Origin of the sequence: Acinetobacter sp. V102_4 (assembly GCF_031799005.1) — a bacterium.
Taxonomy (GTDB): domain Bacteria; phylum Pseudomonadota; class Gammaproteobacteria; order Pseudomonadales; family Moraxellaceae; genus Acinetobacter; species Acinetobacter calcoaceticus.
The window spans coordinates 403,699-461,369 of the sequence record NZ_JAVQNR010000051.1 but is presented as its reverse complement, the minus strand read 5'-3'; the positions used below and the strand labels follow the sequence as shown (position 1 = coordinate 461,369).

Genomic DNA, 57,671 nt, shown 5'->3' with positions numbered 1-57,671 from the left:
AGACTTAGCAAGTAAACGTCTAGCAGCTGAATTAATAGGTTTTTCTACCCATTTAGGTAATTTTATCCCTAAAGGATTAGTTTCGGTTTTAGATACTTCGGTGGTTACTCTTGTTCCCATAATATAGTCAAACCAAGGTCTGGTAACGCACCAATTAGCATTCTGATTACTTGTCATATGGTGATCATAATGCCAAGGAATACGTTTTTTTGCATATTCTGGGTCTAAATGAGATTTAGCATGTACACGCCAATAATTCCATAAACCATAATAGAGTCCAGCTGTAAAAAAAGGAGCTACAGGTAAAAAAATGGTAGCAGCACCTGCTAATCCAATTAAGGCTGTTTTTTCATTATAAATTTCAGCATTTTTAAGCATAGATTCGGCATAGCCTTCGTCATGGAAGCCATTTAAACGGGCACGTTTATGATGGGCGATATGGGTGAAAAATGGGCTATTACGATACTGGCTTGGAAACTCATGCAGCCAAACTTTATGAAAGTACCATTCCAAGCCATTTGCTACAAAAACACCTACAGGGAATCCAAGCATATGTGTCACTTCTTCTTAATTGCAATTTAAAGCCATTTTAAAAGAAGAATGTTTTATCCCTTTGACCTAATAGGCAGTAGACCAATTGCCTTTAGAATCAATTTGATTGTTTTTGTTTACGTTGTCGATAAGCACTTGGAGTTTCATTGGTCCATCGTTTGAATGCACGTGTGAACGCAGAGGGCTCTGAAAAACCGGTTAAATAAACAATTTGATCAATAGTTTCTTGTGTATTAGCAAGCAAACGTCTGGCAAGTTTTTCTCGATGTTGATTTAGAATCTTTTCATAATTTGTATTAATAGCTTGTAAATCAGCGCGAAGAGTACGAGGGTTGCGGTTTAATCGTTCTGCAATCAATTTTTGATCAAATTTCCTAGATTCAAGTAATCCATTACTAAGTAAACGTTCAATTGCATGAATCAGTTGATGCTTTTCTAATGTTAATAACTGCTGTTCCGCAAGAGTTTCATGGATTTTTAATAATTCTGGCTCAGCAGCTGGCGAGGTCTTATTTAATAGTACACTAGGAAAAACTATAGCACCTTTTGTTTGGCCTAAAATGACGGGGCATTCCCACATCTCTTGATAAGTTTCAGCCGAGGCACCTTGTTGATAAGGTAGAGTAATATGACTAGGTCTGAACTCATTATTAGTAATATATTTAAAAAAATTAAGAAAAACACCAATTCCACATTCTAGATAATGCCTTACGGGGTGCTCAAAACCCGATAATATTGCTTGATCTTCATTAATGGTTAAGGAAAGGCTAAATACATCTGTAAGTAGGGCTTGATATCTTATAGTACGTTGTAATCCTTCACAAAATGTAGAGCTGCTCAAAAATAAATATTCAATGACCAAACCTCGGAAAGGGGGCATTTGCTTACCTACATGTAAGCCAATATCAGGATATTGGCTAATTTCTTCAGCGGCTGTCCAAAACCGTTGTTGGGTAGAATTATCTCTACGAATATTTTTATCGGGTGGTTGATTGGGCAAATTTACACTTGCAAAAATAGATGCTGCATCTAAGCCCATCTTTTGCATAGTCTGGTAAGTCATCCATAAAAAAATTCCAGCGTCTGAAGAATTTTTAGACATGATTTGATGACAACCCTATAAACTATAGCGCATATTCAATCATGATTTTATTACTGATTCTATATCTCAGAAACTTATATTAGTTTAATTATCAGGAAAGAAACCCGCATCTTCACGTGCTTGCTTTAAAGCTAAGATAAAGGAGGTTAATAAAAGCAAACCTATAAAAAAAAGAAAAAGATCGATGTTACTAATCGCAAAACCTATACTTGTAGCACCTAGACTTAGTAATAAGATACATAATATTTTCCAAAAAATGAGCATGTTACGTTCTGATAAAAAGTCTAAAACATATTATTTGCAATTGAAGGGGATTTCTAAATTTATTTATGTTTTTTTTATTATAAATTATGTAATTCTTTAAAGTTTAAATTTTTATGATTTTAGTCTAAATATTTGAAGTTAAACTAAATTTAAGTTTATCCGACTTGACGAGTGTCTTTTAATTTTTCTTAAAATTAAGTTTTTATTAATTAATAGAATGATAATTCTTTAGAAGCACTATAAAATAGCGGTTATAAATTAAATTTATTTTTTTAATTTATTTAAAACAATATGTTATGATGGTTTTTTAAATTTTTGTTAAAAAAAAGACTTGATCTTTAAGCCGAATTTTGAAATTATACCCATGCAAATTGTGATCTATTTCCCACAATTTGTATTTCAGGTTAAGTGGTTATCACTAATGCTCATTTGCTATTTTTGCTTATGAGCATTTTTTTATGTGATTTTTTAATAGAACTACAAAGTTTGAAAAAAATTAGTTTTTTGAGTTCTTTTGGTAGCATTGAGCTTATTTGTTTTTAGTAATTTTATAGAGAATAGTTAATCATATTGAATCGTCACCGTCGCTGTTGCTTTAACCTCACCTGCGGTCACATTAGTGGCAGTCTGATAGTAACGAGCAGTTAAAGGTATATCATATTCAACAGTTTGGTTGGAACTCACCATACCTATACTTAGTTTGCTTGCTTTTTGAATCGGCTGATTTGCTCCATTCATATTCCATAACAGTTCGACACCCACACCGTTGGCTTTGATTGAATTCGCGGCACTGTTGTTAATCACCTGATTATTGGAGGTATCAGAATTATAATCAAAACTTAAGCTGATCGTATTGCTCGTAGCGATACCAGAGTTGTTTTCGCCACCATTACATAAGATTGATAGATTAAAATTCTGTTCCCCTTGGGTTGACCCAATCGCTCTAAAGCCTGATTTCATCACGGTTGGAAGTTGAACTGGTGAATCTACACCATTTTGAATTTCACAAGATGAAGACGCAATAAGAATAGGGGTATTACTTAATACGGTCGTTGTTAAAAATGGGCGATTTTGTTGTCCTGATACATAATAGGTGCTGTAACGGCCTGCGACTAGTGCTCCGGAGCCTGTTGTCATGGCAGTTTTAATAACCTCCATAACAAAATACCCTGGGGAAAGCGTATATGCTTTATTTGGGGTTAATGTACGTCTATAGGGGTAATATCCTGAAAAATCTGAAGCATCGGCAGCTTCACGATAAAGACGAATACCAATACCAGGAATATTAGTCGCATAAACATTATTACCTATAGGACTAATTGGATAATTTAAGGGGAGAGCTGCAATAATTTGATCACTCGCGCGATTACAAGTTGCAGTTGAATTATTAGGAGATATTGTAAAAGTATTCTTTTGTAAGATCGTTCCTATTGGATCATTTGGTTTTACTACGATTTTACCTATATTCATTGGAATATCGACGGTAGTAAATCCTTTACTTAAATTACAATTTGCATTTGTATGGCTATAAGCAAATAGACTCGCTGCCAAAAATCCAATTTTTTTTAAAATATTATTCATTTACAGACTGCCTTTGTCATAATAATTGGTTGGTTGTTATGCTTTATTTGATCCGCTATATCGTATTCAATTTCGCATTTTTCAGTACTCGTATTTCCCCATTTCACATATAAACGGTCATGGGTTAGGGGTGTTCGTAAATAAATGCGACTGCCTTGTGCGACAATTCCTATTACTTCGTTATTCTGGTTGTATACCTGTGCGGCAAAAGGTAGATGTGAGCCATCTAATGTTGTTGTACTAATAAAAAGTGCATAACCTTTTTTTGTTGAGAATTGAACTTTAGTGATTGAACCTGCATAGGGGGCAATCCGTAAACTGCTCTCACCAAGTTCAACTTGTGTAGACATGTCTTGCGGGTCAAGACTAATGTCATTCATACGGTAAGGCGTAACATAGGGAATAACTGCATATCCCTTTTTGTTAATACTGAGCCCTGGTGTATTGCCGACTTGTGCTCCAGTAGCATCTGGTGCATAGACCAGCACCATGGTTTGAGCCTGATCTGGCCCAAACAGAATTCCTTGGGAATGTGCAACAACATTGCCACTGAAGTTAAGCATTTCTTGTTGGTATGAATCTGCGTGACTGAATGAAGCACCAAGTGTTGTATAGTTTGTTTTATAGGTACCATTAATATTCAGGTTGGTTTGACCATGGTCCTGATTAGAAATTGATGCGCCGTAGTTTAAGCGACTTCCTGTAAAGCCACTGAAGCTTAAAGTCTGGCTATCCTCACCAATAACACTATTAAAAGTTAGAGAATTTTTCTTAAAATCCAATGGAAAAGATAAAGAAGCAAGGTACTGCGTATCTTGACCTGTGCGGGTGCCGCCTTCATTAATTTCGCTGCTAATTGCGGATAAACTATAAGTTAAATCTTTAAATTGATTGCTATAACCTACTTGGAACTGTTTATTGGTCTTGGGTTGATTCCAATAGTTTGTCCATGAACCCACTAAATAAAAATTTCCCCATTGCTTTGGAAGAACTTGATTTAAAGTAATCTGGAATTCACTTTTTTGTTTTCCTACAGGAAAGCTATCAATATTTTGTTGTTGTAAATCTTGAATTAAAATTGCATCACGCAATTTGAGGTAGTTCTCTGTTGAATAGCGATAAGTAGCTAATGTTAAATTAGTATTTGTTGGAGAAAATAGTCTACTGTAACTTAAGCGATAACTTTGCCCTGTCATTTTAGATTGATGATCAAACTCAGCTTTTGATTGAGTGGCATCAAAAGAGACAGCTCCAATTGGTGTTGAAAAAGCTGTGCCTAGTAAGAAGGAGAGATACTGCTGGGTCGCTTGAACCGCACTGTAAGCTGTGAGGTAATTATTAATTCCCCGTTGATATTTACCCTGTATTAGCCATGGAGTTAGGCTAAGGTGTGAATCTCGAAACTGCCCTAAAGTAAAAGAGTATCGACTCATTTGAGGGCGTAGCATTTCGACTACAGAAGCATAGGGAATAGAGAATTTTTGAATTACTCCATTAGATTCAATTACCGAAACTTGTAGCTCGCCTCCAAACCCCGTTGGGTAAAGATCATTAATTTCAAAGTTTCCGGGTGGTACCGTTGTCTGATAAATTAAATTGCCTTGTTGCCTAACCTCGACTTTAGCATTGGTTTTTGCATAACCTCTCACTCTGGGAGCGTAACCGAGCATACTGTTTGGAAGCATTCGGTCATCACTTGAAATATTTACCCCGCGATACTGTAACGAATCGATAAAATCACTATTAGTAAAATAATCGCCTAAAGTCACAACGCCATGAATTTTCGGAAATGCTTTTTGTATATATGTATTCGTTGAAGTATAAGAAGAATTATCAGTTTGAAAATCAGTATGGTCTTGCCATTTCCATTGTCCATTATGGCGAAATTGCCAACTCGCTAAATTTGCTCCAAGATTCGTCCCCATAAAGGCATATGTACTTTCATGTTGTTCGTTAACTATCCGATAAGCAGTTGCGTTATATGTTAAAAAAGCTGCATTAATACCTCGATCCCAAAAATGTGGATCGATATAGCCCTGTGCATTTTTTTCTAATGTGGCTTGGGGGATAGAAATATCAATTCTTAAACGGGAGCTGTCAAATAAATAAAAAGCATTATCTATCCAAGTCCCTAGTGTGTCACAAGAAAGAGACGATGTATGAGAATGTTGGCTAAGCACCTCAGCTTTTACCCCATACTCTAGTAACATGGCTTCTGTGAAACAGGTTTCGGCATTTGCATTGGGAGTGTGCGCGCTAAAGCGCATACGTCGTTTACCCAGCCATTGACCATTAATATAGACATCTAAGCTATATTCACCAGCTAAGATGGGGTTTCCATATTTGAAACGACCAATATCAATTTTTTGCGCATTACCTACTAAAAAATTACTATCAAACTCTGCTTTTGAGAAACCTGAAACATCGGTACTATTTTCGGCATATGCAGCCAAAGGCATAAATACCGCAATACTTGAGGCCACATAACAAGTAAAAGGGCTTTTTAAACATATATAAGGTATAAACCATTTAGACATAGTTTTAGAGCCTATTCATGATAGGTATTTAGGTTTTCTTAAGTAATACAGTAAGGTTAGAACTTTATTGGGTGCTCAACTCTTCCACCATAATCATTGATATATACAAAGCTCATGTCTGCTAAATTTTTATTTTTTAGTTTTATCTTATCTTCGGAAAAAGGGGCAACCATTAAACCTTGTTGTAATAAGTCTATTTTATGGCCTTCACTTCCTTGAAAAATGGAGCTAATAGTCAGGAAAAAGGGTGTCGGGTTCTTTACTACTAGATATTGATCATTCATTTTCCATTGAACTTTCTCACTTAGTTGCTCAATATTCTCTTTTAGATTTATAGGGCGATAAAAAAATTTAATGCGCGAACGAACAGCAAGCTGTAAAAAATTATTAGAAATAGAAGTGTTTTGGTCTTGTTGAGTTTTCCCTTCCGGTTTAGGAGGTATATCTAAAACATTCAGCCAAAAAATAGATTCTTGTTGCTGATTTAATTGAGAAGTATTAGGTAGAGCTGTAATTCTTAAGGTCTGGCCTTTATTCGCTTCTATTCGTGAAATCGGGGGAGTAATAATGAAGGGCACATTTGCTTCATCGGGAGTCAATTTTGCATTTCCATCATCGATCCAAGCTTGAACAAGAGAGGGAGCTGTACCGTTATTACTCAGTTGCAAAGTGATCTCACGTGCATTTGAAGGATAAATGACACGAGTTCCATGTAAAACAATTTCAGTATGCCCTGTGGTAGTCAGTGCTACCTGTAGACAAACTAATCCCCAAAAAAACTTACGACCACGAAAAAGCATGAGTCATATTCTCAATAATGAATAAATAGATAGGAGATAGCTTCTATCTTTAAATAGAAGCTTCAATTTTAATTTTATTGATAAATAATGGTGTATTTTACTTGCGATGTTACCGTACCCGCAGTAGAAGCACCTGTAGCATAGTATTCGGCATAATAGTTAAGGTCAGCATCACCACCTGCCGAAACATTCACCCATTGTGAGTTGGTCTGAGCCGCATTCGTGCCTGTAGCGAGTACAGGGATTACAGCATTATTACTGCCTAGCAACTGGATATTCACGTTTGTTGCGCCGCCTGAAGTTGCTTGGTTTAATAAACGACCAGTATTAAAGTCAACGGTAGCGCCCGGTTCAAAATAGGTGGCTACTTTACCAGCCGAAGCACAGTTCGTTAAATTAATTTGAAATGGGGTGCGACCAGCTACATCACCTGCATTTTTTAAGGTTTGAGATGAAACTGTAGGCAGGTTAATTGTTAGATTTTTATCTCCAGTATCAATCATACAAGTATTATCTGTGACAAGACCATTAATGGTAATTGTGCCATCTGCAGCTTGTGCATTTGTTATATTTAAGAGAGAAACCGCCGCCATAAAAATAAATCTTTTCATAAAATCCCCAGAATAGCCTTTTAAAATAAATTCCATTACTTTTCAGCAAGTTTATTCTGCTTAAGTAAGGCGAAGGAAATATATCACTTTTCAACCAAAAAACAAGAAAAACATTATATTTATATATATTTTGATCGGTTGTTTTTATTAATAAATATTTTGGAAATATATTTTTTATCAGTTGGTAAAATAATATGTGATTCATTTTTAAAATAAAATGAAAAAACTCGTAATATTTAAGTAATTGTATTTTATTAAATTAATCTAACTTTAAAGAATTTAAGATGGAAGTTGTCTATATTTTTGATTTAACTTATTGTTTTTTAACAATAAAATTATTTTTAATTTATCTTGTGAATATATTTATTTTTTTAAGAATTTTTTAAGATTCAATTCCTACTGTTTTAGTTGTAATTTAATAAAAGATAATCTGGAGTTCCGTTCCATGAATAGTATGAAGTATAGCTATAAACCTAATTACTTTTTCTTTGCTCATAAGCTAGTTTTGTTTTTAAAGGATTATCTCATTAAGCACCCAACTGAGCAGGAGACAACATTTAACTTACAAACGATTTATGACATCTTTAGTCATGATCTTGCTTCAAGTACAACTAATCTTGAGGGTATCTTAAATATTGCAGATGAATACGTCTTTGAAACAGAAGAAGGTTTACTTCCATTGATCAGTAAACACTCTGTTAATCTCAAGAATCATGTACTTTCTTTGGAATTTTCACCACAAGCTTTGACAAGCTTATTGTCGGGTCGTTCTTTAGTGAACCCTAAAGCAGCTTAGATTCTCTTTTAAGGTAGAGTTAACTCATATAAAATTCATAAAATTTATTTTTAAGAGTTGTTTATGAGTAAAGACTTTAAGGCCTTAACTTATATTGTGGATGATAATATAGCAGATACAGTGACTTGGCTTTTACACCATCAAGATGTTCTTGATTCTTTTAATTTTGATGTATTGAGCCAAGAGTTGTCTGTAACACATGCAGCAGGGAAAGACATTATCCGAGTCGGGACATTTCTTAATGCCACTTATGGAATTTTAGTTACTTCTGTTTAAATAAAAAAGCCCTGAAGAATCAGGGCTTTTTTATTTTACTGCCTTGAGTTATGCGCTCATGGCATTTACTGATAAGTCAGCAACTGTTGGTTTTGGTTTTTCTGCGGTTAGGCCTAATTTGTTAAACAACGCTTGGTCTTTACCTTCACCTGCATTTGGTGTGGTGAGTAACTTATCACCAGAGAATAATGAGTTTGCACCTGCCATGAATGCTAATGCTTGATCTGAATCACTTAATGACTCACGACCAGCGGATAAACGAATATAGCTATGCGGCATAATAATGCGCGCAACAGCAATAGTGCGGATCCATTCAATTACATCAAGCTTTTCAACATCTGCTAACGGCGTTCCTTCAATTGGAACGAGCATGTTAATTGGTACAGATTCAGGATGAATTGGTAGGGTAGCTAATTCATGTAATAGACCAACACGGTCATCACGGCTTTCGCCTAAACCTACAATGCCGCCGCTACAAACTTTCATGCCAGCTTGGCGAACATAATCTAGGGTATTTAAACGATCATCAAAAGTACGCGTGCTAATGATGTGTGAGTAGTACTCACGAGATGTATCTAGGTTGTGATTGTAATAATCTAAACCAGCAACTTGTAGGCGCTCTGCTTGAGATTGGTTAAGCATGCCTAAAGTCATACAGGTTTCTAAACCTAAAGCTTTTACTTCACGTACCATTTCTAAAACATAAGGCATATCGCGTTCATGTGGGTTACGCCAAGCTGCACCCATACAAAAACGAGAAGAACCTGAATCTTTTGCAGCTTTTGCTTCGCTAATCACTTTTTCTACAGCAATACGTTTTTCTGCTTCTAGTTTTGATTCGTAATGTGCTGATTGTGAGCAGTACTTGCAATCTTCAGGGCATTTACCTGTTTTAATCGATAAAAGGGTGCTGACCTGAATCGCATTGGCAGTGAAGTGCTCGCGATGTACTTGCTGAGCCTTGAAAACTAAATCCAAAAAGGGTTGTTCATATAAAGCTTGGATTTCTTCACGATTCCAATCATTACGTAGAGTCATTGTCATATCCATGATGATGGCATTAATTCACTACACATAATCATACAGAATTCGTATTAAAGCTATAGGGCAAAAAACATCATTTTTTTAATTTCATGACTGAAGTTGATTAAGTTGTTGTTCAATTGCCCAATCAATATGCACGTTGACAATATCATCATGCAAAATCTTGCCATTTTGTAGTTGAGCTACAATTTCCTTTGAATAAGGAGCATTTCCTAAACCGATAGCAATATTACGTTTAAAAGATTGATAACCTGTCCGGCGGATTGGGCTGCCTTCCGTATTTGCCAAAAATGTAGCTTCATCCCATTGCCAGATGTCTAAAAGACTGATGCTGTCTAATCCATTTCTAGGATTGAAATCGCTAATGGACGCAGTTTTGGCAAAACTGTTCCAAGGGCAAATTAATTGACAGTCATCACAACCAAAAACTCGGTTACCAATACCGGCACGTAATTCTTCAGCAATAATTCCTTTATATTCGATAGTTAAATATGCGATACAACGTCGTGCATCGAGCATATAAGGTTCAACAATCGCTTGCGTCGGACAAATATCAATACAAGCACTACATGAACCACAGTGAGAGGTCGTTGGGCCATCAAAAGGTAAATCGAGTGATGTAAATAGTTCACCCAATACAAAAAAAGAACCTGACTTTTTGTGAATAAGCAAAGTATGTTTACCCGTCCAACCCATTCCAGCACTTTCAGCCAATGATTTTTCAAAAATAGGGGCTGAATCAGCGAAAGGACGTGATTCAAAATCACCAACTTTTTCACGAATTCGTGTGGCTAAAGTTTTCAATCTACCACGCATGACCTTATGGTAGTCTCGACCACGTGCATAACGGGCGATAATGGCAGAGTTCGGTTCAATAGGTACATAACGTGGCTTTGGTGACTCGACCAGATAGTTCATGCGAACGCAGATAATACTTTTTGTGCCAGGAACTAATAATGTTGGATCAGCCCGCTTTTCTAGATTTTCCTCTAAATAGGTCATATCTGCATGATAGCCACGTTCAAGATACTCTAAAAAACGTGGCATTTGATCTTGAGCATCTGGTTTTGCAATGACACAATCAGCAAAACCCAAGTCTAAAGCTTGAGCCTTGATCCATGCTTTTAATTCATGAAGATCAAGTTGTTGCACCGTAATGCGTGATGTATCGGAAGATGTCATAAACCAAAACAGAAGAGGATAATAATATGCAGACGGTAGTTTACCATAGCGATGATATTCAAGCATGGGAGCAACGCTGGTTTGCTGCGCAAAACTCATCATTAGGTTTAATGCAACAAGCGGCTTGGTCAATTGCTCAACAGTTAATTGAACTTTTTAAAGAGCAGTCTATTAAAAATATTGCTGTTTGGTGTGGGCAAGGCAACAATGCTGGTGATGGTTATTTTATAGCAGCTTATTTGAAGCAAGCAGGTTGGAATGTTCAAATCTTTGCATCCGAAGTAGGGGCTTCAGCAGATTTACATCAAGCTGTGCAATTTGCAAAAGATCAACTGGTGCAAATTCATCAAGGTTTTGAACTTGCAAAGCATTTTGATTGTCATATTGATGCTTTATTTGGTATTGGTTTAAATCGAGAATTAAACATTCATTGGCAACAGGCTATTCAACAATTTAATGAACAAACTGGCCTAAAAATTTCTGTTGATATACCCAGCGGTTTGCAGGCAAATACAGGATGTACTTTACCTTGTGCAATAAGGGCTGATCATACATTTACAGTTTTAGGGCTTAAAGCTGGATTATTTACAGGTCAAGGCAAAGAATACGTAGGCGAGCTTCATTTAATTGATTTAATTCCTATAGACCAAGAGCTGAAACCGTTAGCCTATTTAACATCAACAAATATTAAACTTCCTAAGCGTATGGCATTTGGTCATAAAGGGAGTTATGGGCATGTTTTAGTCGTTGGCGGGCATGAACAAATGGGAGGTGCTGTGATTATGGCTGCTGAGGCTGCTTTTCATGCAGGAGCAGGTAAAGTCACGGTAGTTTGTCATCAAAATCATCATCAGGCTATTTTGTCTCGTGCACCAAATATTATGCTCCGTGATATCAATGCTCTAAATGAAAAGTCTATTAAAGATATTTTATTTCAGGTCGATGCAGTGTGTTTTGGAATGGGATTGGGGCGTGATGATTGGGCAAAGCAGATCTACCTACAATGGTTTAATTTATTAAATCAGAGTGAACATCTGGAGATTGTTTTAGATGCAGATGCTTTATGGTTTATAGCAAAACAGCCTCAAAAATTGAATGCACATATTTATCTAACACCTCATCCTGGAGAAGCTGCAACATTGCTTGAGTGTTCCACTACTCAGATTGAGAATGACCGAATCTCTGCGATTTATGCTTTACAACAAAAATATGCAGGGCAGTGGGTGCTTAAAGGAGCAGGTAGTCTGATTTTAGAAGATACTCTTTATATTTGTACGCAAGGGAATGCTGGTATGGGAACTGGAGGGATGGGCGATGTACTAGCAGGAATGATTGCAAGTCTAAAAGCACAATTCCATAAGGCAATTGCATTACATGAAATTGTTACCCTTCATGCTCAGGCCGGTGACCAACTTGCAAAACAAGGTATGCGTGGTTTACAGGCTTTTGAGATGAATCAGGCCATTACACAAGTCGTGAACTAATAAAGCTTTAACGTCTACGACTGCTAGAGCGGCTTCGTCCACGTGCCATACCACCTAAGGCATTAAGGACAGACAGTTTGCTCATACTTCCAGATGCATGAGCATGGCAAATTGCTGCTGCTAGTGCATCTGCGGCATCTGCTTGAGGTTTGATGGTGAGGTTAAGTAATCGCATGACCATCATTTGTACTTGTTCTTTGTCTGCGGCTCCATAACCTACAACAGATTGTTTAATTTGACGGGCAGTATATTCTGCGACTTGTAAATCTAAATTAACCAAAGCGGCTATTGCTGCACCACGTGCTTGACCAAGTTTTAGGGCTGAATCGGGGTTTTGAGCCATAAACACTTGCTCAACGGCAGCTTCAGTTGGACCATGAAATTTAACAATACGTTCAATACCAGCAAAGATACGTTTTAAGCGTTCGGGCATTTCCTTAGTTTCTGTTCGAATAGTACCTGCATCGATAAAACGTAGTTTGCTACCATCTTTTTCTATGATTCCATAACCTGTTAAGCGTGAACCAGGGTCAATCCCAATAATCAAAGACATGCGAAGGCTTACATAAATAATTTAAAGCTATTGTTACATACCAAAATATGATCTGCATGAGTTATTTAAGCAAGTCACTTATGAATGGTTATTTTTCGTTTTTTTAATAGATTTAATAGATTCTATTTTGGTTACTACAAAGAAGATTTTTCAAGATTTCAAAAAAAGATAAAATTCTTTAATAATTGACAGAATTCTAGTTTAGTGGAATATTTGTCTATAATTTTGGAATTTGAATTTTGGAGTGTATGGAAGATATTAATATCCGTATTGCACAGCAAGTACGTGAACTGCGTTTAGCTCGTGGATATACCCTTGATGTTCTTGCTACACGATGTCAGGTGAGCCGTTCTGCTATTTCGTTAATTGAAAGAGGTGAGGCGAGCCCAACAGCGGTTGTTCTTGAAAAGCTAGCAAATGGTTTAGGTGTGCCTTTGACTCAACTCTTCGCTAACCAGCAAGGTAATCAATCACCTCAGCCTATTGTTCTACGCAGTCAACAATCAGAATGGAAAGACCCAGAAACAGGTTATATTCGCCGTCAAATTTCATCTCCAGATTGGAAGTCTTCATTTCAAATTGTTGAAATTGAATTTCCCCCTCACTCACGAATTACTTATGAAATTAGTGAAACTTCCAAGGTGGTACAACAGCAACTTTGGGTAGTTGAAGGGAAAATTGATATTCAATTAGGTGAATCTTCTTATGCTTTAAGCACAGGGGATTGTTTGGCAATGCAACTAAACCAGCCCGTTATATACAGTAATAATTCATCTCAAGTCGTTCGCTATATTTTAGTCGTCTCTAGTCAACTCGTCTCTGCCCTTAAGGAATCTTTATGACCTTTTCCCTCAATTCCAATTTTCGTTTGATTGATTGTAATGAAGCAGAACATTCCCTGGCTATATTAGAGATTCTGAATGAAGCAATTATCAATTCTACCGCTCTATATGACTATTTACCGCGCTCTGAAGAGTCGATGAAAAACTGGTTCTCGGTTAAAAGACAAAATGGTTTTCCCGTCATTGGTATTGTTGATGAGACTGACAAGTTATTGGGTTTTGCGAGCTGGGGAACCTTTAGGGCTTTTCCTGCCTATAAATATACCGTTGAACATAGTATTTATATTCATCATGAGCATCGTGGTAGCGGACTAAGCAAAATTTTAATGCAAGAGCTGATTCAGCGAGCTCAAGAGGCCGAGTTACATGTATTGATTGGTTGTATTGATGCAAGCAATCAGGCAAGCATAGGTTTACATGAAAAAATGGGCTTTATTCATGCAGGCACTTTTAAACAAGTTGGTTTTAAGTTTGGTGAGTGGCTTGATGCTGCTTTTTACCAGTTAAATTTGAGCACACCATTTCATCCAATCGATGGATAATTAAAAACATCACATTCCAAAAAAAAACAGAATAATAGCCCAGTCTATGCTTGGGCTATAGAGTTCAACTTATAAAATACCCAGTTGTTCTAAGCCTTTATAAGCAATTTCTTTGCGAATAGAGCTAGGAGTTCCTTTTTTCATTTCTAAATTAAGTGAGAATGCGACAATTTCTCCTTGTGGTTGAACGACCCAGCCTGTTAACCAACCAACTTGCGGTTCAACATCCCATCCCCACCCACTTTTGGCATAAATTTTACTTCCATTTTTTTCCTCTATGAACACCATTGATTGAACTTGTTCTTGTACATTTTTACTAAATGGAAGAGTTTTATGGGCTAATTGATAAGCAAATTGGGTTTCTTGCTCAGGTGTAATTTTTAGAGGGCCAACAAGCCAAAAATTATCTACTTTTGAACCAATGCTAGCATTACCAAAACCAACTCGTTTCACCTCTTTAGACATAAGATCTAGACCAATTCGTCGGGCTAATTCTTGGTAAACTGGAATTGCAGAAGCTTTCATGGCATCACCCAGTGTCATGTCCTTTTCCCAATCAGGAAATAAACGTTTTTGCCCATCCCATTTAAATACTTCAGTTGTAGTTGCCTTATGATGTTCAAGTCCAATTAAAGCATTTAACATTTTAAAGGTAGAAGCGGGAACATAGGCGGTTGATGCTCTTTTAAGATCATTGCCATAAATTTCTTCTGTTTGTCCTCGCTTAATCACCAAAACACCCGTGGTTTGTGCCTGATCAAACAGTGATTTAATTTCTTCTGAATTTTTATTGGCAGAAATAGAGTGTATTTGATGTTGTTTTACCGTATTGGAAGAACAGGCGGATAAAAATAGGATACTTGTTGCAACGATAAGGGCTTTTTTATACATAATCTGACTAAGTTTAATTTGAAGTATTGCTAATTAATTTAACTTGAATAGGACTGTCTTTAGATAGGCAAAATGTAAGTTATCTAGTAAGGTTGATATATCGGTATTGCTTTTAAAGTCCTCTAAAAGTAACGCATAAACAAAGGAATGCTCATAACTTTGCTAAGTAAATAAGACTTTATTTGACTAAAGAAGGGCTTTTTTGAACGAATTCTCACTTAAATAAAGTAAAAAAATTAAAATCTGATTGAAGTGGCACTTGATAAAGTTGATACAGCACTCATTAATAATAAAGCATGTTTGTTTTTATCGGGTTAAAATCAAATGTACTCCAGTATTGCAGACTCTTGCTGATGCGATAGTTTTTGTTAATTTTTAGAAATTAGGCAGAACAATCCGAGCTAAGAGGAATGCTTAATCCTTATTTGCAACTTAGATAAGGTTAGGTCAAATAAAACTGCAATGAATTTTCTTTTTGAGATAGATAAAGTTTTACATGAATTTACTTCTTATTGTAGTTCTGGGCGCGATTGTTGAAATTGCCGTATGGATTGGCGTAGCACAGTTCATCAGTGGATGGTATGTGTTCTTTTGGTTCATTATTGCTTTCTTTATTGGTTTGGGGCTTATTCGCAGAAGTACTGCCGGTATTATGCCTCAATTACAGCAAATGCAGATGACAGGTCAGCTAGGTAGTGATCCAACAGTAACTAAAAAACTTGCTTATGCTTTTGCAGGTTTCTTATTAATGTTGCCGGGTCTTGTATCAGATGTTTTGGCTGTTTTAATTTTGATTCCTGGTGTTCAAACCGCATTTCGTAATATAGCGATGAGAACTCTTGCAAAACGCCAGCAAGCTATGATGAATAAAATGATGGGTGGTATGGGCGGTAATGCTTCGGGACAAAACCCATTTGCTGATTTAATGCGTCAAATGCAAGATATGCAGAACCAGCAGGGTGGTGGTCAAGGCCAATACCATGATTCAAACATTATTGATGGTGAAGCGCGAGATGTTACCCCAGACCACAAAAAAATAGAGCATAAAAATAAAGATTAATAAGTGTGTTCTGAATATGAAAAAGCTTAAACCTCATGGGTTTAAGCTTTTTTTATTTTTAAATGATTATTTATTCTGGCAATCCGAAGTCGATGAATCAATATCATCCATTTCTAATTTAGTTTCTTCTTGTGGTTTTGACTGCGGTTGATATTTATTTGAAGGTAGAGCGGTTTGCTTGTTTTCAGATTGTTGATAACCTCGACTTCGGTTGGCTCTTTCGCGAAAGCCACCTTTATTAATGAGCTGTGTATCTGACATGCATTGACCTAAAATGTGAGATTATTCGCTTATTTTAGCAAATTTGACAAAATATCAAAATAAGAAAAATAGTGCCAAAAAAATAATATTTAACTTATCTTTTTGTATTTTAATAATATTTTTTAATTGACTCAATTGTTCATTCAGATTGAATTATCTTTTCATTTCACATAGGATAAATATAAAGGATGTATAAATTAAAAATGCAGCAAACCTATTAAAAAAACAACGGTTGAAATGAGGGAAGGAGGGTTACCTATGCTATATCAATACCATTGTGCGTGTTGCGACAAAGTTGTGGCATCAACTGATAAATCATGTCCATATTGTGGTTCGCAACATATTCGAAGCCCGTATGGTTTGTGGATGTTTTGTGTGATGGCTTGTCTAGCAGTTGTCATTGTATTTAAAGTTGTCCATATATATGTACAGAACCATCAAGATACTCCGACGCAGTCAACATTACTTGATGTATTAAATCAGGATGATAAAACCACAAGACAATAAATTTTGATCAGAGCTACAAATGATATGGCATCAAGGATGGTTGCTAGAAGAGTAAACCCTACATATTATGAAATTTGAACTGTAAAAAAGCCCGCTCATTGGCGGGCTTTTTTATGAAATTCTATTAGAGGCCAGCAGCATCTTTAAGGGCATCAACTTTATCAGTTTTTTCCCATGTAAATGCAGTGTCTGATCCTTCTCGACCAAAGTGGCCATAAGCCGCAGTTTGTTTATACATTGGCTGAATAAGGTCCAGCATGCGAGTAATACCAAACGGTCTTAAATCGAAATGATCACGTACAAGTTGAATAATCAACTCATCAGAAACTTTTGCTGTACCAAAGGTATTAATTGAAATTGAAGTAGGTTCTGCTACACCAATTGCGTAACTCACCTGAATTTCACATTTGTCAGCAAGACCAGCTGCTACAATATTTTTTGCAACATAACGACCTGCATATGCAGCAGAACGGTCAACTTTAGATGGATCTTTACCAGAGAAAGCACCACCACCGTGACGAGCCATACCACCGTATGTATCAACAATAATTTTACGGCCTGTTAAACCACAGTCACCTACAGGGCCGCCAATAACGAACATACCTGTTGGGTTGATATGGAACTTAGTAGCAGCATGGAACATTTCAGCAGGAATGATCGGCTTGATAATTTCCTCAATGATCGCTTCTTTAAGCTGGCTTTGAGTAATTTCAGGATCATGTTGAGTAGACAAAACGACTGCATCTAGACGTACAGGTTTGCCATTTTCATATGCAAAAGTAACTTGGCTTTTTGCATCTGGGCGTAACCATGGAAGTGCGCCTGAGCGACGAAGTTCAGCTTGACGTTCCATTAAACGGTGAGCATAAGAAATCGGAGCAGGCATTAACACATCTGTTTCACGGCTTGCATAACCGAACATCAAACCTTGGTCACCAGCACCTTGATCTTCAGGTTTTTGACGGTCTACACCTTGTGCAATCTCTGGTGATTGTTTACCAATCATATTGATTACAGCACATGTTGATCCATCAAAGCCAAGATCAGAGTGGTGGTATCCAATACCGTTAACGGTATGACGAACAACAGCTTCAACATCAATATTAGCAGTCGTTGTTACTTCACCAGCAAGTACAACAGCGCCTGTTTTTACCAGTGTTTCACAAGCAACACGTGCGTATGGGTCTTCTTTTAAGATTGCATCCAAAATAGCGTCGCTAATTTGGTCGGCCATTTTATCAGGATGACCTTCGCTTACAGATTCCGAGGTAAAAACAGCGTACTCGCGCATGAAAGTCCTATCTTGGTTATTTCAAAAGACATAATATGTTACATCGACTTGAGCTTGAGGACCAGTTCATACTGACCAAAAAGCATGAATTTGTTTCATTTATACTGTGTTTTAATTGATAAGTGTATTAGTAAAATTGATATAAAGAGTATTTATTTAAAGTATTGGTATTTTAATAATTTGTTATTAGTACGTTTTTTAGACACATGACTTAACAAAAAGATGATGCCTTACAAGTCGGATTTTGAAGAAAAGAAACATGATGGACCTAGGTAGAGATTTCAAAATATTTTATCTATATATCAAAGTCTAATAGAACTGCCTGCTCGCATATTGGAGTAGTATTTAAGAAATGAGCACTGTTTTGTATAACTTAAAGGTCCAAATGTTTTTTGTGTAACCAAGAAACGGTTAAAAATAAAGAAATATACTATGTTGGGGTTTACCCTCAGCCTTTTTTTTAAGACAATATAGCGGCATTGAATTGTTATTCATCTTCTTCTTTTCATCAATCTATTAAAATTGGATTCTGATCTTATGGCGACCCCTTTAAACGAACGTCGTATTGCAAATGCAATTCGTGTATTGGCAATGGATGCTGTGCAACAGGCAAACTCAGGGCATCCTGGTGCTCCAATGGGGATGGCAGATATTGCTGACGTCGTCTGGCGCGAGTTTTTAAATCACAACCCAACTAATCCACAATGGGCAAACCGCGACCGTTTCGTTTTATCAAACGGCCATGGCTCAATGTTGCAATACGCTTTGCTTCATTTAACAGGTTATGATCTTTCAATTGAAGATTTAAAACAGTTCCGTCAATTACATTCAAAAACTCCTGGTCACCCTGAATATGGTTATGCACCAGGTATCGAAACAACGACTGGTCCTTTAGGTCAAGGTATTGCTAATGCTGTTGGTTTTGCATTGGCAGAAAAGACTTTGGCTGCCCAGTTCAATAAAGATGATTTAAAAGTTGTAGACCATTTCACTTACTGTTTCTTAGGTGATGGCTGTTTAATGGAAGGTATTTCTCACGAAGTATGTTCTTTAGCAGGTACTTTACAACTTGGTAAATTGATTGCTTATTATGATGATAATGGCATTTCAATTGATGGTGAAGTAGAAGGCTGGTTCAGCGATGACACAGAAGAGCGTTTTAAAGCCTATGGTTGGCAAGTTCTTCGTGTAGATGGTCATGATGCTGATGCGATTCGTCAAGCAACAATCGAAGCAAAAGCTGAAACTCAAAAACCAACCATTATTATGTGTAAAACCATTATTGGTTTAGGTTCACCAAATAAGCAGGGTAAAGAAGACTGTCATGGTGCACCATTAGGTAAAGATGAGATTACTTTAACTCGTAAAGCATTAGGTTGGATCGAAGAAGCATTTGTTATTCCTGCTGACATATATGCTGCATGGGATGCCAAAGCAAAAGGTAGTAAGGCTGAAGCAGCTTGGGATGCGGTATTTGCACAGTATCAAGCAAAATATCCAACTGAAGCAGCTGAGTTACTTCGTCGTATTAGTGGTGACTTACCAGCAGAATTTGCAGCGCAAGCAGATGCATTCATTCGTGAAACAAATGCGAAAGGCGAGACAATCGCAACACGTAAAGCAAGCCAAAACACATTACAAGCATTTGGTCCTTTATTGCCTGAATTACTAGGTGGTTCTGCTGACTTAGCGGGTTCTAACTTAACGCTTTGGAAAGGTTGCCAAGGCATTCAAGAAAACCCAGCTGGTAACTACGTATATTATGGTGTACGTGAGTTCGGTATGACTGCGATTGCCAATGGCGTTGCATTGCATGGTGGTTTTGTTCCTTACGTTGCAACATTCTTAATGTTTATGGAATATGCGCGTAATGCAGTACGTATGTCTGCATTGATGAAACAACGTGTAATTCATGTTTATACACATGACTCAATTGGTTTGGGTGAAGATGGTCCAACTCACCAACCAATCGAACAAATTGCTTCTTTACGTGGTACACCTAACCTAAATACATGGCGTCCTGCTGATACTGTTGAAACTGCTACTGCATGGAAATCTGCTTTAGAGCGTAAAGATGGTCCTACAGCACTCATTTTCTCTCGTCAAAACTTACCATTCCAAACACGTTCTGAAGAACAAATTCAAAATGTTGCAAAAGGTGGTTATGTTCTTGCTCAAGAAAAAGGTGAATTAAAAGCAATTATTATTGCAACTGGTTCTGAAATTTCTTTAGCAATGGAAGCTTATGCTCAACTTGACGGTGTGCGTGTAGTTTCTATGCCATGTGCAGAAGAATTTATGAAACAAGACGCTGCATATCGTGAAGCTGTATTACCAGCTCATATCCGTGCGCGTGTTGCGGTTGAAGCTGCTCATGTTGACTACTGGTGGAAGTTTGTTGGTCTTGATGGCAAAGTGATTGGTATGACAACTTATGGTGAATCTGCACCAGCAAAAGATTTGTTCCAATTCTTTGGTATTACAACTGAAGCTGTTGTTGCAGCAGTAAAAGAATTAACTGCTTAAATATTGAAGTAGTGTAAAAAAAGCGCTCCATAGGGAGCGCTTTTTTATATCTGAAAGGTTAAATGCCAAGTTCGGTTTGAATATTAATTTGAGAAGTGAGCAACTTATGAATGGGGCAGTTCTCGGCAACTTTTAATAAACGCTTGTGTTGGTCTTCACTGAATTCACCTTTGAGCGTGATTTTACGTTCAATATTATTTTGGCCTTTCTCTGGTTCACCATTTGGGTTTAATACTAAATCAACTTGAACATGATCAAGCTTAATACCTTTAAGATTCGCATACATTTCTAGTGTAATGGTGGTACATGCACCCAAAGCAGACAGTAAGATTTGAACTGGGTTTGGAGCAGTATCTAGACCACCTTTGTCTGTGGGTTCATCAGCAAACCATTGGTGACCCGAAGGATCGGTCAGAGTTACTCGATATGGAGTGGAAGTACTTTGTGCTTGAGCAGTATTAGCCATGTTTACCTTGTTATTGATCAATAAAGTCGAAGTAAAAACGAATTAATTTGAGAGTTCGGAGACGGTATGACAACACCGATATCTTATAATATTGTTTTTAAATAATAACTGTAACGCTTTTATTGTTGCATGGATGAAACATATCGTTTTATAAAGAATAGTGAATTAAATTACTTGATGTATACACTAACGACTATATCAATAAAGGATACGAAAAATGCATCTTAAAACATTAAGCTTCGGTTTGGCAGTAGCATTGGCTAGTTCAGTTACTTTAGCTGCGCCAGTGGACTACAAAATTGATCCTACACATACAGCTACTGTTTTCTCGTGGAATCACTTTGGTTTCTCTACTCCAAGCGCTAATTTCTCGGATATCCAAGGTGTAATTAAAGTTGATAATGCTAAACCAGCAAATTCATCTGTAAATGTCACTATCCCTTTAAGCAGCGTAAATACAAATGTTCCTGCTTTGGATAAAGAGTTCCAAGAAGAAGCTTGGTTTAATGCTGCTAAATATCCAAATATTACGTTTAAAAGTACTAAAGTTGAAACTAAAGACAAAAAGCACTTTAAAATTACTGGTGACTTAACGGTTAAAGGTGTAACTAAGCCTGTTGTACTTGATGCTGTTTTAAACAAGCAAGGCGAACACCCAATGGCAAAAGTTCCAGCGATTGGTTTTAATGCTACAACTTCATTCAAGCGTTCTGACTTTGGTTTAGGTAATTACGTTCCGAACGTTGGTGATAAGATTACTGTAAATATTACGACTGAAGCAAAAGTTGATAAAAAATAAGTTTTAAGTTTTCTAAAAGCCCTCATATTTGAGGGCTTTTTTATTAAATTGGTTCTTTTTTATCGGGATCTATAAAGACTAAAGGTACTGACGGATCAATATTTCTTTTTTCAGATTTTTCTCTAAGGAATTGATAAGTAGGGACCTTCATTTTTGCCTGATCACGTAATTTCTTTTTAATATAAAGAACAAGAGCAAAACATGTTGTTGCAACAGTGAGCATCATCCCATTCATATAGCTCATGATTGAACTTACATAACCAATGGTCGTTAATCGATGCATCATACGTTCAACTTGGGTGCTACTTTCGATTCCGGTAATTGCCCAACTACATAAATGTTCACAGTTATTAATAATTAGATGGTAGTGGTTTTCATGCATACGTGAACGCATTCGGCGCACGACAGCTCTTCCTTTATAGCGTGGCGTGTCATAAGAGCGAACATGTATTTTTTTGCCATGCGAGAATGCATCTATTGAGGTAATTTCAATGGGGCGTTTTTTGATGAAATGCGCTAAGCCGGAATAATGGATAACTCGACCTCTCCCTGCATATATACCATGATGGCTATAGCCGAGATGCTTTACGATGAGGTGAGCCCCTAAAGGGTAGCGTTTATTCGGTTGTTGCATGCTTACGCTGATCCAATAAAGTGTAAATGGCTTTTATTGAAAAGCTACTAAACATTATAACCAATATCAGCAATTTGCAGTGTATTGATTACGTCGAATGAAAGAATTTGATGCATATCCAATCTATTCATATTTCTTGTATATAATTTAAGAACTTAATATGAAGGGAAAATGTCATGTCAGGTGTTATTCAATGAAATGGGTCGTCGGGTGCTTAGCTTTGTATTGGTTTTTATTTCAGTCTGCATATGCTATAGAACATCAGCAAGTTAAAACAGTAGAAGGTGATCAATACGATGTGGTCTCTATCAGCGATTTTAAAGCATTGCGCCTGTTTTTAAGAAATCCTCATAATCAGCAGTATTATAAAAGTTTTAACAATGTTCAGGAACATTTAAAGCAATGTGAGCGACTTTCTTTCGCAATGAATGCAGGGATGTTTCATCCGGGATTTTCTCCAGTAGGACTGTATGTTGAACAAGCTAAGGTGATTCAGCCACTAAATAAAAGTAAAGGATTGGGAAATTTCTTTTTGCAGCCTAATGGGGTGTTAAGTTGGAATAAAAAGCAGGCCTTCATTTTAACAACGCAGCAATACAGTCGCCGAGATTTCAACGTTGATTATGCGACACAATCTGGCCCGATGTTAGTGATTGATGGAAAGATAAATTCCCTTTTTTTACCAGATTCTCAATCAAATAAAATTCGTAATGGAGTCGGTATTCGAAATAATAAACTCTACTTTGTAATATCGAAGAATAGTGTGAGTTTCTACAAGTTTGCTCAGTTCTTTCAAAGAAATCTTAAGGTAGAGCAGGCTTTATATCTTGATGGTTCTATTTCTAGTTTATATATTCAAAAAGACAAGCGTAATGACCAACAATTTGAAATGGGACCAATTGTTGGTTGGCTAGATCAGACAGAGTGTAGATTAAAGTGAAATATAAAAAAGCCAGTACAAGACTGGCTTTTTAATTAATGGATAGATGGTTTTTGAGTGAGTTCATTCAACTCTTTTCGGCTATAACCACGGGAAATAAGAACTTTCTTTATTCCCTTAATGACATCTTCATCTGTTGCTAATGCAAGAGCACTTAGAAGTTGTTCATTTGTTTTACATGAGCAGTCATTTTCAACACAAGCAGTTTGGTTTTTATGCTCGTTATGCTGTTGATCTGCTAAGAACAGCTTTTGCCAAAAACTCATAGAGCCTTCATATACAATCTAACATAGCTCGAAATATAGCCAATTTAAAATAAAATACAAGTCTCTATAAGTGATAAATCCACCAATTGAACTCGAGAATTTTCGATAGGAATGCGTGAGTTAAACGAAATTATGACGGATAGATGACTTGATATTTTTTGAAAATTTAAATACTTAAATAAAAAAACATTAAAAAATAAGGAGGTATGTAAACCTCCTTTGATTTTAAATTTACAATGAAAGATTTTGTTTAAATCTTCTCAAGTAACACACCCGATTCCACATGATGGGTATATGGGAACTGATCGAATAATGCAAACTTGGTAATATGATGAGTTAAACCTAATATTTTTAAGTTTTCATACAGTGTATCTGGGTTACATGAAATGTAGATAATACGTTCAAAACCTTGTAAAAGTTTTAAAGTTTCATCATCAATCCCTGCGCGTGGGGGATCAACAAATACGGTATCAAAGTCATAACTTTGGATATCAATATTCGCTTCTTGTAAGCGGCGAAATTCGCGCTCACCCTGATAGGCTTGAGTAAATTCTTCAGCTGAAAGACGGGCTACTTGAATATTATCAATCTGGTTTTGCTCGATGTTCCATTGAGCAGCATAAACGGAAGATTTTGCAAGTTCTGTTGCTAGAACACGTTCAAACTTTAAAGAAAGAGGAAGAGTAAAGTTACCATTACCACAATAAAGTTCTAGTAAGTGTTTTTTCGATCCTTCAGCTGCATCACACGCCCATTGCAGCATTTTTTTGCAAACTTGTGCGTTCGGCTGAGTAAAACTACTTTCGATTTGTTTGTATTTAAATGAACGATTTAAAAGCTCAAATTCTTCTACGACAAAGTCATCGCCAATAATAATTTTTTGACCACGACTACGACCCATAATCTTAATGTCTAACTTCTCAGCAAGCGCTTTAGCTGCTTGTTCCCATTCTTGATCAAGTTTACGGTGATAGATTAATGTAACTAACATTTCCCCGCTAAGTGTTGCAAGAAAATCAGCTTCAAATAAACGGCTCGAAAGTTTAGGTTCTGCTTTGAGTTCTTCCAAAAGTTTTGGCATTAAATCATTAATGCTTTCGTCTGCAATGGGGAATTCATCAATGCGTAAAACGGTTTTTTGTTTGTCATCATCGTTACGTTCAAACATGGCATAGAACATGTCATTTTCTGTATGCCAGATACGAAACTCAGCACGCATACGGAAATGTTGTTCAGGTGACTCAAACACTTCTAATGTAGGTGGAGTAAATTCAGAAAATTGGGCAGTAATGCGGTCAATTTTAGTTTGAAGTTGTTGATGATAAGAAGAGGTCATAGACAAAGAAAATTTAGACAGAATCAAATAGTGAATGGTATCAAAAAAAACGGGGTTACAGGAGCCAATTTTAGCTAGATATCAATAAGGATGACTGTCGTTAAAATTATGGATGTTTCAAAATGCGAGTAATAAAATCTGATTTTATTGTTCTATATTGATCGTGATCTAAATGACTACACTGTAATTTTAATTGATTATATTCATCGACCAGTGCTGGAGAAGCGGTAAGCTTATTTCTAAATGTTAAGAAAAATGTGAACTTTGAACCTGTAGCTACAATTTGAAAAGCAACATCATCGTTATTGAGTGACTCAAGCATACAAAGTTCATGTGTTCTTAGCGTATTTTGCTTTTCTATAAAGTTAAGAGTTTTTAACCCTTCGATTGCAACTTCAAACTGCCCAGGCTTAACTTCAATATAAATATCTAAATCACCCTTTGAAATTGCATTCGGTATTGAAGATGAACCAATATGCTCAATTCTGGCAAATGGTAGTAGTGTTGAAATATCTTTTTGATATGAATTAAAAAGCTGAGCGCATTTTTTTTGATATTGTTCTGGTTCTAAAAAGATCATTATTAGAATCTCGAATTGATAAAGTTTATATATTTAAGAAAAGATTACTTTATTAAATAAAAAAGCCCAAATGCTAGATTTGGGCTTTTTTAGAAACTTACGTATTAATCAGACATTGTCATTAAGCTTGCATTACCACCAGCAGCAGCTGTATTCACACTAATTGCACGTTCAATTACTAAACGTTCAAGTGGAATAGTCTCATTTGGCTCAACATGTGTAATACCCACAATTGCACCAGAACGAGTAGCAACTTCTTGCTGTAATGAGAAGATTTCTTCGCGGTTACCATGATGTAAAACTGCATCAAAATCATCTGAACTGATGTTTTTAATAACACGAATTGCATCTAATACATCTTTTGGCAATGTTTGTTTATATTTTGCCAATAATGGACTATTTGGCATTACCGCAGCTTGGCTACCAACTGCAAAAATTGCGAGCAATTGATGCAACTGATTTTGTTCTGTGTCAGCGATTGAAAGAACACGATGACGTGGCAAAATAATATATTGGTTACTTTCCCCAGTAGGGCCTTGTAACTCATAGAATTTACCAACACCAAATGGTTCAATTTCGCGATTTTCTTGCGGTAAATGCTGTTTCGCCCAATTTTGTAAGCTCTGATAAACTTCACGGTTAAAGCCTTCAAAAGCAGTTTGTTCATTTTTCATGGCAAATGGTGTTGCCAATACTTTATTTGAACAATGTTGCATTAAGCGGTACATATAAAGCGGACCACCAGCTTTTGGACCTGTACCAGATAAACCTTCACCACCAAATGGTTGAACACCAACAACCGCACCAACAATATTTCGGTTGATATAAAGGTTACCAACTTCAGCATGTTGAATCACTGTTTGGATCGTTTGATCAATACGGGTGTGTAAACCCATTGTTAAACCATAACCCTTGGCATTAATTCGCGAGATGAGTTGCTCAAGTTCGCCATACTTATAGGTAATGATGTGTAAAACTGGACCAAAGACTTCACGTTGTAAATCATCAAGGTTAGGTAACTCAATTGCTGTTGGTACAACAAAAGTTCCTTTATCTAATTCATTCTGGCTCGTTGCGCCAAACATTAGCTGATGTACTGGATAGCCTTTAGACTTCATTTTTTGGATGTGCTGATCAATCGTCTGTTTTGCTTCAACATCAATAACAGGACCAATGTCAGTTTTTAAAATGGCAGGGTTACCTACGCTCAACTGTTGCATTGCACCTTTAAGCATTTTAATAACGGTTGCAGCACTGTCTTCTTGCACACATAAAATACGTAAAGCAGAGCAACGTTGACCAGCGCTATCAAAAGCTGAACTTACAACATCAAGTACGACTTGTTCAGTTAAAGCTGATGAGTCTACAATCATTGCATTTTGACCACCAGTTTCTGCAATGAGGGGAATTGACTGGCCATTTTCAGATAAACGTTTTGCAACTGTCTTCTGTAAAATTTTTGCGACTTCAGTTGAACCTGTAAACATAATGCCATCGATACGATTATCTTGGCTAAGCTGAGCACCAACTGTTTCACCACGACCTGGCAATAACTGCACAGCGCCATGAGGAATACCAGCTTCCCATAAAATTTGCACTGCTTGAGCTGCAATTAATGGAGTCTGTTCGGCAGGTTTAGCAATAACACAGTTACCGCTGACTAATGCAGCCGCGATTTGGCCTGAGAAAATCGCAAGAGGGAAGTTCCATGGGCTAATGCAAAGTACAGTACCTAAAGGCTGAATGATTGTATTAGCTGGAAGGTTCTCAACTTGAGTTGCGTAGTAACGCAAGAAATCTACAGCTTCACGAACTTCAGCAATCGCATTGGCATAGGTTTTACCACTTTCACGGCAAAGCAATATCATTAACTCTTCAATACGGCTTTCCATCAGGTCAGCTGCACGTTTTAAGTATTGAGCACGTTGATCTTTAGGAGTATTAGCCCATTCAGACTGAGTTTGTTCAGCTGCATTAAGTGCAACTTCGACATGCTTTAGATCAGCTTCTTGTACATGCCCAACAATTTCATCATTTTGTGCTGGGTTTGTAATTGCAACAGAATTACCTTGCTCTAAAGAACCGCTATCTGCCAATAACGGATGGCTTTGCCAGATACGGTTACGCAGTTGTTGAGCTGTGCTGTCTAAAGCTTCAAGTGGAGCATCATTTGCTAAATCATATCCTTTAGAGTTTTTACGGAGCGAGCCATACATGTCTAAAGGTAACGGAATAGATGGGTGTTTTAAGCCAACTGAACCTTCAAGTTTAGCTGCATTGCGAATATCGTAAATTGGAGACTGAATCAGATCTTCAACTTTAAGTGTTTTATCGGCAATACGGTTAACAAATGAAGTATTTGCACCATTTTCAAGTAAACGGCGAACTAAGTAAGCCAACAAAGTTTCATGGTTACCAACAGGAGCATAAATACGGCATGGTACGCCTAATTTATTTTGTTCACGTGGGCCAACAACTTGTTCATAAAGTGGCTCACCCATACCATGTAGGCATTGGAACTCGTACTGACCAGCATAATATTTGCTTGGGTCAGCCAAATGATAGATTGTTGCTAACGTTTGAGCATTATGAGTTGCAAATTGCGGATAGATGAACTCTGGTGCTGCAAGTAATTTTTTAGCACAAGCGATATAAGATAAATCAGTATGCACCTTACGAGTGAAGACAGGATAGTCATCCATACCTTCGATTTGTGCTTTCTTGATTTCGCTATCCCAATAAGCACCTTTCACAAGACGGATCATGAGGCGCTTTTGGCTGCGCTTAGCAAGATCGATAATATAATCAACCACGAAGAAACAGCGTTTTTGGTACGCTTGAATAACGAAGCCAATGCCTTTCCAGTTTGCAAGTTCTGGTTCGAAGCAAAGACGTTCAAGTAATTCAAGAGAAATTTCTAAACGTTCTGATTCTTCTGCATCGATATTTAAACCGATGTTGTATTGTTTTGCTAAAAGAGCGAGTTCGAATACTTTGCCATAAAGTTCTTGATGAACACGTTCAATTTGCGCGCGTTGATAGCGAGGGTGTAGAGCAGAAAGCTTAATTGAAATACCAGGGCCATCATAAACGCCTTTACCGTTAGACGCTTTACCAATTGCATGGATAGCTTGCGTATAATCATTGAAGTAACGTTCAGCATCATGTTCGGTTAGAGCAGCTTCACCCAACATGTCGTAAGAATAGCGGAAACCTTTGTCTTCAAGTACTTTTGCATGGTCTACAGCTTCTTCAATGGTTTCACCAGTAACAAACTGTTCACCCATCATACGCATTGCAACATCGACTGCTTTACGGATAATGCCACGTCCACTACGTGCTAAAAGGCCAGTAAGTACACTTGATAGACTAGTTTGCTTTGGTGTTTCCATCAGCTTACCAGTCAGCATAAGGCCCCATGCAGCAGCATTTACAAACATTAAGCTGCTTTGGCCAACGTGTTCTTTCCAGTTGCCTTGATTGATTTTATCTCGAATAAGTAAATCACGTGTTGCTGAGTCTGGAATACGAAGCAAAGCTTCAGCAAGACACATTAAAGCCACGCCTTCTTGTGAAGAAAGGGAGAATTCTTGTAGTAAGCCTTGAACAATACCTGCTTTACCTGAAGAGGTTTTACGTTCACGTAAGTTATGGGCAAGATTAAAGGCAAGGTCATAAATTTTATGATCTAAATCATCAGATACCGCGGCAGCTTGTAATAGCTCTTCTACAGCTTCTGGTTCAGCACGACGCCAAGCTGTGTTAATGCGTTGTTCAAACTCACTTTTATCGTTGAATTCGGTGATATAGCCTTGGTGAGATTTATCCATTTGATGAAAAGTATCCATTGTATTCATATCTGTTTCCGCCAACTAGCTCTCGTACTATTTATCTTGAGTAGAGAGGTTTAGATAATTTATCATTACAGAAGAAACACCGAATAACTCACTATATTTATCCCATTTTTTAGAGGAAAATTCAGATGAATGGCCCATTATTAAGCCTTGATCGCACTGATTTAAAAATTTTGGATATTCTTCAAACAGATGGGCGTATTTCGAACAGTAAATTAGCCGAACTTGTGAATTTATCTCCAACTGCTGTCATGGCACGAGTCCAAAAGCTAACGAAGGATGAATTCATCTTGGGATATGAGGCTAAGTTAAACCCTGTTAAGTTAAATGCTAATTTTTTGGTGTTTGTTGAAGTATTACTGGATAAAACGACACCTAATGTTTTAGATGAGTTTATTGATGCTGTGGTGCATTATCCGGAAATTGTTGAGTGCCATATGGTCAGTGGGGGCTTCGATTTTTTAATTAAATTACGAAGTGCCAGTATGGAAGAGTTTAGACGTATTGCAGGGCAAGTGTTATGGCAGTTGCCTGGGGTAAAAGAAACCCGTAGTTACCCAGTGATGCAAGTCGTGAAGGATACTTCAAAAATTAAAATCAAAACTAAAAATAAATAAAGGGGCCGAAGCCCCTTAGTTTATTTAGAAGGATTATACGCTTTCTTTGTAGAGTTTATCTGCTTGTTCAAAGCGTCCAGTTACTGTCGTATTTGGCGCTTTAGTTAAAAGACTCACAACAACGATGCTGATAAATGCAAGGATAAAGCCAGGAATAATTTCGTAAACACCAGTGTCTGCGAAAAGATTTTTCCAGCCAATAACCACAACTGCACCAACGATCATACCCGCTAAAGCACCTTGTAAATTCATACGTTTCCAGAACAATGACAAGATGATAAGCGGACCAAATGCTGCACCGAAGCCAGCCCATGCATAAGCAACAAGACCAAGAACTTTACTATCTGGGTTACCTGCAAGAATAATTGCAAGAACAGCAATGACAAGAACCATTACACGGCCAACCCATACAAGTTCTTTTTGAGATGCATTTTTACGAAGGAAACCTTTGTATAAATCTTCGGTTAAAGCACTTGAACATACCAAAAGTTGACAGCTTAACGTGCTCATAACAGCAGCTAAAATTGCAGCCAAAATGATACCCACAATCCATGGATTGAATAAAATTTTAGTCAATTCCATAAATACAGTTTCAGGGTTTTTGCTCACAACTGCCGCTAATTCAGGGTGTTGCTCAAAATAAGCAATACCGAAGAAACCAGCACCTACAGCACCCATTAAGCATAAAATCATCCATGTCATACCGATACGACGAGCAGCAGGAATAGATTTTACTGAATCAGCCGCCATGAAACGTACAAGGATGTGTGGTTGACCAAAGTAACCAAGACCCCATGCCATGGAGGATAAAACTGCTACCACACCAAAATCTGAGATGAGATTAAATGCATGCGGACGTGCAGTTTCAATGAGAGTAACAAAATGAGTTGTGTCCCCGATCGCAAGGTAAGTCACGATTGGCGTTAATATCAGGGCAAAAATCATCAATCCAGCTTGGAATGTATCAGTCCAGCTAATTGCTAAGAATCCACCGATACAAACATAACTGATGGTCGCAATAGCACTAAGCCAAATTGCAGTGTTGTATGACATACCGAATAAATTTTCAAATAAACGGGCGCCCGCCACCATGCCTGAAGCACAGTAAATAGCGAAGAAAACCAAGATGATAACGGCAGAGAAAATACGAAGTACTTTTTTCTGGTCATCAAAACGGCTTGTAAAATAATCTGGCAAAGTTAATGCATTGTTTTGAATTTCAGTATGAACGCGTAATCGACCAGCAACCAGTAGCCAGTTAAGCCAAGCACCGATAATAAGACCAATTGCAATCCACGCTTCAGATAGACCAGAAAGATAAATTGCTCCTGGTAAGCCCATGAGTAGCCAGCCACTCATGTCTGATGCGCCTGCGGATAACGCAGTAACGAAACTGCCTAAACTACGACCACCAAGAATATAATCTGAGAAGTCGCTTGTAGCACGGTAGGCAAATAAGCCAATAAGTACCATTGCTACGATGTACACCATAAACATGATGAGGGTGGGATCAAAATAACTCATGATGGATGTGTGTCCTTATATCCATAATCCGTGATTGTAACCTAATCCAGGTCGCTGTTTTCTTGTACGGCATTCAAGAGGTTGAGATTCAACCACAAAAGAATTTTTTTGCTCTGTTATTTTTATGTTATATTTTTGTCTCTTTGTGTAAATCGGTGTAATTTAAATTACAATCTAAAAAATATATTATTAATCATTTACTTATAATTTTTTAATATTTTGTTTTTTTGAACTTTCTTGAGAAAAATAAATTTTATAAAAAAATAACTCTATATTTAGTTACAAAGTGAGTGGAAGGAAAAATTTTATTGCGCGAAATTAGAACAAAGTTGGAAAATTTTGTCCAAAAAATAATAATTTTTATTCAAATTAAATTGATTTAGTACTTAAAAATAGGAGTCAATTGGTTAAATTCTTAAAAAGTTCATGCATTCCTTGAGTAGCTGACATCTTTAACAATTCGTATTGTTGAGGAACACGCACATGATCTGCTTTGGGATCTATATAGTATGCTTTACATTGAGCTGCAATTTCATGCACTAAACCTGCAACAGGATATACGCTTAATGTCGACCCGATTACAATAAAAATGTCTGCACTTTGCACGACTCTAATTGCTTCTTCATAAGCAGGTACAGCTTCACCAAACCAAACAACATGTGGACGAAGAGGATATTCATCTGGGCAAAGGTCGTGTTCTAAATCTAATTTCCAACCGTTAATGTCATAAAACTGAGTTGTGAATTGTGCCTTTGGCCCCGAGCTTTTTGCTAACCGAATGTTTCCATGCAAATGTAAAACGTTGGAACTTCCTGCGCGTTCATGCAAATCATCAATATTTTGAGTAATAACTTGTACTTCAAAATAGTCTTGTAGCTTGGAAATATATTGATGAGCTTGATTAGGTTGAGATTCTAAAATATTTTTGCGTCTTTCATTATAAAAGCGTTGAACTAAAGCAGGATTCTTTTGCCATGCTTCAGGTGTGGCAACTTGCTGAATGTCATAATTTTCCCATAGACCATTACTGTCACGAAAAGTGCTAATTCCACTTTCGGCACTCATACCCGCGCCAGAGAATACAACAAGTTTTGTCATATAGGTCACCGAATCAGATAACTGATTTTAAATTAACTGCATAAACAAAGAAAAAAACCAGTCTAAATCTAAACTGGTTTTTATTAAATCTTGAAAACTATACCTATCTTATAGGCCAGCTTCATATTCTGCATTTGTTAAAAGTTTTTCAACATCTGCAATATTGTCTGGTTTGATTTTATAAATCCAGCCTTTGCCGTATGGATCATCATTTACAAAATCAGGATCATCTTCAAGGTCAGTATTTACTTCTACTACAGTGCCTGAAACAGGAGCATGGATGTCTGAAGCAGTTTTTACTGATTCAACAACTCCAGCTTGTTCGCCAGCTGTAACTTGACTACCAACTTCAGGAGTTTCGACATACACCAAATCGCCAAGCTCATCTTGTGCGTGGTCAGTAATCCCTGTAATAACAAGATCACCTTCAATTTTTACCCACTCATGTGTACGTGCATACTTCAGTTCCGAAGGGTGATTCATGGTAACTCCTTAAGCTTGTGTCCAATAGTTTTAAACATTATAAGTATGGGTCTTTACGCCAGTTGCTTGGGCTGCGGCCACTCCAGCGTTTAAAAGCACGGCTAAAATTTGCAACGTCCGAATAGCCAAGTTCATCTGCAATCTGTTCAAGACTATAATCTGTACGCGAAAGCAAAGATGTTGCATGTCGATAGCGTACTTCATCAACTAATGTAGAAAAGGAAGTTCCTTCTGCTGCCAATTGACGTTTAAGTGTGCGGTCCGACATATGTAGGCATTCTGCTACATTTTCTATGCTTAAATAATGTTGTTCAGAATTACTTAAAATATCACGAACTCGCATTGCTAAACGTCGGCGCTCACCCAAAGCGGAAAGTTCAGCTTCACATTGGTTAATCGCAACTTGACTTGCAATAGGGTCGGCGTTGACTAATTTAAGTCCTAAATATTTTTTATCAAAACTTGAAATTAAATGTGGTTGATTAAAGCGAATTGTGCTGCTTAGTTTATTTTTATATTTGTCAAAACCTTCTGGCTCTGGAAAATCTAAGTCTACATCCCCAGCTAAATCTTCAATGCCAGTCATAGCTTTTGCCATGCTCATGATACCAATGGTTAAACCTAAAACGATTTCTGTACGTAAAGGCTCAAGTTCAATATCACACTGTAATTGTAAGGTCGCCTTGGGTCCAAATGTTGAGAAATATAATTGTAAAAAGGGCAAGCGTAGCTGAATAAAGCGTGCTGCAAGAGCAATTGCTTCTGTAATATCTTTGGCTGTCATAATTGCATAGCCAATGAAACCATGAATTGAAATACGCATTTGAGTACCAAGATGGTAACCCAAAGTCGTTTCACCAGTTAGTTTAAGAGCGTGTTTAACCAGTTCATTTGCTACTGGTGTAGAAATACGATAGTCAGGGTCAGCCAGTTGCTCGCTTGTAAGATGAAATGGAGCAAATAATGTTTCATCGTTGTATCCCCAACGTGAAACGACATCTAATAGCAATAGGCCATAGACACCCGGAATACCCTGATCTTGACGAGCTGAGGTAATTTTCATATGCGTTCCATTGCTCTCATCAATTTTTCACATGCATTTCTTACACATCTTGTCATGAAATATAATCTGAGTTTATAAAAACTGTTAGACAATCATATCAACCATTTTTAAACATTCTTTTTAAAGACAACAATTTTTGTTGTTGAAATAAGTAAGACATCCCCATGTTGATTTAAGGCTTGTGTAACGTAACTTACAATACCACGATCTAATTTTGTTTTGGATGGGGTGATAGCTGAAATTTCTGTTTCAACATGAATTCTATCACCCGGTCGAGTGGGGCGTGGCCACCGCAAACTAGATTCTGAACCTATCAAACCTCCATGAATAGGCATGCATTCGGTCCATAAACGCATAGTGATGGCAGAAGTGTGCCAACCACTGGCAGCAATCCCTTGAAAAATAGGATCATGCTTAGCTTGCTCTTCATCTATATGAAATGGTTGAGGGTCATAGGAGTTTGCAAATTTTTTGATTTCATCTAAGGTGATTTCATATTCACGACTAATAAAACGATCACCAATTTTCAAATCTTCTAAATAAAGCATTAATCTTGACCCTGTAAAACTTTTTGTTCAATTAGGAAGCCGCCTGTTTGACGTTTCCATAATTGTGCATATATTCCATTTTGCGCAATTAACTCTTCATGTGTTCCTTGCTCAGCAATTTGGCCTTCATCAAGAACAATTAAACGATCCATTTGTGCAATAGTAGATAATCGGTGTGCAATTGCAATAACAGTTTTATCAACCATAAGGTCATTTAAACTTGACTGGATAGCTGCTTCAACTTCTGAATCTAATGCACTAGTGGCTTCATCTAAAATGAGAATAGGGGCATCTTTTAAAAATACACGTGCAATAGCAATACGTTGTCTTTGACCACCAGAAAGTTTTACACCACGTTCACCTACTTGAGCGTCATATCCATTACGACCCTTTAAATCTACCAATTGAGGTATAAATTCGGCGGCTTTTGCTTTCTTTACAGCATTTTTCATATCGGCATCAGATGCATCTGGACGTCCATACTTAATATTTTCAGCGACTGAGCGATGTAATAAAGACGTATCTTGTGTTACCAAGGCAATATTCGCTCTTAGACTATCTTGAGTCACATCTTCAATATTTTGCCCATCAATTAAAATTGCACCTTGTTTAAGATGATAAAAATGTAAAAGCAACTGAATAAGCGTAGATTTGCCTGCTCCAGAACGTCCAACAATTCCTATCTTTTCACCAGCTTTAATTTTTAAGTTGAAGTGATTAATCACATTTTTATTGTTATAAGCAAAGCTAATATCTTTAAATACAATCTCACCTTGGCTTACTTCAAGTGTTTTTGCATCAGGTTTGTCTTGAATATTAATTTTTTTACCTAATGTTTGCATACCATCTTGAATGGTTCCAACATTTTCAAATAATGCGGACATATGCCACATCATAAACTCAGCCATACTATTAAGTTTTAAAATCATGGCAGTAGTCGCTGCAATTACACCTAATGCTGCTAAACCTTGAGTCCATAGCCAAACTGAGGTACCAATAACGCCAATAAATAAGACGGCTGATAGCATGTTGATACTTATTTCAAAAAGAGTGCCTAAACGCATCTGAGCATAGACTGTTGTCATAAACTCTTTCATTGATGCTTTTGCATATTGGCTCTCACGTCCAGCATGAGCAAATAATTTAACTGTTTGAATGTTGGTGTAAGCGTCGGTAACGCGACCAGTCATAATTGATCTAGCGTCGGCTTGCTGCTGAGATACTTTACTTAAACGTGGAATAAAGAACCACGCACTTAATAAGAATAAGGTTAACCAAACTAAAAGTGGTATTAGCAAAATTGTTGAAATTGAGCCCAGAACAATACTAACGGTAATAAAGTAAATAGCGACGTAAGCCAACATATCGCCCAAAATAATCCAGAATTCACGAATGGCTAGAGCCGTTTGCATAACTTTTGCAGAAAGTCGACCAGCAAAGTCGTTATGAAAAAAATCTAAGCTTTGTTTCAATAAAAGATTATGGAAACGCCAACGCAAACGCATTGGAAAAGTGCTATATAAAATCTGATGTTTTACAATAGATTGAATATTTACAAAAAAGATATTGGTAAATAAAACACCAATTAAGAGTAGTAAATCAGTCGTGTGCTGACTTAAAAAACTTTCAGGGCGACTACTACTTAACCAATCTACGAGTTGTCCAATCTTTGAAAAAAGTAAGGCTTCAAAGCTTGCTGCACCTGCTGTAAAAAGAATAAGTAAGAATAAGTAAGGGCGTAAGCCTTCCGTTGCTTGCCAGACAAATGGAAAAAAACGAGTTGGTAAAGGTTCATCCAGACCTTTTGTTGGGTAGGGATCTACAAGTTTTTCAAACCACTTCAGCATGAATTACTACCTTTAAGACAAAAGCCACTTAATTAAGTCTTTGCAATTAAATTTACAAAAAAGTCAGTTAGATCAAGATCACTTCGGTTTTCGATCTTTTGAATATGCGCAAATACACATGAACTGATTATGTTGTACGTCATTCATTAGTACATGACGTAAATTTGGATGCCTGAAGAAATCTTCAAGAATGTCGCGAAGACTTAAAAAATTATGATTTATTATATCGGGATTAATAGATAAAGTGGTGAAGGAATTTATTCTTTAAGTATTTTTTCTTACTATTTTGAACATTTGTTAAATTAATACTTTTTAATCCCATTCGAAAAAGGCCTTTATATTTGCATCATAAAGGCCCTTGTATGTGTTACCACATTAAATCATCAGGAATAACATAGGCTGCATAAGGATCTTCTTCATTTGTGGTTTGTTCATTGGACTCCGCATTGTTCAATAAAATAAACCCTTTCATCTTCTGATCAATTTTTTCAGCTAATGCTTTAGGTAAGTAAGCATATTGATTTTGATCTTTAGCAATGAGCAAACTGCCTGAAACAAGGGCATTATATATTTGCTGAGAAATATATACCTTCTTGATTTTACCCTCATCAATAAATTGATAAACACTATCACCATCAGTATTTGAAATTTTATGATGCTTAATCATTTGAATGATTGATGCTTTTAGGGCTTTTTCCTCAAGTTGTTGTTGTTTTTCTAAGTTTAAAGCCTGGTCTTTAGCTAACTTTTCTTGTTGAGCTTTTTCAATATTTGCTTTGATTTCGGGCTCATTGCTTTGACCGATACGTTGTTCGTGATGAGCTTGTTTTGTTAATTTTTTTGCTTTTTTATTATCCACTAACCCTGCTTTTAGTAGCTGGGCTTGTAAGGCATTTTTAACCATGACTTAATCCTTATGTGAAGTTGAAGGGCTATAGAAGTAAACTACCCAGTAAGAAATACTTAAGACTAAGCTTAAAGTTGCTGGCAATAAAAATGCTTGTAACTTTAAATGTGGATATACCAGCGCGGCAAGAATTCCACCAAGCAGAAAACCTGCAAAAATAAGTAAGTGTAAAACTATACGCCGGTTTTCTACAGGTAAGCCTCTGGCTTTATATCCAAGTGCTAAACCAATATCTGTTAAAACGCCAGATAGATGGGTAGTTCGAATAATGGTTCCTTTATAATGGCTCACCATTGCATTTTGAAGGCCCATTGCTGTACAAGCCCATAATAATCCATAGCGTGGAAAATAAGGAAGTAATATCCAACAAAGAAAAATGAATAAAGCAACAAGACTCAAGGGTAAGCCATAGCGACGACCTAGTCGAAAATGGCTACTCCCTAAAATAAAACCACTATAAAATGAACCGCAAACATAACAAATGATCACCAGAAGCAGGAAAATGATATGTTCTGGTTGCCACTCTACCAAACTCATAGCTAGCATACTAACGTTGCCAGTCATATGTGAAATAGATTGATGCAAAAGGGTAATTAGCCCTAATACATTAATCATTCCAGCATTGAATGCCAGTAAAAAGGCCCCAAGTTGGAACCAGTTTGGTAGACGCTGAAATGGCATTTTGTTTAGGAAGTTTGTTTAGAACGAATATCTACAGCTGCGGTAAATAAAACGTCCGTAGAAGAGTTAAGAGCTGTTTCTGTAGAGTCTTGCAATACACTGATAATCATACCAATAGCCACTACTTGCATAGCAATTTCAGTTGAAATGCCAAATAAACTACAAGCTACTGGAATTAGAAGTAAAGAACCACCAGCTACACCAGAAGCACCGCAAGCTGAAATTGTAGCAACAACTGATAAGATGAGCATTGTTGCAAAATCAACATGAATTCCAAGCGTATGTACAGTTGCTAGTGTGAGTACAGTAATTGTCACTGCTGCACCAGCCATATTTACTGTCGCACCTAATGGAATAGAGACGCTTGCTGTTGATGGATTAACGCCTAAGCGCTCTGCCAGATCTAAGTTAACAGGAATATTGGCTGCTGAGCTTCGTGTAAAGAAAGCAGTAATCCCACTTTCTTTAAGACATTTAAATACGAGAGGGTATGGATTCCCACGTATAGTAAGTGCAACAAGAATTGGATTGATAACTAAAGCAACAAAGAACATCGTACCTAACAGTACTACTAATAATTGCGCATAACTTTCAAGCGTTGCGAGACCAGCATCTGCAAAAGTCACTGCAACCAAACCGAAAATACCGACAGGTGCAAAAGCAATTACTTTATGAATAATAGCACTAACAGCATGTGCAACATCCTGCATGACTTGTTTTGTGGTGTCTGAGCTATGGCGCATCGCTAAACCAAGGCCAATTGCCCACGCTAAAATACCAATAAAGTTTGCTTCACTAATGGCTTGAACAGGGTTGGCAATAAAGCTTAAAAGCAAGTTTTTCAGAATGTCAGCTAAACTTCCTGGTACTTGCAAATCATTGTGCGAAACAGTGTTGAGGAATAAAGTACTAGGAAAAGAAAGACTAACAATCACAGCTGTGAAAGCAGCAAGCAACATACCTACCACATATAAAATCATGATTGGACGTAAATTCGCACTATGACCCACCTGAAAGTTGGCAATAGAAGAAAGTACTAATACAAATACTAAAATAGGGGCAACAGACTTTAATGCTTTAATAAAAAGCTCACCAAATAAACTTAAATATGGCGTAATGTCTGGAAATAGTAATGCAACGCCAATACCTAAAATAATGGCGATAATAATCTTGGCTACCAAGCTTAATCGAGAAAGGAATTCAAGCATATAAAGACCTTATTAACCTATTCATGGCTAAAGGTTGAACAAGCGGAGTATTTTATACTTAAGTTATGGGAATCTTAAGCTTTTTTATGCAAACTAGAGGTTTTTATAGTAGGTGGTAATATTAAGTCATTGTTTTAGTTTTGGTTAATTTTTAATTTTAACTTTTTTTATTGGAGGCTTTGCTTGTTAATTGTTCATCAAGAAAACGAATTATATCAAAAAGCGGTGAAAGTGCCGAAAGAACTCAAAAAGAAATGAATTGATAACAAAATAAATGGTATCGGTGAGGCTTTGGAAAAGCTACGCGAATTTTCAAAACTTTGTGCTTGGACTAAACTCTAAGCTTTCAAGCTGAAAAATCGCATATTTCAGGAAGTTACTAATATTATTATAAATTTATAATTTAAAGATATTATTTACTTGCACAGTACAGTTGGTGAAGTGTATTTAAAATTGAATGCATATTGTCATCCTTAATAGAATAAAAAATTTGCTTACCATCACGACGAGTTGATACAACATCACTTTTACGTAACATCATAAGTTGTTGTGAAAGAGTGGGCTGTGTAATTTGGGTCTTCTCTTCAATCTGTGAGACATTTAGCTCCTCGTAAGCTAAGTGACATAAAATTAATAAACGATCTGTATTAGCCAAAGATTTTAGAATTCCCACGACTGAATCAGCCGCATTTTTCATTTCTTCAATTTGGAGTCCATCTTTCATACTTTATACCTATATCAATATAGCGGGCATAGTATAGATTGATCTTGCAGAAATGAATGTAGCAAAACTAATCAATCCAATTGTTTTTGTTGAAAAGCAATATAAGGGGAACTGATAAATAAGTAGTATTTTTAATTAAAAACAGTTGTTTGTATTTATTTTGTGTTTAAAGTGTTGCATTGTGTTATAAGTTTAATTGTTAAGTATAAGTGAATTGAAGCCAGCATCAAATAAGCCTTATTTCATTCCGATAAATAGTTAAATCTAATTTATCTTTGAATGAAACAAAAAAAATGATTGAGTTTTTATTTTTTAAATATATAATCTGTTTTGTACAGACAGGTCTGTATATTTTGGTTTAGTAAGGTCGAAAAAAACGTCTAATTTTGAACCAAAATGACTTTCAGACGCAGCGTGATAGATAAGAAGAATATTAATATAAGAAGAAGAATGTCACGCTTTATTTTTAAGCAGCTCTTTCAAAGTCGATTAATTTTTCAACTCGATTCCAATAATCATAAATTTTTATTGAGCCATGCTCGACCTGAGCTTGAATGGTCATACCTTCCAATATATTAACGAGTAGTAAAGATAAAGGACCTGGTTCTTTTACATCATATTGGTTAAGAAGGTTTTGCATGAGTTGAGTCAACCAAGCTTTATACAAAGTGGCAGGTTGATGCGTTGACGGATATTGTTTTAAAACCTCTTCCAAAGCTTTTTGAAACATACAGCCATTAAAGTCTTCACTATTAAACCAGTCGGAATACCATAAAAATACTGCTTTAATTCTCGCAAGAGGGTCTAACTCATCATGTTTTGATAAGGCCGAGGTAAGAGAGTTCTGTAAAAGCGTGTTTCGTAGAAGTAGACATTCTTCAATTAATTTTTCTTTTGATGGAAAATGCTTGTAGAAAGTCATTTTTGCAACGCCAGATTCATTAATGATGCGATCCACACCTATAGAATTGTAGCTATACGAGTTAAAAAGTCTTAATGCGGTGTTAATAATGTCATCTTTCTTCGACATATTTTTAGCCTCTCACAAATGAATTGCTATTAGCTTGTGAACTGTGATCTGTATTAATGAGAATCTGGATCTTTAATTTTACAAGGTATTGTTTGTTATTGATAGAAAAAAGATATTATTTTTTTAAACTGTAACGTTTAAATTTTAAGGAAAAAGTAAGTAAGAAATGTGCCGTTTTTTTAATCATAAAGCTTTTCTATTTTTAATTCTCAATTCAAGATTTCTTTAAAGTTTAATAATCTTAACCACGCACTATTTAAGACTTTTTAGATAAATTTAACGAATAATAATTGAATGTATTTTTGAGTTTGCTTGCTAATTTAAAAAGTAGGTTTTCCACTTTCATGAAAAACCTACTTTTATTAAAGCATTTACTCTGCAGGGGGTAAAAGCATCAGAATAGATTCATTTAATAAGTGAGCAACGTTTTCTAGTGTCTCGTCATCATTAAATTGGCTATCAAATGGCAGGCTCTCTCCATTGGCAATCGCTTTTAATTTTTGCTTAAAGGGTTCAGCTATAAATAGAACTTCACCATTTCCCCAAAAGTTTAGGGTTCCGTTTTGTTCTGTATAAAGTAGTCGAGAGGCTGGCTCTAAAAGAACTTCGTATCCTTCGTGTAAAATTTCTTTCAAGTCATCGGCTTCGATTTCATCAGCTTCTGGAATATTATCTGGATATTTAGGTTCACTCATATAAGACATAATAGCGGCATCAAGTGCTGATGAATCTTTTAATTGAGCTAAAACTAAGTCTTTTAAGTGGCTCAGTTCAGTTGCGTTAATTTCACCAATTTGGCTAATCTGTTTGCGCGTAATATCTACAACAGGATTTTGTAGGAGTGTGTTTGCTGAAAATTGATCACTAATACGTTCCATCATTCCTGCAACGTTTGGCATGCGAAAGCCAAATGAGAAAGTTAAGCAATCATCTTCGGCAACGCCATAATGTGCCATTCCAGGCGGAACGTATAGTAAATCACCTGGTGCTAGAACTTCATCAAACTGCACGTCTATTTCTGGTAAAAGTTTTAATGGTTGATTAGGTACGAATGCAGTATTTACATCGCACATTTGTCCTAATTGCCAACGTCTGTGTCCGTGACCTTGAACTAGAAACACATCATAAAAATCAAAATGTTTTCCAACCGAACCACCTTTAGGTGCATAAGACACCATAATATCGTCACGGCGCCATTGAGGAATAAAAGGAAATTTTTTCCAAAGCTCAGAAAGGTCAAAAGAGTAGTGGTCTACTGCCTGTACTAAAAGCGTCCATAATTTTGGTAGCTTTTGAAAGTCACCTTTGGTTAGAGGTGAAGACTTGACGTGCCATTCATTTGGATTTCTATCTTTTTGGCGAATGAGTCGGGCACTTGCATGTTCTTCCAAAGCAAGTTCTTGCACATCTTGCTGTTCTAAAAGACCTACAATCTCTGGTAATCCGTTACGTACCAGCAAAGGTTTTTTCTGCCAATATTCTGCTAAAAATTGTTCGGCAGTAATACCGCCTAAAACTGCTAAAGGTTCTGTCATGGAAATAACCTATTTATAAAAATATCTAAAATTAAGGAATTTGTAGGCCAAGCTGCCTTAAAATATGGCAAAGTTGAATCATGGGTAAACCCATAAGAGTCGTCTGGTCTTGGCCTGTCATTTTTTCGAACAAACTAATTCCTAAACTTTCACACTTAAAGCTACCAGCACAATGGAGTGGTTGATCTAATGCAATATATCGTTCAATTTCGGCTTGATTCAAGGTTCGGAATTTAACTTGATAATGTTCAACAAGCGTTTGTTCAAAATTCCTGTCAAGCCATTGCACGCTGAGTGCGGTACTGAAGTAGACAGTTCGACCTGAGTTTTCTGCTAACTGTAATTTGGCATTTTCAATGGTCATCGGTAGTCATTGGGAGCATGTTCTCGCCATGCGACTTGATCGGAACCAATAATAATTGCATGCGGGTTTTGTGTAGCAATTACTTGGGCTTTTGTGAAAGCCAACCTTTTTGCAAGTTCATCCGCATGGATCTCATCCCGAGGGCTCTCATCAATATCTGGACTAACACAGATATAGTTCATCCCTAAGCGATCCATTAAGGCTTTGCGCGTTTGACTGCTTGATGCCAAAATAATTTGTGGCTGTACCATTACACTGCAAATTCCATTAAAACATCTAAAGGCACATAGCTTAATACAGCTTGATGACATGCATGTATTTTAATGGGAGGAGCTTGACCTGCTTGATAAGCTTCTACCCAACGAGTTACACAGATACACCAGAAATCACCGGGCTTTAGGCCAGGGAAATCTACTTCTGGTAAAGGGGTAATAAGATCATTCCCAATTTTTTGTGAAAAATTTAAGAAATCAGAGGTCATTTGCGCACATACAGTATGCTGACCAAGGTCTGTGACTGCTGTGTGGCAAAAGCCATTTCTAAAATAGCCAGTAATAGGGTCGAAACAACAACTTGCTAAAGGTTCCCCTAAAACATTTAAACGATTGATTTGTGGATCTGGATGAATAGACATAATGGATGAAATATCAAATGACTATCTCTATCATAATCAAAACTCGGGCTTTCTACAGCTTTTATGCAAAAAAACTAACCTTTTTTGATGTAATCATTTAAAATTGGCGCGTTTTTAAAATCATAAAGAGAGCTTTACATGAATTTTCAGCGTATGACTGACCTTAACTTAACAGGTAAACGCGTCCTTATTCGTGAAGATTTAAACGTTCCTGTCAAAAATGGTGTGATTACTAGCGATGCTCGCTTGCGCGCAGCATTACCAACTATTAAAGCTGCTTTAGAAAAAGGTGCAGCTGTGATGGTGTTTTCGCATCTAGGTCGTCCTGTTGAAGGTGAACCAAAGCCAGAACAATCGCTTGCGCCAGTTGCTGCTTATTTAACAGAAGTATTGGGCCAAGAAGTTAGATTGTTAACAGATTACCTAGATGGCGTAGAAGTTGAAGCTGGTCAAGTCGTACTGCTTGAGAATGTGCGCTTTAACCATGGTGAAAAGAAAAATAATCCAGACCTTGCACAAAAATATGCTGCATTATGCGATGTATTTGTTATGGATGCATTTGGTACTGCTCACCGTGCAGAAGCATCTACTGAAGGTGTAGCTCGTTTTGCTCCTGTTGCAGCGGCTGGTCCTTTATTGGCAGCTGAATTAGATGCACTTGGCCGTGCAATGCAAACTCCTGAAAAACCAATGGTTGCAATTGTTGCTGGTTCTAAAGTTTCAACTAAACTTGATGTTTTAAACTCACTTTCTAGTATTTGTGATCAACTTATTGTTGGTGGCGGTATTGCAAATACATTCTTGGCTGCTGCTGGTTTTAATGTTGGTAAATCATTATACGAAGCTGACTTGGTTGAAACTGCAAAACAAATTGCTGCGAAAGTAAGTGTTCCACTACCTACAGATGTTGTGGTTGCCGATGCGTCGCAAATTAATTTTGAAGATTTCTTAGGTTCGTTAGCAGCAGCGCAAGCAGTTGTGAAGAAAGTAGAAGATGTAACATCAAACGATATGATTTTAGATGTTGGTCCGGAAACAGCTAAAGCATTTGCAAATATTTTAACAACATCAAAAACGATTCTTTGGAATGGTCCTGTAGGCGTATTTGAAGTTGATCAGTTTGGTGAGGGTACTAAAGCACTTTCTTTAGCTGTTGCACAATCTGCTGGTTTCTCGATCGCTGGTGGCGGAGATACTTTAGCTGCGATTGATAAATATAACGTTGCTGATCAAATTGGTTATATTTCTACAGGTGGTGGTGCGTTCCTTGAGTTTGTTGAAGGGAAGACTTTGCCAGCAGTTGCGGTTTTACTTGAGCGTGCTTAATACTGTTATATAAAAATAAGAAGGGATTGGGTTACCAGTCCCTTTTTTCATGGATAGGTCATTAAACTGTCATATATCTGCAATAAAATAGCGAGCATTAAATCACCAACTGTGGACAATAGTGATGAATTTAAAGCTTACATTTGCTGCTTTGTTAATTGTACCGATGATGTTGACTGCTTGTGCTAAGAAAGATGAGGCATCTCAGGCTGGACAAGAATCGGCAGCTTCTACTGCTGTTTCTGAAAAAGTAACACCTGAGCAACAAGCAGCAATTGATGCGATTGATAAGCCAGTTTTAGATGAAAAGAATACCGATGTGGTTGAAGGTAGTGCACCAAGTGAGGCTGCTGCTTCAGAAACACATTAATTTGTTGTTTTTTGTTAAAAAATCCCTGCATATGCGGGGATTTTTTTTGAAATACTGTGATTTGTTGCTGAATTGAAATAAATGAAAGGGTAGAATAACCCGCACTACCTGGGAGGATATTATGGCACTCATTTCAATGCGCCAGCTCTTGGATCACGCTGCTGAACATAACTACGGCGTACCAGCATTTAACGTAAATAACTTAGAACAAATGCGCGCAATCATGCTTGCCGCGGATGCAACCAATTCACCTGTAATTGTTCAAGCATCAGCTGGAGCTCGCAAATATGCAGGCGCTCCATTCTTACGCCATCTTATTTTGGCTGCAATTGAAGAATGGCCACATATTCCAGTGGTAATGCACCAAGACCATGGTACAAGCCCTGATATTTGTCAGCGTTCAATTCAGCTTGGCTTTAGCTCAGTGATGATGGACGGTTCATTAGGTGTGGATGGTAAAACACCTACATCTTACGAATACAATGTTGATGTAACTCGTAATGTTGTTGCTTTGGCACATGCATGTGGTGTTTCTGTCGAAGGTGAGATTGGCTGTTTAGGTAGCCTTGAAACTGGTATGGCAGGCGAAGAAGATGGTGTTGGTGCAGAAGGTGTACTTGACCATTCTCAACTTCTAACTTCTGTTGAAGAAGCGACTCAGTTCGTTGCTGATACAAATGTTGATGCACTAGCAATTGCAGTTGGTACTTCACACGGTGCGTATAAATTTACGCGTCCACCTACAGGCGATATCTTGGCAATTGACCGCATTAAAGAAATTCATGCGGCATTACCAAATACTCACCTTGTAATGCATGGTTCGAGTTCTGTTCCGCAAGAATGGTTAAAGGTAATCAATGAGTTCGGCGGTAATATCGGCGAAACTTATGGTGTGCCTGTTGAGCAGCTTGTAGAAGCAATTAAACACGGTGTACGTAAAATCAATATTGATACTGATTTACGCTTAGCTTCAACGGGTGCGATTCGTCAGTTTATGGCTGAGAATCCATCTGAGTTTGATCCACGCAAATACTTTGCTAAAACAGTTGATACAATGAAGCAAATTTGTATCGATCGTTACGAAGCGTTTGGTACAGCTGGAAATGCTGACAAGATCCGCCCAATTTCTTTAGAGAAAATGGTTGATCGTTATAAATAATTCCCGTTAGGGTTTAATTTATAGAAACCGGTTATTTATATAACCGGTTTTTTTATTAGTTAAATTTTATTCATAAAAAAACCTGTGATAAACACAGGTTTTGATGACGATAAAAGAACTTATTTCTGTAAGTTTTTTTTGTCTAGACTTGGATCTTTGATTTCTACATATGCATTTGCACGTACTTCACGCAACCAGCTATCGATTTCAGTGTTAAATTGGCGTTCACCTAAAATTTGACGTGCCATACGCTCTTGATATTCGTGAGTCATATCTTTTTCACGTTTTTCAGTTACTTGCAAGATATGCCAACCGAATTGGGTCTGGAACGGTTCGCTGATTTCACCTACAGGAATTTCCTGCATTTTCTTATCAAATTCAGGCACCATCATGCCTGGAGTTACCCAACCTAAGCTACCGCCATCACGCGCTGAACCTGTATCATTAGAATAGGTAGCTGCAAGTGTTGCAAAATCATCGCCAGCTTTTAAGCGTTTATAGATGTTGTCAATAATTTGCTTGGCATTTTCAAGGCTGACCACTTCAGAGGGTTGAATGAGAATGTGGCGAGTTTGAAATTGAGGTACTAAAGCTTTTTGCTCATTTTGTTTACGCTCAATAAGCTTTAAAACATGTACACCATCACGTACTGAAATTAAGTCAGTTGTTTGGCCGTCTTGTAATGGAGTAATACGTGCTGCAAGTTCAGCAGGAATGTCTGAAAGTGGGCGGAACCCCATGTCAGCACCATCAACTTTTACATTTGCAGTTGAAAGTTTTTTCAATGCGTTTATATCATTACTTTGTGCAAGCTTTGAACGTACTTCTTGAGCCACAGATTGAACTTCCTGTGGATTATCACCAGCAATACGCATATGAATTACATGTGCTTGGTTGCCTAAAGCAGCTTGTCCCTGAGGTGATTTTAAGAAGTTTTCTACATCTTGATCACTAATTTTAATACGAGACATGACTTGTTGTTGGCGCAAACGACTAATTGCTAAATCTTCAGCGATTCGACCGCGTAAACTTTCATAAGTCCCTGGTGCCATAGCATCTAACTTTTGCTGGAAGGCTTCTAAACTTTTAGTTCCAGATTGACTTGCTACTTTTAATACAGCTTCATTTAAGCTTTTTTCATCAGGTTTGATACCATATTTCTTAACTTGCTCAAGTTGTGCCTGACGCAAGATGAGTTGATCTAACACCTGAAATTGTAAATATTGCTGAGGTGGAACCTCTTTTTTTTGTGCTTGTAGTTCGTGAGCAGCTTCTGCCATCCCTTGTTGAAGATCGCTTTTTAAAATTACGCTATTGTCCACAATTGCCACAACTTCATCAGCGGGTTGGGCAAAACTATGCATTGATGAAGAGATTAGGGCAGCAAGGGTAGTTGCTTTAAAAAACTGTTTAAGATGCTTTGTCTTCATTAACGTTGTGTCCAAGATTGATTAATTTTGTTAAAACCTAAAACGCGATTTTCAAGTAAAGACGCGAGTTTATTGTTTAAACCACCTAAACCTTTTAGTGTAATTTCGGCCATAATGGCGCGTTTTTCACTAACATCTGGAGATTTTGGATCATCTAGGTCGTTGTAGTATGAGCGGCCATAGACTGAAATACCCCAGCAACATGATTCATAGTTAACGCCTAATAAAAGTTCACGCGCAACATCGTTATCCATGTCGTATTGTACGTGGCCCATAATACGCCAATTGTCTTTAATTGGTTGTATAAACGATGCAACAACCTGATCGTAGGTATCTTGACGGCCTGCAATATCTTTACGATAGAAATAGCCTAAGTTATATAGATTTCCTTTATCTCCAGTATAATAAACCTGAAAATCACGCTGAGCGTTGTCACCATTCGACATCCATGCTGAGTTGGCTGCGATAGTGAAGTTTTGATTTAACTGGCTTGTTAAACTTACAACCGGACCAGTATTGCGTTCGGTATCAATCTCGTCTTGTTGCTTTAATGTCACACGACGATCTTCAAAATAATAACTTTGACCAACACTTGCACGTAAACGTTCTAAGCCTACTGTGTCAAAAAGACTGTAGCTTACGCCAAGTGATAGAAAGTTGTTGTCTTCAAGACGGTCATGTCCGTAGAAGCGGTAAGGGTTAAATAATTGATCGTAACTTACTGATGCTGAAGTTGAGTCAAAGTTTGGATAGTTGTCTTGGTTTTTGTATGGAGCATATGCATAAAATGCACGAGGGGTAAGCGTTTGTAAGTACTTGCCCTCACGTTCAAAATTCAGTCCAGTATCTAACGTAAATTGAGGTACAACTACTGATTTATTTTCAGAACCGCCATCTAAACCTTGAGATGCAATACTGTCTTTATCGTAGAATGTTTGAATAGAACGTACGGAAACTTCGGGGATCACAAATGCTGCTGGTGTGCGATAGTTGTAGCGTGTTGCAAACTGGTTATAGATACGTGTACCACTACTTTCCTGAGCAGAATCATCAGTAATTGATTTCTTGAAGTATGCAGTATCGTTATTGAATTCGTATTGTAAGCCTAATGGATTGCCTGTGACATAATTCAATAAGAATTGTGGTAAACGCGCATAAGGCTTATCAACATCCGCAATTTCCGGATCAAGTGTCTGGAAATCTTCGACTTTAAGCTGAGCTTTTAAACCCGGAATGCCATGTTGGTAGTTAAGTTCCCATGCTCTACGTAAGTTTAGGTCTGTTTTAGAGTTGGGACTGCTATCTAAATCTGAAAAATAGTCTTTATCTGAAGCGTAGTTATATTCGAGATTAGTTGACCATTGATCGTTTATATCCCAGTTATGTAAGAAATGGAAATCTTTGCGATCTTTATCATCGTATTCTTTGTCAGATGGCAACATGCCACCCCACATTTCACCCGCACCAAAACCATCGGTTAAATATCTAAAGTCACCTTTTAGCATTGCACCGCGGTCTGCTAAATAACGCGGAGTCAGTGTTAGATCATAGTTAGGTGCAAGGTTTAAATAAACTGGAACAGAAAGCTCAATACCACCATCGTTTGAGAAACCAAACTGTGGGTTGAGAATACCTGTAGTTCGGCGATCATCAATCGGGAAGTTAAAGTAAGGAACTGCTAGAACAGGAACGTCTTTAACATACAGTTTTGTTCCGCGAGTTACACCACGCCCAGTTTTCTGATTTAACTCAATTTTATTTGCCTGAATTTTCCAACCCGGTTTTTGGCCTGGTGGGCAAGTCGTATAGGTTGCATCGTTAAGAACCATGACATTTGGCGATGTTCTTTCGATTTTTCCTGCATGACCATGGGCATGTTGTTGTTCAGAAATATAAAAACTATTTTCTAAATTACCAGTCTGGTTTTTTAGGTTGTAATTAATTTCGTCACTCTGTGAAAGTAATCCGCCTTGAGCGAGTTGTACTCGGCCTTGTGCATGTGCAAAGGTTTGGGTCTTATCAATCGTAACCTTGTCAGCACGAACCGTGCGTCCTTCCTGATCAATAACCACGTCGCCTTCTAAAACAGAGTCACCGGCAGGATTATAATGTCCATAATTTGCCGTAACGACAGAAGTCGTTTTGTCGGCATCTAGTGCTTTGGTATTCGGGTTAATCGGTGTAACCCATGTACCCTGGCAAAATGCCGAGCTTAAATATTTATTGTCACGAAGCTGTGCCTCAGGTGCCGATTTATCAACATAATACTGTTGAAAGAATTCTTGACCCGGGTAGGCTTCTTTGATGCTCGCTTTAAGTTGATTATTGTCTATATTGGAGACAACATCAGCTGACTCAGCATAACTTGATTGTATGGAGCCACATAAGAGCGTAAAAATAGCTGTCGCTAAAGGATTAAATTTAAACTGATGCTTCATTGTCTCATTAACCAAGTATGCTAATTCACAATTAATTATTGTCGCATCATAGAGAAAAAGTTTATAAGTGGCTACACTTAACCCTTCAAAAATCTCAGCTTGTTTTAGATTTTATTGCAAATGAATACACAACGTGAACAATTGATATATACATGGCTTACATCTGTTCTTGAAAATGATCAATTTAAGATCGCTTTTTTGGCAGGTGATGCAAGCTTCCGCCGTTATGCGCGTATCCAGTTACAAAATAAAACGTATATGCTCATGGATGCCCCTCCAGAAAAAGAAGACTGTGTTCCGTTTGTGACCATTGACGAATTTTTTGCAGGCCATGGTGTACGCGTCCCTCAGATCGTCGCGAAAGATTTAGCTCAGGGTTTTCTGTTATTAGAAGATTTTGGTGATGTGCTGTTGTCGACATTATTAAATGATGAAACAGTCGATAAGTATTATGAACAAAGCTTTAAACAGCTGATTCATTTGCAGTCTGTGAATGGTCAGGAGCAATTTCCAGCATACTCCTATGAGAAATTGTTAACTGAAATGAAGCTGTTGACTGACTGGATGCTGCCATCTTTGCAGATTACTCCGAGTGTGGAACAGCAACAGGTGATTGATGATGCTTTCGATGTGTTAGCAAAAACTGCATTGGCTCAGCCGCAAGTGATTGTACATCGTGATTTTCACAGTCGTAATTTGATGAAGATTGCAAATGAACCAGAGCTTGGGGTTATTGATTTTCAGGATGCCGTGATTGGTGCGGATACTTATGACCTAATTTCGATTACTCGCGATGCTTATGTTCAGTGGAATGCAGAGCGTGTTTACCAATGGTTTAGAGTCTTTTATGACTTATTACCTGAGTCTGCCAAGCAGAACCGTAGTTTTGAACAGTTCAAACGTGATGCAGATTTAATGGCTATTCAGCGTCATATTAAAATTTTGGGCATCTTTGTGCGTCTGTTTGAGCGCGATGGTAAATCAGGTTATTTAAAAGATTTACCACGTGTAATGTGGTATTTGATCGAAGAAAGCCGTGGTTATGCTGAACTTGATGAGTTTATGTTGTTCATAAATGACATAGTTATGCCGAAGTTTATCGAGAAATATGGTAACTACGAGGTAGCAGCATAATGAAAGCAATGATTCTTGCCGCTGGTTTGGGTAATCGTATGCGTCCACTTACGCTATATACACCAAAGCCTTTGCTTGAGGTAGGTGGTAAGGCGCTTATTGTGTGGCATATTGAAAAACTTAAGAAAATTGGTGTGACCGAAATCGTCATCAATTCTGCATGGTTGGCCGACAAGCTCATCGGTAGCTTAGGCGATGGCTCTCAATTTGGTGTTGATATACGTTGGACACGAGAGAATGAGGGGCTAGAAACAGCTGGTGGAATTATTAATGCTTTACCACTGCTTGGAACAGATCCGTTTATTCTGGTGAATGGAGATGTATGGACCACCATGGATTTTGACGTTCTACGCCATATTAAGCTAAATGATGATTTAGCACATCTTGTGTTGGTTGATAATCCTAAACAGCATCCTGAAGGCGATTTTACATTATTGGATGGACGCGCTTTTACATTCGATCAACATGTGAAAGGTGAGAACCTCACTTTTAGTGGTGTGTCTGTTATCCATCCTAAGCTTTTTGATGGATTGGAACCTGGTAAACGTCCTTTAGCTCCATTGTTGAAGCAAGCGATGCAGAACCAAAAAATATCTGGTGAAAAACTTAAAGGTGCATGGGTAGATGTGGGAACGCCTGAGCGTTTAATGGAGCTAGATTTGCAAATTCGTGAAGGCTTCTACGATTAACTGTGTAATCCCTAATCGTTAACTAGTGTTCCACGATGCATAAATGGGTATACTTTGTTTTAAATTTTACTTAGATGTTATCTGTTTATGCATCCGTTTTTTCAAGAGTTACAACAGGGTAGTCAAAAATTAGGTTTATCGCTTAGCGATGAAGCTTTGGCATTATTGTTAAAGTATCAAGATGCTTTGGTACTTTGGAATAAAGCATATAATCTGACAGCAATTCGTGATCCGAAAGAAATGTTAGTGAAGCATTTGTTGGATAGTCTAAGTATTTTAAATGACTTACCTGAAGGTAGACTGCTTGATGTGGGTACAGGTGGTGGTATGCCTGGCATGATTATTGCTCTTTGTCAGCCACAACGCCAATGTGTTCTTTTAGATTCTAATGGTAAAAAAATTCGTTTTTTGAAGCAATTTATTGCTGATCTTAAATTGAGTAATGTTGTGGCAGTACAAACACGGGTTGAGAATCAAGATACAATTGATGAGCTTGGCCAGTTTGACGTCATAACAAGTCGAGCTTTTGCTTCTTTAACGGACTTTGTAGATGCGGCTCAGCCATACCTTCATCAGAGCACTATAATCGCAGCGATGAAAGGTGTAGTGCCAGTTGATGAAATTGAGCAGCTCAAGCAGGACTTTTCATGTAAAGTGATTGAACTGCGCGTACCAAGACTTGATGAACAACGTCATTTACTTTTACTTCAACGTATCTAAATAAAAAGTATTAAGGTTACCATGGCTCAAATTATTGCGATTGCAAACCAAAAGGGTGGTGTTGGTAAAACAACGACTGCAGTAAATCTTGCAGCGTCTCTAGCTGTATTAAAAAAACGTGTATTACTTGTAGATATGGACTCACAAGGTAATGCTACGATGGGGTCTGGTATTCAGAAGAATGATCTTTTGTATTCAATTACAGATGTTCTTCTTGGCGAAGTTCCAATTGAAACAGCCATTCAAAAAGCTGAAGTTGGGTATAAAGTTTTAGGCTCTAACCGTGAGCTTTCAGGTGTAGAGCTTGCTATTGCAGAGCAAGAAGGTCGTGAATTCATTCTAAAAAATGCTTTGAATGAAATCAGAAACTCATTTGACTATATCATTGTAGATTGCGCGCCAAGCTTGAGCTTGATTACTGTCAATGCTTTGGCAGCTGTAGATAGTGTAATTATTCCAATGCAATGCGAATATTATGCGCTAGAGGGTTTAGCTGATTTAACTCAGACCATTGATCGTATTCAAAAAGCACTCAATCCTGATTTAGAAATTATTGGTGTATTACGTACGATGTACGATGCACGAAATGCTTTAACACGTGATGTGTCGGCAGAGCTAGAGCAATATTTCGGCAAAAAACTTTATGATACTGTTGTTCCACGAAATGTTCGCTTAGCAGAAGCACCAGCACATGGTTTACCTGTTATCTATTTCGAAAAAAGTTCTAAAGGTGCAGTTGCATATTTAAATCTTGCAGCTGAGATGTTAAAGAGAAGTAAAGTGAAGAAAGGAAGTAAAGTATGAGCATCAAAAAACGCGGATTGGCTAAAGGACGTGGTTTAGATGCATTACTTGGTTCAATTCAAAAAGAAAAACTACAACTTGAAGCACAGGCGTTAGACCACGGACAGTTAAAACAAGTTGATGTGAATTTACTAAAACGTGGTGAATATCAACCACGTCGTTTTATTCATGAGCATGATTTACAAGAGTTGGCATCGTCTATTGAAAAACATGGGGTGATGCAGCCTATTGTCATCCGTCCAGTTGATGATGAAGCTCATCCATTTGAAATCATTGCGGGTGAACGTCGTTGGCGTGCAGCACAAATTGCGGGCTTAACTGAAATTCCAGCAATTGTTCGAGATTTGAATGATCAGGTTGCGATTGCTTTAGCGTTAATTGAAAACATTCAACGTCAAGACTTAAATCCAATTGATCAAGCAATCGCTTTACAGCGCTTTCATGATGAATTTGGTCTAAGTCATCAGGAAATTGCTGACACGGTAGGGAAAGCACGTACTACTGTGAGTAATTTATTGCGATTATTGAGTTTAGCTGATGACATTAAAGATTTCATGCAGCAAGGCCAGCTTGATATGGGGCATGCTCGAGCAATTTTGACATTGAAAGGTAAAGATCAATTAGAAGTTGCTAAAATTGTAATTGAGAAAGGATTGTCAGTTCGTCAAACAGAGCAATTGGTGCGTGATAGAAGTGAGCCTAAGCAGGAGAAAGAAAAAGCGCCTGTAGCACCAGATATTGAGCAATTGACACAAAAATTATCAGAGCGTTTTGGCGCTAATGTAAAAATTGATCATAACCAAAAGGGTAAAGGTAAACTTGTTATTCATTATCATACCTTGGATGAGTTAGATGGCATTTTAAATATTTGTTTGCCAGAATAATTTGCAGTTGGGTCATGTATTTCTAATTTTATATTCTTGGGGAAGAACATATGTGGGAACTTGTGAGAGCGGGTGGCTGGTTGATGCTGCCTTTAATTCTATGCTCGATTTTAACTGTTGCGATCAGTATTGAGCGTTTTGTTCGGTTAAGACGTTCACAAGTTCTACCCGAAGCATTAAGCGGTAAAGGCTCTTTAAGAGCTGAAGATATCGTGGAAAGTTTAGAACAAAATGTAGAAGCGCAAAGTAGCGCATTGGGGCACATTTTAAAAGCAGGTTTTGAGCATCGCGAGCATGGTGAGCAATTTGCTCGTGCGCAGATGGAAGTAGCAGCTTCTCAAGAAATTTCTTATTTGGAAAAAAATATTAATTTTTTGGGCACTCTAAGTGCTGTAGCGCCACTGTTAGGGTTGCTTGGTACTGTAGTGGGAATTATTGAGTCATTTCTTGTTATTGATTTTGGATCGGCTGGTAGTCCAAGTTTAATGATCCCTGGTATCTCTAAAGCATTAATAACCACAGCTGTAGGAATGTTGATTGCAATTCCTGCTTTAATTGCTTATCGCTACTTTCAAAGAGTAGTGCAAGATTATATTGCCGAATTAGAACAGCAATCGACCTTATTTCATGCCTCATTGTTCTATAAGCGTTCTTCGTCTGTAGCTGAACACCGCCGTGTTGGTTAGGAGGTGAAAGCCAGATGAAATTTAAACGTTCTCAGGTTGAAGACATTCATATCAACTTAACGCCTATGATTGACTGTTTGCTGTTCATTTTGGTTTTTTTATTGCTGTCGACCACTTTTAATCAGCCAAGTCGCATCAATCTAACATTACCAGATGCACAAGGTGTTCCACCAAAACAGTACGATCATAAAATTGAAGTCGTGGTAGACTCTGCTGGTCATTATGCTGTGAATGGTCAAGCACTTTCGTCTAAAGAGGTTGCTGATCTGAGTACTGCGATTAAGCAAGTTGCTCAAGAGCACCGTGATTTTATGTTCATCATTGCTGCGGATGCCAAAGCGTCTCATCAGGATGTAATTCGCGTTATGGATGTGGCAGGACAACTCGGTTTTGTTAACATCAATATTAGTACCAAAGTTCCTTCTAGAGGTTTTTCTGAGTGAATCAAGATTTTAAGGTTTATACGCGTCTCATAGCCTATTTAAAACCTTATTGGGGCGTGGCCTTATTAGTACTTATCGGGTTCGGTATTAACTCAGCAACAGAAGTTTCCGTTGCTAAATTGATTAAATTTATTATTGATGCAATCCAAAACAACAGTAGAGCTGATTTGGATTGGTTCCCGTTATTAATTATTTTATTAGTATTCTTTCGCGGCTTAGGCCTATTTATGGGCGGCTACTATACTGCGGTGATTTCACGCAGTTTGGTTTTTAGTATTCGCCAGGAAGTTTATGCGAAACTTTTAAAACTCCCAGCACAATATTACTTAGATAATTCATCTGGTCATATTACTGCCAAAATTATGTATAACGTTGAACAGCTTACGGCTGCTTCTTCTGAGTCATTGAGAACCATCGTTAGGGATGGGATGATTACTCTCGGATTATTAGGCTATCTGTTTTATACCAATTGGCGTCTTACTTTATGTATTTTTGTATTTTTACCTGTAATTGGGGTCTTAGTACGTAAAGCTTCGAAACGAATGCGTAAACTTTCATTACAGGTACAAGATACTATGGGTGATGTGAACCACGTCGTCCAGGAAAGTATTAATGGTAATGCTGTTGTAAAAAGTTTTGCTGGTGAAGAATCTGAACAAAAACGTTTCTATAAGTCATCGGAGGAGAACTTAAAACGCGGCTTAAAAATGGTAATTGTACAAAACCTGAATAGTCCAGTTGTTCAGGTGGTAATGGCTTGTGCAATGGCCCTTATTGTATGGTTAGCTTTACGACCTCAGATTCTGGGTACTACAAGTGCTGGTGAATTTGTAGCTTACCTTACAGCAGCTGGCCTGTTAGCAAAACCAGTTAAAAGTTTGACTGATGTTAATGAAAAATTACAACGTGGTTTAGCAGCAGCTCATTCTGTTTTTGAATTACTAGATTTACCTGAAGAGCAGAATAGTGGTCAACTGAAACCTAAATTAAATGGGGCAATTCGTTTTGATCATGTGACATTGAATTATGCTGATGGCGTAGCAGCTATTAAAGATTTTTCTTTAGATATCCGTCCAGGTCAAACTGTGGCATTGGTTGGTCGTTCAGGGGCGGGTAAAAGTTCATTAGTCAATATGTTGGTACGTTTTCAAGAAGTATCGAGTGGGCAAATTTATTTAGATGATTTGCCAATTAATGATATTGAACTTTCTTGTCTGCGCACACAAATTGCAATGGTAAATCAACAAGTTATATTGTTTAACCGTACTGTTCGTGAAAATATCGCATATGGTCAGTTGGAAGGCGCATCAGATGAAGAAATCTATGCAGCGGCCAAAGCAGCCTATGCACATGACTTCATTATGAATTTACCAAACGGTTATGACACTGTTTTAGGGGCACAAGGCCTAAACCTATCAGGTGGTCAGCGTCAGCGAATTGCAATTGCTCGAGCAATTTTAAAGAATGCTCCAATTTTAATTTTAGATGAAGCTACAAGTGCTCTCGATAATGAATCTGAACATTTTATTCAGCAAGCATTTGATGAAGCAATACAAGATCGCACAACAATTGTTATTGCTCACCGGTTGTCAACAATTGAAAATGCTGATCGTATTGTAGTGATGGATCAAGGGGAAATTGTTGAGCAAGGTACTCATCAAGAACTTCTTGAAAAACATGGTGCTTATTATCAATTACATCAGCGTAATTTTGAGGATAACTAAGCATGTCATTGGCCCAGCTGATCC

The 57,671-nt window shown here is 37.4% G+C and carries 57 protein-coding genes and 1 pseudogene (2 of these 58 only partly in view); 23 read left to right on the top strand and 35 right to left on the bottom strand.

Annotated elements, in window-relative coordinates:
• From RMB13_RS17980 to RMB13_RS17950, 7 genes are all read right to left on the bottom strand, one after another.
• Window positions 1-552 carry the 5' portion of a sterol desaturase family protein gene (locus RMB13_RS17980; protein ID WP_080026919.1) on the bottom strand. Its footprint begins 75 nt before the window's first position, so 552 of the gene's 627 nt are visible here — the first part of the coding sequence; the start codon lies at window positions 550-552; its stop codon lies beyond the left edge, outside the window.
• 97 nt (window positions 553-649) lie between these two features.
• Window positions 650-1,654 (bottom strand): AraC family transcriptional regulator ligand-binding domain-containing protein, encoded by a 1,005-nt coding sequence (locus RMB13_RS17975; protein ID WP_311085956.1) that lies wholly within the window; start codon window positions 1,652-1,654, stop codon window positions 650-652.
• Between the two features lie 84 nt (window positions 1,655-1,738).
• Window positions 1,739-1,918, bottom strand: a complete 180-nt coding sequence (locus RMB13_RS17970) for a hypothetical protein (RefSeq protein WP_017390526.1) — start codon at window positions 1,916-1,918, stop codon at window positions 1,739-1,741.
• 561 nt (window positions 1,919-2,479) lie between these two features.
• Window positions 2,480-3,499 carry a fimbrial protein gene (locus RMB13_RS17965; protein ID WP_281833429.1) on the bottom strand — a complete coding sequence of 340 codons (1,020 nt, stop codon included), beginning with the start codon at window positions 3,497-3,499 and terminating at the stop codon, window positions 2,480-2,482.
• A complete protein-coding gene (locus tag RMB13_RS17960; protein ID WP_311086027.1) occupies window positions 3,496-5,952 on the bottom strand; it encodes a fimbria/pilus outer membrane usher protein in 2,457 nt (818 codons plus the stop codon). The genes RMB13_RS17965 and RMB13_RS17960 overlap by 4 nt, the downstream gene beginning before the upstream one ends.
• 140 nt (window positions 5,953-6,092) lie before the next feature.
• Window positions 6,093-6,836 (bottom strand): fimbria/pilus periplasmic chaperone, encoded by a 744-nt coding sequence (locus RMB13_RS17955; protein ID WP_311085955.1) that lies wholly within the window; start codon window positions 6,834-6,836, stop codon window positions 6,093-6,095.
• Between the two features lie 74 nt (window positions 6,837-6,910).
• Complete coding sequence (locus tag RMB13_RS17950) at window positions 6,911-7,483, bottom strand: fimbrial protein (protein ID WP_311085954.1); 573 nt, start codon at window positions 7,481-7,483, stop codon at window positions 6,911-6,913.
• Between the two features lie 409 nt (window positions 7,484-7,892).
• Here RMB13_RS17950 and RMB13_RS17945 point away from each other — a divergent pair, with 409 nt between their 5' ends.
• Window positions 7,893-8,243 carry a hypothetical protein gene (locus RMB13_RS17945; RefSeq protein ID WP_003651376.1) on the top strand — a complete coding sequence of 117 codons (351 nt, stop codon included), beginning with the start codon at window positions 7,893-7,895 and terminating at the stop codon, window positions 8,241-8,243.
• A gap of 63 nt (window positions 8,244-8,306) precedes the next feature.
• Complete coding sequence (locus RMB13_RS17940; protein WP_311085953.1) at window positions 8,307-8,519, top strand: hypothetical protein; 213 nt, start codon at window positions 8,307-8,309, stop codon at window positions 8,517-8,519.
• A 48-nt stretch (window positions 8,520-8,567) separates the two neighbouring features.
• Here the strand turns inward: RMB13_RS17940 and bioB are convergent, their stop codons facing one another.
• Window positions 8,568-9,557, bottom strand: a complete 990-nt coding sequence (gene bioB / locus RMB13_RS17935; protein WP_004642579.1) for a biotin synthase BioB — start codon at window positions 9,555-9,557, stop codon at window positions 8,568-8,570.
• Between the two features lie 93 nt (window positions 9,558-9,650).
• Window positions 9,651-10,745: a tRNA epoxyqueuosine(34) reductase QueG gene (queG, locus tag RMB13_RS17930; protein ID WP_270902580.1), complete on the bottom strand. Its 1,095-nt coding sequence runs from the start codon at window positions 10,743-10,745 to the stop codon at window positions 9,651-9,653.
• A 26-nt stretch (window positions 10,746-10,771) separates the two neighbouring features.
• Between queG and RMB13_RS17925 the strand changes: the two genes are divergently transcribed.
• On the top strand, window positions 10,772-12,229 hold the full coding sequence (locus RMB13_RS17925; protein ID WP_311085952.1) for an NAD(P)H-hydrate dehydratase: 1,458 nt from the start codon (window positions 10,772-10,774) through the stop codon (window positions 12,227-12,229).
• Window positions 12,230-12,236: 7 nt separating this feature from the next.
• Here the strand turns inward: RMB13_RS17925 and ruvC are convergent, their stop codons facing one another.
• On the bottom strand, window positions 12,237-12,782 hold the full coding sequence (gene ruvC / locus RMB13_RS17920) for a crossover junction endodeoxyribonuclease RuvC (RefSeq protein WP_003651385.1): 546 nt from the start codon (window positions 12,780-12,782) through the stop codon (window positions 12,237-12,239).
• 248 nt (window positions 12,783-13,030) lie between these two features.
• Here ruvC and RMB13_RS17915 point away from each other — a divergent pair, with 248 nt between their 5' ends.
• Window positions 13,031-13,624 (top strand): XRE family transcriptional regulator, encoded by a 594-nt coding sequence (locus RMB13_RS17915; RefSeq protein ID WP_311085951.1) that lies wholly within the window; start codon window positions 13,031-13,033, stop codon window positions 13,622-13,624.
• A complete protein-coding gene (locus tag RMB13_RS17910; protein WP_311085950.1) occupies window positions 13,621-14,166 on the top strand; it encodes an N-acetyltransferase family protein in 546 nt (181 codons plus the stop codon). Before RMB13_RS17915 ends, RMB13_RS17910 begins: the two co-directional genes overlap by 4 nt.
• 69 nt (window positions 14,167-14,235) lie before the next feature.
• On the opposite strand, the gene blaOXA is transcribed toward RMB13_RS17910, so the two are convergent.
• Window positions 14,236-15,057 carry an OXA-213 family carbapenem-hydrolyzing class D beta-lactamase gene (gene blaOXA / locus RMB13_RS17905; RefSeq protein WP_311085949.1) on the bottom strand — a complete coding sequence of 274 codons (822 nt, stop codon included), beginning with the start codon at window positions 15,055-15,057 and terminating at the stop codon, window positions 14,236-14,238.
• 496 nt (window positions 15,058-15,553) lie between these two features.
• On the opposite strand from blaOXA, the gene RMB13_RS17900 reads away from it, so the two are divergent.
• Complete coding sequence (locus RMB13_RS17900) at window positions 15,554-16,117, top strand: FxsA family protein (RefSeq protein WP_017390537.1); 564 nt, start codon at window positions 15,554-15,556, stop codon at window positions 16,115-16,117.
• A 66-nt stretch (window positions 16,118-16,183) separates the two neighbouring features.
• Here RMB13_RS17900 and RMB13_RS17895 read toward each other — a convergent pair whose 3' ends face one another.
• On the bottom strand, window positions 16,184-16,378 hold the full coding sequence (locus tag RMB13_RS17895) for a hypothetical protein (protein ID WP_209733427.1): 195 nt from the start codon (window positions 16,376-16,378) through the stop codon (window positions 16,184-16,186).
• 258 nt (window positions 16,379-16,636) lie between these two features.
• Between RMB13_RS17895 and RMB13_RS17890 the strand changes: the two genes are divergently transcribed.
• Entirely contained in the window at window positions 16,637-16,885 is a 249-nt protein-coding gene (locus RMB13_RS17890; RefSeq protein WP_198078646.1) for a hypothetical protein, read from the top strand.
• 124 nt (window positions 16,886-17,009) lie between these two features.
• Here the strand turns inward: RMB13_RS17890 and metK are convergent, their stop codons facing one another.
• The gene (gene metK, locus RMB13_RS17885) at window positions 17,010-18,176 is read right to left on the bottom strand and encodes a methionine adenosyltransferase (RefSeq protein ID WP_004642588.1); all 1,167 of its coding nucleotides are present in this window, start codon (window positions 18,174-18,176) and stop codon (window positions 17,010-17,012) included.
• Between the two features lie 537 nt (window positions 18,177-18,713).
• On the opposite strand from metK, the gene tkt reads away from it, so the two are divergent.
• Complete coding sequence (gene tkt / locus RMB13_RS17880; protein ID WP_132070150.1) at window positions 18,714-20,702, top strand: transketolase; 1,989 nt, start codon at window positions 18,714-18,716, stop codon at window positions 20,700-20,702.
• 58 nt (window positions 20,703-20,760) lie between these two features.
• Here tkt and RMB13_RS17875 read toward each other — a convergent pair whose 3' ends face one another.
• Window positions 20,761-21,168, bottom strand: coding sequence for an OsmC family protein (locus tag RMB13_RS17875; protein ID WP_311085948.1), 408 nt, complete (start codon window positions 21,166-21,168; stop codon window positions 20,761-20,763).
• A 217-nt stretch (window positions 21,169-21,385) separates the two neighbouring features.
• Here RMB13_RS17875 and RMB13_RS17870 point away from each other — a divergent pair, with 217 nt between their 5' ends.
• A complete protein-coding gene (locus RMB13_RS17870; RefSeq protein ID WP_005041161.1) occupies window positions 21,386-21,967 on the top strand; it encodes a YceI family protein in 582 nt (193 codons plus the stop codon).
• A 43-nt stretch (window positions 21,968-22,010) separates the two neighbouring features.
• Here RMB13_RS17870 and RMB13_RS17865 read toward each other — a convergent pair whose 3' ends face one another.
• Window positions 22,011-22,601 (bottom strand): lecithin retinol acyltransferase family protein, encoded by a 591-nt coding sequence (locus RMB13_RS17865; RefSeq protein WP_080026928.1) that lies wholly within the window; start codon window positions 22,599-22,601, stop codon window positions 22,011-22,013.
• Window positions 22,602-22,794: 193 nt separating this feature from the next.
• On the opposite strand from RMB13_RS17865, the gene RMB13_RS17860 reads away from it, so the two are divergent.
• Window positions 22,795-23,541, top strand: coding sequence for a phosphodiester glycosidase family protein (locus RMB13_RS17860; protein WP_311085947.1), 747 nt, complete (start codon window positions 22,795-22,797; stop codon window positions 23,539-23,541).
• Between the two features lie 35 nt (window positions 23,542-23,576).
• Here the strand turns inward: RMB13_RS17860 and RMB13_RS17855 are convergent, their stop codons facing one another.
• The 4 genes from RMB13_RS17855 to putA form a co-directional block, all read right to left on the bottom strand.
• Complete coding sequence (locus RMB13_RS17855; RefSeq protein WP_003651412.1) at window positions 23,577-23,807, bottom strand: hypothetical protein; 231 nt, start codon at window positions 23,805-23,807, stop codon at window positions 23,577-23,579.
• A 250-nt stretch (window positions 23,808-24,057) separates the two neighbouring features.
• Window positions 24,058-25,143 carry a tRNA (uridine(54)-C5)-methyltransferase TrmA gene (gene trmA / locus RMB13_RS17850; protein ID WP_311085946.1) on the bottom strand — a complete coding sequence of 362 codons (1,086 nt, stop codon included), beginning with the start codon at window positions 25,141-25,143 and terminating at the stop codon, window positions 24,058-24,060.
• 106 nt (window positions 25,144-25,249) lie between these two features.
• Window positions 25,250-25,723, bottom strand: coding sequence for a GrpB family protein (locus RMB13_RS17845; RefSeq protein ID WP_311085945.1), 474 nt, complete (start codon window positions 25,721-25,723; stop codon window positions 25,250-25,252).
• 104 nt (window positions 25,724-25,827) lie between these two features.
• A complete protein-coding gene (putA, locus tag RMB13_RS17840) occupies window positions 25,828-29,580 on the bottom strand; it encodes a trifunctional transcriptional regulator/proline dehydrogenase/L-glutamate gamma-semialdehyde dehydrogenase (RefSeq protein ID WP_311085944.1) in 3,753 nt (1,250 codons plus the stop codon).
• Window positions 29,581-29,705: 125 nt separating this feature from the next.
• Here putA and RMB13_RS17835 point away from each other — a divergent pair, with 125 nt between their 5' ends.
• The gene (locus tag RMB13_RS17835) at window positions 29,706-30,194 is read left to right on the top strand and encodes an Lrp/AsnC ligand binding domain-containing protein (protein WP_003651419.1); all 489 of its coding nucleotides are present in this window, start codon (window positions 29,706-29,708) and stop codon (window positions 30,192-30,194) included.
• Between the two features lie 33 nt (window positions 30,195-30,227).
• Here RMB13_RS17835 and putP read toward each other — a convergent pair whose 3' ends face one another.
• The 14 genes and pseudogenes from putP to RMB13_RS17765 all read right to left on the bottom strand — a co-directional run bounded on the left by putP (window position 30,228) and on the right by RMB13_RS17765 (window position 43,840).
• Entirely contained in the window at window positions 30,228-31,718 is a 1,491-nt protein-coding gene (gene putP / locus RMB13_RS17830) for a sodium/proline symporter PutP (protein WP_151744073.1), read from the bottom strand.
• 399 nt (window positions 31,719-32,117) lie between these two features.
• Window positions 32,118-32,825 (bottom strand): Sir2 family NAD-dependent protein deacetylase, encoded by a 708-nt coding sequence (locus RMB13_RS17825; protein WP_311085943.1) that lies wholly within the window; start codon window positions 32,823-32,825, stop codon window positions 32,118-32,120.
• 99 nt (window positions 32,826-32,924) lie between these two features.
• Window positions 32,925-33,299 (bottom strand): glycine cleavage system protein GcvH, encoded by a 375-nt coding sequence (gcvH, locus tag RMB13_RS17820; RefSeq protein ID WP_003651425.1) that lies wholly within the window; start codon window positions 33,297-33,299, stop codon window positions 32,925-32,927.
• Window positions 33,300-33,336: 37 nt separating this feature from the next.
• Window positions 33,337-34,362, bottom strand: coding sequence for an AraC family transcriptional regulator (locus RMB13_RS17815; protein WP_004642603.1), 1,026 nt, complete (start codon window positions 34,360-34,362; stop codon window positions 33,337-33,339).
• Window positions 34,363-34,469: 107 nt separating this feature from the next.
• Window positions 34,470-34,910, bottom strand: a complete 441-nt coding sequence (locus RMB13_RS17810) for a MaoC family dehydratase (protein ID WP_003651428.1) — start codon at window positions 34,908-34,910, stop codon at window positions 34,470-34,472.
• Window positions 34,910-36,757 (bottom strand): ABC transporter ATP-binding protein, encoded by a 1,848-nt coding sequence (locus RMB13_RS17805; RefSeq protein ID WP_311085942.1) that lies wholly within the window; start codon window positions 36,755-36,757, stop codon window positions 34,910-34,912. Before RMB13_RS17805 ends, RMB13_RS17810 begins: the two co-directional genes overlap by 1 nt.
• Before the next feature lie 367 nt (window positions 36,758-37,124).
• Window positions 37,125-37,661, bottom strand: a complete 537-nt coding sequence (locus RMB13_RS17800) for a DUF2058 domain-containing protein (protein ID WP_056479590.1) — start codon at window positions 37,659-37,661, stop codon at window positions 37,125-37,127.
• Between the two features lie 3 nt (window positions 37,662-37,664).
• Window positions 37,665-38,345 carry a YoaK family protein gene (locus RMB13_RS17795; RefSeq protein ID WP_311077011.1) on the bottom strand — a complete coding sequence of 227 codons (681 nt, stop codon included), beginning with the start codon at window positions 38,343-38,345 and terminating at the stop codon, window positions 37,665-37,667.
• Between the two features lie 5 nt (window positions 38,346-38,350).
• Window positions 38,351-39,553, bottom strand: coding sequence for a serine/threonine transporter SstT (gene sstT / locus RMB13_RS17790; RefSeq protein ID WP_017390551.1), 1,203 nt, complete (start codon window positions 39,551-39,553; stop codon window positions 38,351-38,353).
• A gap of 412 nt (window positions 39,554-39,965) precedes the next feature.
• Entirely contained in the window at window positions 39,966-40,277 is a 312-nt protein-coding gene (locus RMB13_RS17785; protein WP_002121379.1) for a metalloregulator ArsR/SmtB family transcription factor, read from the bottom strand.
• 466 nt (window positions 40,278-40,743) lie between these two features.
• Window positions 40,744-41,307, bottom strand: a complete 564-nt coding sequence (locus RMB13_RS17780) for a TetR/AcrR family transcriptional regulator (RefSeq protein ID WP_003651435.1) — start codon at window positions 41,305-41,307, stop codon at window positions 40,744-40,746.
• Between the two features lie 371 nt (window positions 41,308-41,678).
• A complete protein-coding gene (locus tag RMB13_RS17775; protein WP_311085941.1) occupies window positions 41,679-42,842 on the bottom strand; it encodes a cupin domain-containing protein in 1,164 nt (387 codons plus the stop codon).
• Window positions 42,843-42,873: 31 nt separating this feature from the next.
• Window positions 42,874-43,457: pseudogene (locus tag RMB13_RS17770) on the bottom strand (Maf family protein).
• A complete protein-coding gene (locus RMB13_RS17765; RefSeq protein WP_003651438.1) occupies window positions 43,457-43,840 on the bottom strand; it encodes a DUF2237 family protein in 384 nt (127 codons plus the stop codon). The pseudogene RMB13_RS17770 and the gene RMB13_RS17765 overlap by 1 nt, the downstream one beginning before the upstream one ends.
• Window positions 43,841-43,978: 138 nt before the next feature.
• Between RMB13_RS17765 and RMB13_RS17760 the strand changes: the two genes are divergently transcribed.
• The 3 genes from RMB13_RS17760 to fba all read left to right on the top strand — a co-directional run bounded on the left by RMB13_RS17760 (window position 43,979) and on the right by fba (window position 46,695).
• The gene (locus RMB13_RS17760; protein ID WP_311085940.1) at window positions 43,979-45,166 is read left to right on the top strand and encodes a phosphoglycerate kinase; all 1,188 of its coding nucleotides are present in this window, start codon (window positions 43,979-43,981) and stop codon (window positions 45,164-45,166) included.
• 124 nt (window positions 45,167-45,290) lie between these two features.
• Window positions 45,291-45,536 (top strand): hypothetical protein, encoded by a 246-nt coding sequence (locus RMB13_RS17755; protein ID WP_005041128.1) that lies wholly within the window; start codon window positions 45,291-45,293, stop codon window positions 45,534-45,536.
• A 121-nt stretch (window positions 45,537-45,657) separates the two neighbouring features.
• Complete coding sequence (fba, locus tag RMB13_RS17750) at window positions 45,658-46,695, top strand: class II fructose-bisphosphate aldolase (RefSeq protein ID WP_003651441.1); 1,038 nt, start codon at window positions 45,658-45,660, stop codon at window positions 46,693-46,695.
• Window positions 46,696-46,814: 119 nt separating this feature from the next.
• Here fba and RMB13_RS17745 read toward each other — a convergent pair whose 3' ends face one another.
• Window positions 46,815-48,125, bottom strand: a complete 1,311-nt coding sequence (locus RMB13_RS17745; protein WP_005041126.1) for a peptidylprolyl isomerase — start codon at window positions 48,123-48,125, stop codon at window positions 46,815-46,817.
• The gene (locus RMB13_RS17740) at window positions 48,125-50,563 is read right to left on the bottom strand and encodes an LPS-assembly protein LptD (RefSeq protein WP_311085939.1); all 2,439 of its coding nucleotides are present in this window, start codon (window positions 50,561-50,563) and stop codon (window positions 48,125-48,127) included. Before RMB13_RS17740 ends, RMB13_RS17745 begins: the two co-directional genes overlap by 1 nt.
• A gap of 120 nt (window positions 50,564-50,683) precedes the next feature.
• On the opposite strand from RMB13_RS17740, the gene RMB13_RS17735 reads away from it, so the two are divergent.
• From RMB13_RS17735 to lpxK, 9 genes are all read left to right on the top strand, one after another.
• Window positions 50,684-51,697: an aminoglycoside phosphotransferase family protein gene (locus RMB13_RS17735; protein ID WP_205469366.1), complete on the top strand. Its 1,014-nt coding sequence runs from the start codon at window positions 50,684-50,686 to the stop codon at window positions 51,695-51,697.
• A complete protein-coding gene (gene murU / locus RMB13_RS17730) occupies window positions 51,697-52,386 on the top strand; it encodes an N-acetylmuramate alpha-1-phosphate uridylyltransferase MurU (RefSeq protein ID WP_311085938.1) in 690 nt (229 codons plus the stop codon). Before RMB13_RS17735 ends, murU begins: the two co-directional genes overlap by 1 nt.
• 87 nt (window positions 52,387-52,473) lie before the next feature.
• Window positions 52,474-53,106 carry a 16S rRNA (guanine(527)-N(7))-methyltransferase RsmG gene (gene rsmG, locus RMB13_RS17725; RefSeq protein WP_311085937.1) on the top strand — a complete coding sequence of 211 codons (633 nt, stop codon included), beginning with the start codon at window positions 52,474-52,476 and terminating at the stop codon, window positions 53,104-53,106.
• Window positions 53,107-53,127: 21 nt separating this feature from the next.
• Window positions 53,128-53,910: a ParA family protein gene (locus RMB13_RS17720; protein WP_003651453.1), complete on the top strand. Its 783-nt coding sequence runs from the start codon at window positions 53,128-53,130 to the stop codon at window positions 53,908-53,910.
• Entirely contained in the window at window positions 53,907-54,794 is an 888-nt protein-coding gene (locus RMB13_RS17715) for a ParB/RepB/Spo0J family partition protein (RefSeq protein WP_016138313.1), read from the top strand. The genes RMB13_RS17720 and RMB13_RS17715 overlap by 4 nt, the downstream gene beginning before the upstream one ends.
• A gap of 50 nt (window positions 54,795-54,844) precedes the next feature.
• Window positions 54,845-55,480 carry a MotA/TolQ/ExbB proton channel family protein gene (locus tag RMB13_RS17710; RefSeq protein WP_005041113.1) on the top strand — a complete coding sequence of 212 codons (636 nt, stop codon included), beginning with the start codon at window positions 54,845-54,847 and terminating at the stop codon, window positions 55,478-55,480.
• Between the two features lie 14 nt (window positions 55,481-55,494).
• On the top strand, window positions 55,495-55,923 hold the full coding sequence (locus RMB13_RS17705; protein WP_004642621.1) for a biopolymer transporter ExbD: 429 nt from the start codon (window positions 55,495-55,497) through the stop codon (window positions 55,921-55,923).
• Window positions 55,920-57,647 carry a lipid A export permease/ATP-binding protein MsbA gene (msbA, locus tag RMB13_RS17700; RefSeq protein ID WP_311085936.1) on the top strand — a complete coding sequence of 576 codons (1,728 nt, stop codon included), beginning with the start codon at window positions 55,920-55,922 and terminating at the stop codon, window positions 57,645-57,647. The genes RMB13_RS17705 and msbA overlap by 4 nt, the downstream gene beginning before the upstream one ends.
• 2 nt (window positions 57,648-57,649) lie before the next feature.
• Window positions 57,650-57,671 carry the 5' portion of a tetraacyldisaccharide 4'-kinase gene (gene lpxK, locus RMB13_RS17695; RefSeq protein WP_017390560.1) on the top strand. It continues 989 nt past the right edge of the window, so only the first 22 of its 1,011 coding nucleotides appear in the window; the start codon lies at window positions 57,650-57,652; the stop codon falls past the right edge of the window.

Excerpts from the sequence above, each read along its gene's own strand:
- RMB13_RS17975 (WP_311085956.1), bottom strand. The coding sequence starts at position 1,654 with ATGTCTAAAAATTCTTCAGACGCTGGAATTTTTTTATGGATGACTTAC.
- RMB13_RS17970 (WP_017390526.1), bottom strand. The coding sequence starts at position 1,918 with ATGCTCATTTTTTGGAAAATATTATGTATCTTATTACTAAGTCTAGGT.
- RMB13_RS17965 (WP_281833429.1), bottom strand. The coding sequence starts at position 3,499 with ATGAATAATATTTTAAAAAAAATTGGATTTTTGGCAGCGAGTCTATTT.
- RMB13_RS17955 (WP_311085955.1), bottom strand. The coding sequence starts at position 6,836 with ATGCTTTTTCGTGGTCGTAAGTTTTTTTGGGGATTAGTTTGTCTACAG.
- RMB13_RS17950 (WP_311085954.1), bottom strand. The coding sequence starts at position 7,483 with ATGGAATTTATTTTAAAAGGCTATTCTGGGGATTTTATGAAAAGATTT.
- RMB13_RS17945 (WP_003651376.1), top strand. The coding sequence starts at position 7,893 with ATGAATAGTATGAAGTATAGCTATAAACCTAATTACTTTTTCTTTGCT.
- RMB13_RS17940 (WP_311085953.1), top strand. The coding sequence starts at position 8,307 with ATGAGTAAAGACTTTAAGGCCTTAACTTATATTGTGGATGATAATATA.
- bioB (WP_004642579.1), bottom strand. The coding sequence starts at position 9,557 with ATGACTCTACGTAATGATTGGAATCGTGAAGAAATCCAAGCTTTATAT.
- queG (WP_270902580.1), bottom strand. The coding sequence starts at position 10,745 with ATGACATCTTCCGATACATCACGCATTACGGTGCAACAACTTGATCTT.
- RMB13_RS17925 (WP_311085952.1), top strand. The coding sequence starts at position 10,772 with ATGCAGACGGTAGTTTACCATAGCGATGATATTCAAGCATGGGAGCAA.
- ruvC (WP_003651385.1), bottom strand. The coding sequence starts at position 12,782 with ATGTCTTTGATTATTGGGATTGACCCTGGTTCACGCTTAACAGGTTAT.
- RMB13_RS17915 (WP_311085951.1), top strand. The coding sequence starts at position 13,031 with ATGGAAGATATTAATATCCGTATTGCACAGCAAGTACGTGAACTGCGT.
- RMB13_RS17910 (WP_311085950.1), top strand. The coding sequence starts at position 13,621 with ATGACCTTTTCCCTCAATTCCAATTTTCGTTTGATTGATTGTAATGAA.
- blaOXA (WP_311085949.1), bottom strand. The coding sequence starts at position 15,057 with ATGTATAAAAAAGCCCTTATCGTTGCAACAAGTATCCTATTTTTATCC.
- RMB13_RS17900 (WP_017390537.1), top strand. The coding sequence starts at position 15,554 with ATGAATTTACTTCTTATTGTAGTTCTGGGCGCGATTGTTGAAATTGCC.
- RMB13_RS17895 (WP_209733427.1), bottom strand. The coding sequence starts at position 16,378 with ATGTCAGATACACAGCTCATTAATAAAGGTGGCTTTCGCGAAAGAGCC.
- RMB13_RS17890 (WP_198078646.1), top strand. The coding sequence starts at position 16,637 with ATGCTATATCAATACCATTGTGCGTGTTGCGACAAAGTTGTGGCATCA.
- metK (WP_004642588.1), bottom strand. The coding sequence starts at position 18,176 with ATGCGCGAGTACGCTGTTTTTACCTCGGAATCTGTAAGCGAAGGTCAT.
- tkt (WP_132070150.1), top strand. The coding sequence starts at position 18,714 with ATGGCGACCCCTTTAAACGAACGTCGTATTGCAAATGCAATTCGTGTA.
- RMB13_RS17875 (WP_311085948.1), bottom strand. The coding sequence starts at position 21,168 with ATGGCTAATACTGCTCAAGCACAAAGTACTTCCACTCCATATCGAGTA.
- RMB13_RS17870 (WP_005041161.1), top strand. The coding sequence starts at position 21,386 with ATGCATCTTAAAACATTAAGCTTCGGTTTGGCAGTAGCATTGGCTAGT.
- RMB13_RS17865 (WP_080026928.1), bottom strand. The coding sequence starts at position 22,601 with ATGCAACAACCGAATAAACGCTACCCTTTAGGGGCTCACCTCATCGTA.
- RMB13_RS17860 (WP_311085947.1), top strand. The coding sequence starts at position 22,795 with ATGAAATGGGTCGTCGGGTGCTTAGCTTTGTATTGGTTTTTATTTCAG.
- RMB13_RS17855 (WP_003651412.1), bottom strand. The coding sequence starts at position 23,807 with ATGAGTTTTTGGCAAAAGCTGTTCTTAGCAGATCAACAGCATAACGAG.
- trmA (WP_311085946.1), bottom strand. The coding sequence starts at position 25,143 with ATGACCTCTTCTTATCATCAACAACTTCAAACTAAAATTGACCGCATT.
- RMB13_RS17845 (WP_311085945.1), bottom strand. The coding sequence starts at position 25,723 with ATGATCTTTTTAGAACCAGAACAATATCAAAAAAAATGCGCTCAGCTT.
- putA (WP_311085944.1), bottom strand. The coding sequence starts at position 29,580 with ATGAATACAATGGATACTTTTCATCAAATGGATAAATCTCACCAAGGC.
- RMB13_RS17835 (WP_003651419.1), top strand. The coding sequence starts at position 29,706 with ATGAATGGCCCATTATTAAGCCTTGATCGCACTGATTTAAAAATTTTG.
- putP (WP_151744073.1), bottom strand. The coding sequence starts at position 31,718 with ATGAGTTATTTTGATCCCACCCTCATCATGTTTATGGTGTACATCGTA.
- gcvH (WP_003651425.1), bottom strand. The coding sequence starts at position 33,299 with ATGAATCACCCTTCGGAACTGAAGTATGCACGTACACATGAGTGGGTA.
- RMB13_RS17815 (WP_004642603.1), bottom strand. The coding sequence starts at position 34,362 with ATGAAAATTACCTCAGCTCGTCAAGATCAGGGTATTCCGGGTGTCTAT.
- RMB13_RS17810 (WP_003651428.1), bottom strand. The coding sequence starts at position 34,910 with ATGCTTTATTTAGAAGATTTGAAAATTGGTGATCGTTTTATTAGTCGT.
- RMB13_RS17805 (WP_311085942.1), bottom strand. The coding sequence starts at position 36,757 with ATGCTGAAGTGGTTTGAAAAACTTGTAGATCCCTACCCAACAAAAGGT.
- RMB13_RS17800 (WP_056479590.1), bottom strand. The coding sequence starts at position 37,661 with ATGGTTAAAAATGCCTTACAAGCCCAGCTACTAAAAGCAGGGTTAGTG.
- RMB13_RS17795 (WP_311077011.1), bottom strand. The coding sequence starts at position 38,345 with ATGCCATTTCAGCGTCTACCAAACTGGTTCCAACTTGGGGCCTTTTTA.
- sstT (WP_017390551.1), bottom strand. The coding sequence starts at position 39,553 with ATGCTTGAATTCCTTTCTCGATTAAGCTTGGTAGCCAAGATTATTATC.
- RMB13_RS17785 (WP_002121379.1), bottom strand. The coding sequence starts at position 40,277 with ATGAAAGATGGACTCCAAATTGAAGAAATGAAAAATGCGGCTGATTCA.
- RMB13_RS17780 (WP_003651435.1), bottom strand. The coding sequence starts at position 41,307 with ATGTCGAAGAAAGATGACATTATTAACACCGCATTAAGACTTTTTAAC.
- RMB13_RS17775 (WP_311085941.1), bottom strand. The coding sequence starts at position 42,842 with ATGACAGAACCTTTAGCAGTTTTAGGCGGTATTACTGCCGAACAATTT.
- RMB13_RS17765 (WP_003651438.1), bottom strand. The coding sequence starts at position 43,840 with ATGTCTATTCATCCAGATCCACAAATCAATCGTTTAAATGTTTTAGGG.
- RMB13_RS17760 (WP_311085940.1), top strand. The coding sequence starts at position 43,979 with ATGAATTTTCAGCGTATGACTGACCTTAACTTAACAGGTAAACGCGTC.
- RMB13_RS17755 (WP_005041128.1), top strand. The coding sequence starts at position 45,291 with ATGAATTTAAAGCTTACATTTGCTGCTTTGTTAATTGTACCGATGATG.
- fba (WP_003651441.1), top strand. The coding sequence starts at position 45,658 with ATGGCACTCATTTCAATGCGCCAGCTCTTGGATCACGCTGCTGAACAT.
- RMB13_RS17745 (WP_005041126.1), bottom strand. The coding sequence starts at position 48,125 with ATGAAGACAAAGCATCTTAAACAGTTTTTTAAAGCAACTACCCTTGCT.
- RMB13_RS17740 (WP_311085939.1), bottom strand. The coding sequence starts at position 50,563 with ATGAAGCATCAGTTTAAATTTAATCCTTTAGCGACAGCTATTTTTACG.
- RMB13_RS17735 (WP_205469366.1), top strand. The coding sequence starts at position 50,684 with ATGAATACACAACGTGAACAATTGATATATACATGGCTTACATCTGTT.
- murU (WP_311085938.1), top strand. The coding sequence starts at position 51,697 with ATGAAAGCAATGATTCTTGCCGCTGGTTTGGGTAATCGTATGCGTCCA.
- rsmG (WP_311085937.1), top strand. The coding sequence starts at position 52,474 with ATGCATCCGTTTTTTCAAGAGTTACAACAGGGTAGTCAAAAATTAGGT.
- RMB13_RS17720 (WP_003651453.1), top strand. The coding sequence starts at position 53,128 with ATGGCTCAAATTATTGCGATTGCAAACCAAAAGGGTGGTGTTGGTAAA.
- RMB13_RS17715 (WP_016138313.1), top strand. The coding sequence starts at position 53,907 with ATGAGCATCAAAAAACGCGGATTGGCTAAAGGACGTGGTTTAGATGCA.
- RMB13_RS17710 (WP_005041113.1), top strand. The coding sequence starts at position 54,845 with ATGTGGGAACTTGTGAGAGCGGGTGGCTGGTTGATGCTGCCTTTAATT.
- RMB13_RS17705 (WP_004642621.1), top strand. The coding sequence starts at position 55,495 with ATGAAATTTAAACGTTCTCAGGTTGAAGACATTCATATCAACTTAACG.